Consider the following 46,226-nt stretch of genomic DNA (forward strand, 5'->3'; position numbering starts at 1 on the left):
TGAAATTCAGGGGGTAGCTCAATGTTTCTTCCCCGGAGGTACTCATCGTCTTCGACAGCGCTCTCATGCTGCAGTTCACACACGAACCTGGCACGCACCATTGCACCAAATTCATTTTGTGCATCCACGCACCCATCTGACATGTAGCGCCATCGTCCCATTGATGCCCTGCGCCAACCACCAAAATCAGCGGTGGACAGGCTGGTAAGGCGGTTTGAAATGAGCCTTTGGCAAATCGTCGAGGCATGGAATGGGCGTTGATGATGTGACCGACCCCGACGGCATCACTTTGCCAAGGTGGGCCTGCAGCGATCCACAAAGGAGAGCGGTCATGTCAGAGATTATCACGGCCGGGCTCGATCTGGGGAAGAATGTGTTTCAGGCTCACGGGGCAGATGCAGCGGGGCAGCCTGTTCTGCGCAAGAAGCTGCGGAGGGGTCAGGTGCCGGCCTTCTTCAGCGGGTTGCAGCCCTGTGTTGTCGCGATTGAAGCCTGTGGCGGCGCTCATTTCTGGGGCCGTGAGATCAGCAAACTGGGCTGTGATGTACGGCTCATCCCTCCCGCCTATGTGATTCCCTTTGTCAAACGCCAGAAGAATGATGCAGCCGATGCCGAAGCGACCTGCGAGGCCGCGCTGTGTCCGGCAATGCGCTTTGTACCAATAAAGAGCGAAGAGACACAGCGCGCGGCTATGGTGTTTCGCGTGCGCGAGCTTCTGATCCGGCAGCGGACCCAGGCCATCAATGCACTGCGAGGGCTTTTGAGCGAGTTCGGACAGGTCGCACCGCAAGGGGCGGCCAACGCGTCGAAGCTGATTGCAATCGTCGATGACCCGGAAAGCGGCTTGCCAGCCGATGCCGCCTCCACACTCAAGGTGCTGATCACGGCCCTGACCAAGTTGGAGGCAGAGATTGTCAAACTCGATGCCGGGATCGCCCGCCGGGCCAAGGAAAACGACGTGGCGCGCCGCCTGATGACGGTGCCGGGCATCGGCCCGCTGATCGCTACGGCCATCGCGACCCTTGCTCCGCCACCCGAGACGTCCCGCAAGGCCCGGGACTTTGCGGCATGGCTCGGCCTCACGCCCCGCCAGCATTCGACAGGCGGCAAACAGCGGCTCGGGGCCGCAACGACCCTCCCGGGACATTGCGTGTCGCAATGCCCTGCCGGGCAGCGGATGGGCGAGCGGTCCCTGAGGCGCCTGCTGATCATTGGCGCCAACAGCGTCATCATCAAGCGTCATGTCCATGCCGAGGCCAAGCCAGGCACGTGGCTGGGCGGGATGTTGTCACGCAAGCCACCAATGCTGGTGCGCGTTGCGCTGGCGAATAAAATGGCGCGGATCGTCTGGGCCTTGATAGCCCGGGGTGGCGTCTACCAGTCTCCGGCCACGGTGGCATGAGCCAGCGGTAGGCCGCGAGGACGTCGGAGCACAAGAGGGCAAGGAGCAGTTTGGCGCAACAGTCGTGAGACGGGATCGGAAGAACCAGCCTGCAACAAAGTGCCTGTGAGCACGCGGCGTTGATTTGGGGGCTGATCCGCGAACACCATACGGGCCCTGCGGCGTGTGTGACGCCGAATACATGTCAGCACCCGATGACGCGCCAAGATCAGCTTAGAAAATACTTCTTGCGCAAGGGGCGGTTATACATGTTGCAGAACTTATCGTCGGGACGCGCTTCCCCCTTCCCCCTATGAAGTCAAGCCACGCGTTTAATCTCGGCTTGGCCGAGTGCATTGAAGCGGTTCATGAGGGCAATGCGGATGTGGATTTCGGCGGTCTGCCGGTCGGGGTCTCGTGAAGCGATCCTTCCTCCGAAGGATTTGAGACTGCGCATCCATTGCCCGGCAGTGCATTGCGCAGCAATGTCACGAGAGGGTCGCCTCGATCCGACTTCGGACGTGATAGCCTGGCCAGCGTTTCCAGATCGTCCGCGCAAGGCGCCAGGTCGCCTTGAGAATGTCATTGCGGGCGCTCGCTGCGGGGCAATCCTCCTTCCAGAGGAGCCTCGCTCTTGCGGATGGGTATGATGGCGGTGCCGCCGCGCTTAAGGATTGCGGGGTGGCATCTGCGGGTGTCGAAGGCCCCATCGCCGGTCACTGTGCCGATCAGTTGATCCGGTGGGATCTGGTCAAGCAGGTCAGGAAGGACGGGACTGTCGCCCTCACGGTTTGAGGTGAATTCCACGGCCCGGATGTCGCCGGTGCCTGTGTCCATCGCAAGATGAACCTTGCGGTATTGGCGCCTGCGCCGGGTGCCGTGCTTCCGCGCCAGCCATTCGCCATCACCAAGAAACTTGATCCCTGTGCTGTCCACTAGCTGGTTGAGGGGGGGCGTCCGACGGCTCGAGATTCCGATGGCGATGTTCTTCTGTCTGCGGCCAGGGTGGAAAAGTCGGGAACCGGTCAATCCAGACCAGCCATATGCAGAATGCTCGACACCATCCCGGTCGTTTGCCGGAGCGGCAGGCCGAACAGCACTTTCACCATCAGGCGAACTGGATCGCCGCATCGGAAAACACCGACGGCCGTCCTGGGCGTCCGGCCTTAGGGGCATGCCATACCATGTCCTGGTCTAGCCAGATCAACAGAGAACCACGCCGTTTCAGGGCCTTGTTATAGGACTTCCAGTTCGTAGTGCGATAGCGGGCAGGTTCAGGCTTGCTCATACCGAGCAACTTAACTTACCGGATTCGCAACGTGAATCCCTACACCAAGGAGTTCTGCAACAACGCCGAGTGGGCGCCAAATCTGGTTTTCCAGTAAACACAGGGCTTCCTTGACGCACCCGAAGGCCTCGTTCAAGTTTCCCCTGTGTTCACCATTCCAATTAAATGCGATCCCCCCAGCCCCAGTTCCGCCGGTTCGTCGTTAGGCGTCAGCTTTGCTGGTCGCGGATTTCAGCCACTATGATCTCCATCTGGTCGGCGGGCAGGTAGCCGCGCAGCAACTCATTGCCCAGCACAAAGGTCGGGGTGCCTGAGATTGCCATCTTCTGTGCCAGCGCGCGGGTCTGGCGCAGCACGGCCGTCACCTCTTCGCTGTCCATCTTGGCAAAGATCGCATCGCCATCCAATGACAGCCCGTCCGCGATCCGGCGCAAGGCCACCTCGTTCGGCTCGCTGCCGAATTCAATCAGCGCATCATGCACTTGCTTATAGGCGTCATTCCCCGCAACCAGTTTGGTTGCCACGGCAAAGCGCGACGACAGCACCGAGGCTTCGCCCAGGATCGGGAACTCCTTGATCACCAGGCGGATATTGCCGTCGCCTTTCACCAGCTTTTCCACCTCGGGGGCTGCCCGGCGGCAGTAGCCGCAGCGGTAGTCCATGAACTCAACCAGGGTGATGTCGCCATCCGGGTTGCCGCCGACCCAGGAATAACCATCGTTCTGCAGCTCTGCCAGATTGTCTGTGACCAGCGTGTCATCGCGGACAGCCTCGGCCTGCTGCTGGCGCTGTTCCAGCAGATCAACCGCTTCCAGGATCAGCTCGGGGTTCTCCAGCAGATAGGCACGGATCTGTTCGCCAAAAGCCTCACGTTCGGCTTCTGACATATTGCTGAGGTCCAGCGCCTGCGCCGGGGTGCTCAGCAGGGCGAGGGCAGTGGCTGCCGCCGTGGCAGCGCGGGTAAAGGGTTTCATTTTCGTCTTTTCCTTTTCTGAGCTTGTTCATAGGCCGCCAGCACATCCTGTGCCCGCCGCGCGGCGGCGGATCCTGCAGGCAGCTGGGCGACGGCCCGTTTGGCATGAATTCCGGCGTCATCCAGACGCCCTTGCAAGGCATAGCGTTCGGCGGTGACCAGCGCCGCCAGGCCGCGCTGGCCGGTCTTGGCGTAGGCCAGCGACATGTCGCGCAGCAGCACCTGGTTGCGGAAATCGATGGCGCGGGCGCGTTCCATGGATTGCAGCGCCGCTTTCGGCTGGCCCGCGGCCAGCTGCGCACGCCCGTAACCGGAAAGGATCAGCGGGTCCTTGGGGGCCAGTTTCACCGCCTTGCCATAGGCCGCCAATGCGGCGCCCCATTGCCGGTTCTCTATCAGGATCTGTCCCTTCAGCTCATGATAGAAAGGATCGGAGGGCCGGATCGCCAGCGCGCCATTTACCGCCTTTAGGGCCTTCTTTAAATTCCTCTGCCGGTGATAGGCGGCGGCCTCGCGCATCAGGCGCACGTCTTTGTACTGTTCCTCGCGCACCCGGCGCAGGGTCCATTTCGGGGCACGGGTAAACCCCGACAGCTTGCCGCGCACCCGGGCGAACCAGTATTGCGCCTCAGCACTGGCCTCGCCCTTGTCGCCATGCGCCGCGAGATAGGCCTGAGCGGCGCGGATACGGTCGCGGCTAAGCGGGTGAGAGCGGGTATAGGGGTCCTGGCTGCCGGCACTCAGCACTTCCTGACCGGCAAAGGCGCGGTGCAGATCGACCAGCCCCTGCGGGCTGATGCCGGCACGGTTGAGGTAATCCGCGGCAGAACGGTCGGCCGAGCTTTCTTCGGCGCGGGTATGGGACAGAAACCTGCGCAGCGCGGAATTCTGCGTGCCGATGGCAATGCCGCCCGCGGCGTCGCCCGCACCCGCAGCCGCGGCCAGAACCGCAAGCGCCACGCCTAAACCGGCAGCGCTGCTGGCTGAGCGCAGGTTCTGCATCCGTCGCGCCAGGTGGCCATTGGTGATATGGGCCGCCTCATGGGCGATTACCGCCTGCAGCATCTCGGGGGAGGTCACCTTGAGGATCAGCCCGTAATTCACGAATATCGTTCGCGAATCCAAGACAAAGGCATTGAAGGCGGAATCGTTGACCAGCAGGATCCGGACCCGGTTCGCATTCAACCCCGCGGCCCGCAGCACTGGTGCGGCCAGCTTGTTCAGACCGTGTTCCACGTCAGGGTCACGCAACAGCGAGATCGACGCCGCCTGCGCCGCCGCTGCAAATTGAAACAGCGCGCAAAGCACAAGAGCCGGGATTGACGCCAGCCGGAAGAAACGGTCAAAACTCATGCGCGCACCATGGGAGATCAGAATGCGAAACTCAAGCCGATCCAGCGTTGATCCGTTTATTGTGATGGACGTGATGGAGGCCGCCCGCAAGGCCGAGGAAGCAGGCCGCCATATCATCCATATGGAGGTGGGCCAGCCATCGACGGGGGCGCCCTCCGGTGCGCTGAAGGCGCTGGGGAATGCGCTGGAAAACAATGCTTTGGGCTATACTGTTGCACTGGGTCTGCCGGAGCTGCGCCAGCGTATCGCGCGGCTGTACGGCGACTGGTATAATGTTGATCTCAATCCGGATCGGGTGATCGTGACGCCGGGCTCCTCCGGCGCCTTTCTGCTGAGTTTCACCGCGCTGTTCGACAGCGGCGACCGGGTGGGGATCGGCGCGCCGGGCTACCCGTCCTACCGGCAGATCCTGAAGGCGCTGGGGCTGACGCCGGTGGACATTCAGACCGCACCGGAAAACCGGCTGCAGCCAGTGGCCGCGGATTTGAAGGGGCAGGATCTGGCGGGCCTCATGGTGGCCTCTCCCGCCAATCCATCGGGCACCATGCTGGACCGTACCGCGATGGGCGATCTGATCGACGCGGCGCGGGGTGAGGGCGCCAGTTTCATCTCCGACGAGATCTATCACGGGCTGGAGTATGAGGCGAAGGCGGTCACCGCGCTGGAGCTGACGGATGAGGCTTATGTTATCAATTCCTTCTCCAAGTTCTTCTCGATGACCGGCTGGCGGGTGGGCTGGATGGTGGTGCCCGAGGATCACGTGCGGGTGGTGGAACGTATAGCCCAGAACATGTTTATCTGCGCCCCGCACGCCAGTCAGGTGGCGGCACTGGCGGCGCTTGATTGCGAGGATGAGATGCGCGAAAACCTGGCCGTCTACGCAAAGAACCGCCAGCTGATGCTGGATGGGCTGCCTAAGGCCGGTTTCACCAAAATCGCGCCGCCGGACGGGGCGTTTTATGTCTATGCCGATGTGTCGGACCTGACCGCGGACAGCCGCTGCTTTGCCGCGGAAATCCTTGATAGTGCGGGCGTTGCAGTGACACCGGGGCTGGATTTTGACCTTGTTCGTGGCGCCACCACACTGCGTTTCTCTTATGCGCGATCGACGGCGGATATTGAAGAAGGGCTGGCGCGGCTGGAGAAATTCATGGCCGCGCGCGGCTGACCACAGAAGGCGGATTTTCAATCCGGGCGGAATTGCCTAGTCTGCGCCGAAAACCAAGAACCGGGGTTCAGGCATGGGCAGACTGCTTTCCTTCATAACGCTGATCTGGCTGCTGGCAGCGGGGACTGGGACCGGGGCCTGGGCGCAAGGCTTCAGCGGGCTGGCGCGCATTGATGCGGAGGCCAGCCACACCCGCGATGCCGGACGGGGCGCCGAGATCACGCTGGGCCTTAGCCAGGGGGTTCCGTACCGGCTGTTCACCCTGGTGGAGCCGCCACGGCTGGTGCTGGATTTCCAGGAGGTCGATTGGACCGGGTTGACGGCGGAAAATCTGCTGCAGAGCGAGCAGATCACCGCGGCGCAATTCGGCACCTATGTGCCAGGCTGGTCGCGTTTGGTTTTGCAGCTGGCAGAGCCGATGAAGGTTTCCACGGCAGCTATGACTGTGGACCAGGTGACCGCCGCCGCCCGGCTGGCAGTATCGCTTGCGCCTGCCACGGCGGAAGAGTTTGCCGCCAGCGCCGGCGCCCCGCAGGATCCGCGCTGGGATCTGCCTGCGCCGCAATCCATGCCGGGCAAGGGCGCGCGCGATGAAAATGCACCGCTCCTGGTGATGCTTGATCCCGGACATGGCGGCATTGACCCAGGGGCGGAGACCGAGGTGGTCATTGAGAAACATCTGATGCTGCAATTCGCGCGGGAGCTGGGCGAAGCGCTGCTTCGGTCCGGCCAGTTCACTGTGCTGCTGACCCGGGATGACGACTATTTTGTCTCGCTGGAGCGGCGTATTGCCATGGCGCATCAGGCCGGGGCGGATGTGTTCATCTCGCTGCATGCCGACACGATTTCCGAGGGCCGGGCGCATGGTTCTACCGTTTATACCCTTTCCAAGGAAGCCTCCGACGTGGCCTCGGCCAAGCTGGCAGAGCGGCACCTGCGCGGCGACCTGCTGTCCGGCACTGACCTGAGCCAAGCGGACGATAACGTGACGGCGGTGATGCTGGATCTGGCCCGGCAAGAGACCCAGCCGCGCAGCGATGCCTTGGCGGTGGCGCTGATTGACGGGCTGCGGGGGCAGGGGCGGCCGATCAACAACCGGCCGCTGCGCTCGGCCGGGTTTTCGGTGCTGAAATCGGCTGATATTCCTTCTGTTCTGGTCGAGATCGGCTTTCTGTCCAGCAAGCGGGACCTTGAGAACCTGGTGGATCCGGATTGGCGGGCCCAGGCCGCGCGCGGCATTCTGAACGGGCTGATCACCTGGCGCGCGCAGGACGACGCCCGCCGCACGCTGGTGCGGCAATAGGGGGCAGCGATGAAACTCATCTGGATGTCGGATCTGCATTTCGAGGCTGAGGGGCTGGTTTTGGGGCATGACCCGCGTTTGCGGCTGCAGGCTGCGGTTGATTTTATCGCCAAGCACCATTCTGATGCCTCTGCCTGTCTGATCACCGGCGACCTGGTGGAAACCGGAACGATGCAGAATTACAAGGCGTTGAAGGGGTTTCTTGACAGCTTGCCGATGCCGGTTCTGCCAATGGCCGGCAATCATGATGACCGGGCGGCGCTGCGTGCGGTGCTGCCGTTGCCGGGAACCGCAATGCCCGGGTTTATCCAGTACCGGTGCGATTTCGGGGATCTTTCTGTGCTGTGCCTGGATACGCTGATTCCGGGCGCGGCTGCGGGTGTTCTCTGCGCAGAGCGGATGCGCTGGCTGAAGACAGAGCTGGACGCGCTGAACGGGCGGCCCGCCATCGTGGCCATGCATCACCCGCCGATGATGCTGGGACTGCCGATGCTGGATCCGGACAATCTGCGAAACGGGGACGCGCTGCTGACGTTGCTTTCCGGTTACTCCAACGTGCTGCATCTGCTGGCGGGGCATGTGCACCGGCCCTGCTCCGGCACAGCGCGGGGCATTTCCTTTACCACTGCAAAATCAGTGCTTTACCAGGCTCCGCCACCGTGCCCTGATTGGGACTGGAGCAGCTTCAGACCCGCCGCCGAGGCCCCGGCTCTGACGGTGCTGGAGCACAGCCCAGGCGGGCTGACCCTGCAGCAACTCCAGTTCTGTGACTACGGCTTGGGTGCTCCCGTCACGTAAGACACCGCACAGGGCGGGGAATTGTGCTAGAATTCTCCCATCTCTCTGGCATATATCCGCTGTTTCCTGTTTTGACCCGGGGGACTGCCGCACCTATATAGGCGGCACCTCGCGAGAAAGGCCAAACCCGTGCTTAGGTTCATACTCTCCTTCTTTGGTTCCATCTTCAGCACCCTCACCCTTGGGGTGGCGATGGTGGCGCTGACCATTGGCGCGGTGTTCTGGATCTACGGTCGCGATCTGCCAAGCCACGACTCGCTGTCGCAGTATCAGCCGCCGACCATCAGCCGGATTTATTCCGGCGAAGGCCACATGATCGACGAATTCGCCAAGGAGCGGCGCCTGTTCACACCGTCGGCGGACATTCCGGATCTGGTGAAACAGGCCTTTATCTCGGCGGAGGATAAGAATTTTTACAGCCACGGCGGCTATGATGCCCGCGGTATTGCTGCGGCAGCGATTGAGGCGGTGCGCTCGCGCGGGGCAAATGTGCGCGGCGCCTCAACCATCACCCAGCAGGTGATGAAGAACTTCCTGCTGTCCGGCGACCGCCGCGCCGAGCGCAAGATCAAGGAGATCATCCTTGCCACCCGGCTGGAGGAGACGCTTAATAAGGAGCGGATCCTGGAGCTGTATCTGAACGAGATTTTCCTAGGCCAAAACTCTTATGGCGTGACGGCGGCGGCGCAGACCTATTTCAACAAGACCCTTGGCGAGCTGGCCCCGCATGAGGCGGCAACGCTGGCTGCAATGCCCAAGGCGCCGTCGGATTACCACCCGGTGCGCCAAAATGAACGGCTGCTGGCGCGGCGGAACTATGTGCTGCGGGAGATGCGCGAGAACGGTTATATCTCGCGGGATGTCTACGGCGTCGAGGTGGCGCAGCCGCTGCGTTCGGTGCAGAACGGCGATTTCGAGGGCTTCCGCACTGCGCTGCCGCCGCGCGACTACTTTACCGATGAAATCCGCCGCCAGCTGACCCAGGACTTTGGCGAGGGCGAGTTTTTTACCGGCGGCTTTACCGTGCGGGCCACCATCGACCACGAAATGCAGGCCGAGGCGGCGCTGGCGATGCGCGGCGGTTTGCAGAAGTACGACCGCTCGCGCGGGAAATGGCGCGGTACCGGCGTGACGCTGGAGGAGGCGCAGCTGGCTGATGAGGCCAGCTGGCGTGCCGCGCTGGCCAGTGCCGACGTGTCCCGGGACATTGAACTGGGCGGCAAATGGTATCCGGCCGTGGTGCTGGACGTTGGTGATAAATCGCTGACCGTCGGTGTCGAAGACAATGAGGGCACGGGCACGGTGCCGCGCTCTGACATCAAATGGATGCAGGGCAGCTTTGCCGCGAATTTCACCCGCGGCGATGTGGTGCTGGTCCGGGCCGAGGAAAAAGATGGCACCTTCAGCCATTGGTCGCTGCGTCAGGTGCCGGAAGTGCAGGGCGGCTTTGTCGCGATGGATGTGAACACCGGCCGGGTTCTGGCGATGCAGGGCGGTTTCTCCTACCAGCATTCTGTGTTCAACCGCGCGACCCAGGCGCTGCGCCAGCCCGGCTCCAGCTTTAAGCCGTTTGTTTATGCGGCGGCGCTGGACAGCGGTTACAGCCCGGCGACCATCGTGGTGGACGCCCCGATTGAGATCAACACGCCGCAGGGTCTGTGGCGGCCCAAGAACTCGTCGAACAAATTCTATGGCCCGACGCCGCTGCGGACGGGCATTGAGATGAGCCGGAACCTGATGACTATCCGCCTGGCGCAGGAGGTCGGAATGCCGGTTGTCGCGGGATACGCGGAGCGCTTTGGCGTTTATGACAACATGGGCGCCTTCCTGGCCAACTCGCTGGGGTCCGAGGAAACCACGCTTTACAAGATGGTCGCGGCCTATGCGATGTTCGCCAACGGCGGTGAGCGGGTGCAGCCCACATTGGTGGATCGGGTGCAGGACCGTTTCGGGCGCACCATCTACCGGCATGACGACCGTGACTGTGTCGAATGCGCAGACCCGGATCTGGCCCCCGGCCAGGCGCCGCGGATTGTCACTGACCGCGAACAGGTGATGGATCCGATCACTGCCTATCAGCTGACCTCGATGATGCGGGGCGTGGTGGACCGCGGCACCGCGTCGAGCGTGATCAACCTGCCGGTGCCCACTGCGGGCAAGACCGGCACCACCAATGATTCCCGCGATGTCTGGTTTGTCGGCTTCACTTCCAACATCGTGGCCGGCTGCTACATGGGTTTTGACCAGCCCCGTCCGATGGGCCGCGGCGCCTATGGCGGCACCATGTGCGGCCCGGTGTTCCAGCAGTTCATGAAAAAGGCCACCGAGAAGTTTGGCGGCGGCCCGTTCGACGTGCCGGAAGGCGGCCATTTCATCAAGATCGACCGCTATACCGGCGCACGGCTGCCCGACAATGCGTCAGGCGCCTATGTGGTGGCCGAGTATTTCCGCGACGGCGCCGAGCCGATCTTCGGCCTGACCTATGATGGCGGCTTTGCGATGGGATCGAACCTGCCGCTGATCGAAGAGGTGCAGGAATCGGGGCGCAAAGTGACCACCTCCAGCGGCGGCACCGCCGTGCTGGGGCCCAAGGCGACCTTTGGCACCATCAGTTCCGGCGGGCTTTACTGAAACAAAAGCGCTGCCTCGTGACGCGCCGCAACTTGCCGCGCGGTGGCGCCATAGGTTCCCGTGCTCCAGCGCAGATCGGGCATGATCCGGAACAGCTCCTCGCGCACCGGATCGTCCAGGGCTGAGACGGCCTGGGCGCCGGGATGGAAGCTTTCCGAGGGCGCGCCTTCGGCATAAATGATCTCGTGCTGGTCGAACAACAGGTGCACATAGGTGACAGTGCCGCCGGTTTCCTGCCGGACAGTGCTGCCGTTGACCAGATGCAGCGCCGGGACCAGAACCTCGTTTTCGTCAAACAGCAAAGTTGAAGCAGCGCCGCAAAACAGCATCCGGTGCTGTGGTGACACCAGCAGGTCGCGTTCAGCGCCGAAACACCCGGCCGGGATCCGCACCGGGGCCAGGTTGCCCGTTGCAGGCACCGTCGACTGACTGATCCAGCGCACCGGTTGCAAACCATTGTCGCGGGTGATCACCTGATCGCCCGGATGCAGCGTTTCGATGGCGCGCAGGCCTGCGGTGGTGGCAATTCTGGTTCCGGCCGCGAAGCAGATTATGTTCTCGATACCCGAGAAGCTGACCACACTGCCATCCAGAAGTGTTGCCGTGCCGGTCAGGCTGCCGCCGGTATTGTCGGTTATGTTCAGCGTGCCCTTGTCAAGCTGGCCGTTGAAATCCAGCGTGTCGCCGGTGGTTTGCCCGGTGTTGCCACCGGTGACGGTCATGTTGTTGCTGCCGCTGTCGCCGGTGTCGACTATGGTGAAATAATCGTCGCCGTCACCGCCCGAGGCTGTGTCGCCCTCACCGATGATCAGGCTGTCATCACCGGAACCACCGTCGATGGAGTCGGCTCCGGCGTTGCCTTCCAGTGTATCACCGCCGCCTTCACCCAGAAGGGTGTCGCTGCCGCTGCCGCCGGTCAGACTGTTGTCGCCTCCGGCCCCTTTGACCCAGATATCCGAAGTTCCGATGGACGCATTGAGCGTATCGTCACCGGAATGCAGGTAGTAGCGTTCGAACTCTGAGAAAGTGACGCTATCCCCGCCGACGGAGAAAGAGCCTGCTTCATCACCCGTGAAGGTGATGTTTATGCCGGTGCCGTCGCCATAGAGCTCCAGCATGTCGCCGGAGGTTTCATCGGTTTCGCCGCCCACCAGGGTTTCGCCATCAGGATTTGCCCAAACTGCAACCCAGTCGTCCCCGCCTTCGCCATAGAAGGTATCGTTACCCTCGTCCGTGTCATAGAGGTCGTTGCCATCCCCGCCATAGACAAGGTCATCTCCGGTTCCCGCCCAAAGCGTGTCGTTGCCGCTGCCGCCATAAAGCGTATCATTTCCCGCGCCGCCGGAGATTGTGTCGCTTCCCCCCTGGCCATAGATCAGATCATCGCCGCCGCCGCCGCTGATACTGTCGTCGCCATCAGCGGGGTCCTCCGGCGGCACCGTGAATGTGATGTTCGAGATCGTGTAGTCGGACCCGTCGGTGCCATCGGTTTGCAGGTTGGCCGACAGGACCAGCTGGTCAAAAGCGCCATAACCGTTGATGTCGACGGTCCCGGTGCCTGTTCCGGCCACATCTTCGGTGAAATCCCCCTGGGCGACCAGGACGCCATCTTTGTAGACCGCCCAATGGCCTTCTTCACCGTGACTATCGGAAAACAGGTGCTTGAAGGTGAAGCTGGCGTCGGTTGTATCCTGATCGAAGTCGACGATCAGCTCTTCGGAAATGCCTGATGCTTTGTCATATCCAATCTGCGCGTCAACGCCGCTGTCGGAATCGGAGATGGCCCCGGCAACGCCAAATGCACCATCGTAATAGTCAATATTGGCCGCATTGGCAGTGCCCGACAGGTCCTTGGCCGTGACCGTGAAGCCGCTGCTGGTGTCGGTGACATTGGAGTCATCGATGCTTTCCTGGGTCTCTGCCAGCCCGGCCTCAGAACTGCTGTCGCCATAGATCGTGTCATCGCCTGCGCTGCCTTCCAGGCTGTCATTGCCGTCACCGCCGAACACCATGTCGTCGTCCGCACCGGCATCAACAGTATCATCGCCGGCGCCGGCCTCAACCGTGTCCTGATTGCCCGAGGCGCCGCCGCCGCTGCCATTGTCGATCTGATCGCCATCGCCGTCGGTGTAGCTGCTGTCGATGCTATCTGCACCGCTGGTGCCCTCGACCGGGCCGTCGGTGTCTGTATAGGCGGGCGGACTGTCGGCGCTGGCCGAGCTGAATGAGTCAGGCGGGCCCAGATCCGGCACAAAATAAACGTTGCCGTCAGCGCCGAGATAATAAACCCCGCTTTCAATCTCATTGGTGTAAGGCGTGCCGCCGTGCGAGCCGGTCCAGCTCCAATTGCCGGCGCCCAGGTTCTGGTCCGTGGTGAAGGAGGAATAGGTGGACGTGATCGTATCGCCGTGATCGAGCGATCCGTCTCCAAGCTGGACAAGATACCCGCTGGGCATGGTCCCAATTCCTCAAATTCGCAGCGGGCAGGCTGCTCGCGCGTTCCAGATCCCAAAGTCAAGCAGGCCGCGTTAATTCCGCGTATTTCCGGCTTTGGAAAACGCGCGGCATTTTAGTTGGTTTTTCCGCAGCGGCTGGCGGGCCGGTGCAGGGTCTGGCCGCTTGCCCGCGGCGCAAGGGTGGTTTATCACGCAAGCCTGATCTTAGATTGCAAGGACCTCCCATGCGCGCGGAAACCCAGAACATCGTGGCGGACATCGAGAAATCGCTTGAGCTGCTGGCCCAGCGGTTGAATTGGGAAACCGCCGAATTCCGGCTGGAGGAATTCAACGCGCGGGTTGAGGACCCTAACCTGTGGGACGATCCGGACGCGGCCCAGAAGCTGATGCGCGAACGCCAGGCGCTGGTGGATGCGATCAATACCTACAAGGGCATCAAGCAGGATCTCTCTGACAACATCGAGCTGATTGAGCTGGGCGAGATGGAAGAGGACGAAGAGGTCATCAAGGATGCCGAGGCCGCGCTGAGCGCGCTGAAGGACAAGGCTGCCGAGAAGGAACTGGAAGCGCTGCTGGACGGCGAGGCCGATGCCAATGACACCTTCCTGGAAATCAATGCAGGCGCGGGCGGCACCGAAAGCTGCGACTGGGCCTCGATGCTGGCGCGGATGTATGTCCGCTGGGCCGAGAAGAAGGGTTACAAGGTCGAGCTGCAATCCGAAAGCGCAGGCGACGAGGCGGGCATCAAATCCGCCGCCTACAAGATTTCCGGCCACAACGCCTATGGCTGGCTGAAATCCGAGAGCGGCGTGCACCGGCTGGTGCGGATCTCGCCTTATGACTCGGCGGCCAAGCGGCACACCTCGTTCAGCTCGGTCTGGGTCTACCCGGTGGTGGACGACAATATCGAGATCGACGTGAACCCTTCTGATATCCGGGTCGATACCTACCGCTCCTCGGGGGCGGGCGGCCAGCACGTGAACACCACCGACTCGGCGGTGCGGATTACCCACATCCCGACCGGCATTGTCGTGACCTCCTCCGAGAAATCGCAGCACCAAAACCGCGACATTGCCATGAAGGCGCTGAAATCGCGTCTGTATCAGCAGGAGCTGGACCGCCGCAACGAGGCGATCAACGCCGCCCACGAGGCCAAAGGCGATGCAGGCTGGGGCAACCAGATCCGCTCTTACGTGCTGCAGCCCTACCAGATGGTGAAGGATCTGCGCACCAGCCACGAGACCTCGGATACCAAGGGTGTTCTGGATGGCGATCTGGACGGGTTTATGGGCGCAACGCTGGCGATGAATGTCGCCGGTAAAAGCCGCTCGGAGGCGCAGGGCGAGGACTGATCCGGCGTCGCGCTGCAAACGGCGCGCCAGCTGCAGAATGAAAGAGCCTCAGGGTGCCCGCCCCGAGGCTCTTTTTCCGTGCGCGTTCATTTTACTGTCAACTTATGATACACTAAACCTTGGGGGTTCCGGGCATTGTTTCCGGTAGTGAAACCCCGTTTTAACAATTTCAGCTATTTAACGAGGAGGACTTTGCCATGGCCACGGTAGAGTTGAATCTGACCTTTGACGGTGAAACTATGATCCCCCGGCGCGAAGGCCAAACTGACGTCCCTTGGGACAATCGGTTTCTGAACACCTACAATGTCTTTGAGAGCGACCCTGATAACCGCCTGGTTGCTGATGCGGATCTAACGGGACAGGACTGGACGGCTAAGATCGTTCGCTTCGGCGATGCCGCCAGAACCAACTTGACGCGGATCACTGATATGGACAGCGGCGCAGACCGCCGGATTGATTATCTGGAAGTCGGGTACAATTCCGTGGTGGAACTGGACTCCACCCGCATACGCCAGATCAACGGCTGGGATGGGGAGAAACACGAGGTCAAACTGGGCAACAATCAGGACGGCAGCACGTTCTCCATCATTCTGTTTGCCGAGGAAAACATCGTAAAAACCGGAAATGCCTTTGTGTTCAACATCGAAACCGGCCTGGGCGGCAGTGATGCGGACCGCGCCAAGGGGGATGTGATCACCATTGGCAACGGCGGGGCGGGCACCGTGCGCACGGGAGCCGGCGATGACAAGGTGGTGGTCCGCAAGGGGTTTGCCGAATATGTCAGCACCTCTGGCGGCGATGATACGGTGGTGATCGGTGCCAGCGGCGCCGGCATCGTCCGTACCGGGGATGGCAAGGACAGTGTCCGCACCGGCAAGGAGTGGGTTGAGCTGATCTCAACCGGCGACGGCAAGGATACGGTCGAAATCGGCTCTGGCGGCGCTGGCATGGTTCGGCTGGGCGGAGGAAGGGACGTCGTGAAAGTCTCGGAGACGGATCCCGGTTTCGGACTGAACATTCAGGGCGGCGGCGGCAGAGACACTGTTGATTTCTCGAATTTCGCAACCGGTGTGCAGTTTACGCTCGACTCGGGTGGCGCCTGGCAGAACCCGGGAGCGCCGGGCGGCGATTTGGATGCGGAGGGCGCCGGGTTCTTTCAGGAAACCAGCATCGAAAACCTGACCGGCACCTCGAAGGGAGACAGGCTTACGGGGGATGGCGGGGCCAATCTGCTTGCCGGCAAGGGCGGCAATGACCGGCTGTTTGGTTTGGCTGGCGGTGATACGCTGAACGGCGGCAGCGGTACGGACAGGCTGATCGGCGGCGGCGGTGCGGATACGTTGAACGGGGGCGGCGGCAATGACACGCTGAAGGGCGGCGGCGGCGCCGACACATTTGTATTTGCGCCAGGCAGCGGCGATGATCTGGTCAGGGACTTCATGGATGGCACCGATATCCTGCAAATCAGGGGGCACAGCGGCGGCCTTGGCAGCCTTTTTATCGAGGATGACGGCGGCGACCGTCTGATCACCCATGATGGCGGAACTATCCGGCTGGACGGCGAGGCCGGGCTTGGCCTGACCGCTGATGATTTCATGTTTGTCTGACTGCAAACTGAATTTTCCGGGACAGAAGGCGGACCGGAAGGCCCGTCTTTGCTCTGCACGGGATCCGGGCAGGACCTGACAGGCCAGGCCGCAGCGCTGATCCCGCAGGGTAATTGATAATATACATCCGGAAGGCATTTTTTAACACCGGGATCGCGGCTAGGCTGGCAAAAACACCAAATGGGAGGACAGACCGCGATGACCACCGAAAAGCCCTTTGGGGTGCCGCCGCTGCGGCCGATTTCGACGCAGATGCTGTTTGAGGCACTGCGCCGGGGCTGGGCGGACTTCCGGGCGAAACCTGTTTACGGGCTGTTTTTTGCGGGCTTTTATGTGCTGGCAGGCTGGGCCATGGCCTGGACCACGGTTCAGACCGGCACCACTTTTTGGCTGGTTCTTGCGGCGATCGGCTTTCCGCTGATCGGTCCCTTTGCAGCGGTGGGCCTATATGAGGTCTCGCACCGCCTGGAGCAGGGCAGAGGGATAGCGGTTGGCAGGATCCTTGGCGTGGTTCTGCAGCAAAGCCGCCGTCAGCTGCCGTCTATCTGCGCCATCATCATTGTGGTGTTCCTGTTCTGGTTTTTCCTTGGCCATATGATTTTCGCCCTGTTCATGGGCCATGCCACCATGACCAATATCTCCAGTTCAGCCGAGGTTTTCCTGACCGCCAACGGGCTGGCCATGCTGGCCGTCGGCACCGCAGTCGGCGCGCTGTTTGCGTTGCTGCTTTACATGATCACGGTGATTTCACTGCCGCTGCTGTTGGACCGCGAGGTGGATTTTGTCACCGCGATGATCACAAGTTTCCAATATGTGCAGCAGAATTTTCTGGTGATGATGATCTGGGCCGGTCTGATTGCGGCCGCGACCTTTGCCGCGCTGCTGCCGTGGTTCCTGGGGCTGTTTCTGGTGCTGCCGCTGCTTGGTCACGCCACCTGGCACATCTACCGCCAGGCTGCTGCTGAATAGGGTCAGCAGAAAGGCTGGCCGGTGTGCAGCAGCCGCTGGTGAAAGGGCAGCAGCTCTGCCTCATTGGCGAACCCTGCGCTGCGGGCAGCAGCCAGCACCTGTTTGGTGTCCCGGCCAAGATGTTCATAGACCATCCGCGTCACCCGTTCGCCGGTTTCGTTTTCCCGGACGGTGCGGGCGACGTAACCGGACCAGAAGTTGTTCTCCAGCGAGGCCACCCGGGCCAGATAGTTGAAGGAATAGGTCATGGCATTGCGGCGGGCGATGACAAAGGCGACACCGTCCTCGTGGCCGCTGATGTAGCCGCGGAATTCGCGGACACCGGGACTGTCAGGCAGGCCTTGGCTGCGCATCGCCTCCTTGGCTTCAAAGCCCTTTATGTATGTCACGCCTGCGTCGCGGAAGACATAGACCAGGCCAATGACGAATTTTTCATCATTGATGAAACTGCGGCGGGTGAAGCGGTAGAACCCGGACGGGAAAAACTCTTCCCTCAGCTGCAGCACACCGCGGCCCAGGAAATCGGCGAGAAAGGCACCGTTGATGACCTGGCCGGTTTTTGACAGTTTTTCCACCGGGTCGAGCAGAATGCGGGCATCCACTTCGAAAAACTGGCAGATGCGGTCCAGCACATCCGGGCGCGGAAAGCTCTCGCCGGACAGATACCGGTTGAATTGGGTCCGGTTGATCCCCAGCTGCCGCGACAGTTCTGAAATCGACGGATATTGCCGTGACAATTGACGCAAATTGGCGCCAAACATGTTTCTCAGGTCGGCGGGGGATCGTGTGTGGCTGGTCATCATTGCCCCTGATGGCGTGGCTGATTTTGGTATTTAGCACTATCTGGCAGCGCTTTACGCAAGAAATTGCCGGAGAAGTACGCGCCGCTGAACCCGATCAGCGTCACGCCTGTTGCTAATTCACGTCACCAGGCTAGTCAAGCCGACACAAAATGCAATAGGGCAGCGCGTATTTTAGCATGTTGGCGTCACCTCAATTGTTCCAGAATTGGAATGCGGCAATGCGAGGACTGGTATGATTGGAGTCATCTTATGGAGTGATGAATCCCTGAACAAAGCCGTTATTTGGTGCGATGATCAGGGTGACCTGGCTTTTTACACTAAAAAGCCAGGGGAAGACTTCCAGGAACTGAATCCGGGCGATTGGGTTGAGTTTGAACTAACTTTGAGCGGCAATTGCAGGATTGCGGAAAATCTCGCGGTATTGCTGGAACAGGGCAGCCCGGGCCTGGCAGATCGGCTGTGTGCGGCAGCGGAACGCGGCGCCGAAACGGCGGCGGCAGGGCAGGATATAGGAATCGTGGTGCCCTTTCCGCAGCATTCCGTAAAAAAGCGGCGCGTTGCGGCGCCGCTTCATGTAAGCCGGGGCTGAGACTGCCGGCCCGTGCGCGGGCCGGCTGCAGGGTCAAATTCCACGCAGCAGCGCAGCGACACCGGTGCGGGCAATCTCGGACAGGCCAAGCGGACGCATCAGATCGGCAAAGGCGTCGATCTTTTCCGGCGCGCCGGTGATCTCGAAAACAAAGCTGTTCAGCGTGCTGTCAACCACATTGGCACGGAAGATATCCGCCAGCCGCAGCGCCTCGACGCGTTTTTCGCCTTCACCGGCGACCTTGAGGATCGCCAGTTCGCGCTCTACGGCCACGCCTTCGACGGTCAGGTCATGCACGTCGCGCACCGAAACGATCCGGCCCAGCTGGGCCTTGATCTGTTCAATCACCTGCGGGGTGCCGGTGGTGACGATGGTGATGCGCGATAGATGGCCGGTATGATCAACTTCGGCCACGGTCAGGCTTTCAATGTTGTAACCGCGGCCCGAGAACAGACCGATGACACGGGCGAGAACACCGGGTTCGTTTTCCACCAGAACCGCAATTGTGTGCCGCTCCTGCACATCCGAAAACGTCGGGCGCAGGTTATAGGCGGAATGGCGGGTGGAGCCTTTTTTAATATGCAGGGCAGACATGTCGTGCCTTTCTCTCGTATGTCGCTGCCAGGAAAATTCGAATTTTCCTGGCAAATTTCTTCGAAGAAATTTGCGGCGCTGCCGCGTTACACCAGCACTGCGCCGCCGGCCTGGATAACGCCTTGCGTATCGGCCTGGCCCAGCAGCATCTCATTATGCGCCTTGCCTGACGGGATCATCGGGAAGCAGTTCTCGTGCTTTTCCACCAGGCAATCAAAGATCACCGGCCCGTCGAATTCGATCATTTCCATGATCGCATCATCCAGGTCCTTGGGATCGCTGACACAGATGCCCTTGGCGCCGAAAGCCTCGGCGAGTTTCACAAAATCGGGCAGCGATTCCGACCAGCTGTGCGAGTAGCGCTCGCCGTGCAGCAGTTCCTGCCACTGGCGCACCATGCCCAGGCGTTCGTTGTTGAGGATGAATTGTTTCACCGGCAGGCGGAACTGCATCGCGGTGCCCATCTCCTGCATGTTCATCAGCCAGGAGGCTTCGCCCGCGACGTTGATCACCAGCGCGTCCGGATGCGCCATCTGGGCGCCGATCGAGGCCGGAAAACCATAACCCATGGTGCCAAGCCCGCCCGAGGTCATCCAGCGGTTCGGATCCTCGAAATTCAGGTATTGCGCCGCCCACATCTGGTGCTGACCGACCTCGGTGGTGATGTAGCGGTCATGGCCCTTGGTCAGCTCTTCCAGGCGCTGCAGCGCAAATTGCGGTTTGATGGTCTTTTCCGAATTCCTGAAGTCCAGGCAGTTCACCGCACGCCATTCGTCGATCTGCTTGTGCCATTTGGCCAGCGCCTCGCGGTTCACCTTGCGGCCGCGCGACTTCCAGACCTTCAGGATGTCTTCCAGAACATGCGCGACATCGCCCACGATCGGGATATCGACCCGGATCACCTTGTTGATCGAGGAGGGGTCGATATCGATATGCGCCTTCTTCGAGTTCGGGCTGAAGGCGTCGATCTTGCCGGTAATGCGGTCGTCAAAGCGGGCGCCGATATTGATCATCAGATCACAGCCGTGCATCGCCATGTTGGCCTCATACAGCCCGTGCATCCCCAGCATTCCCAGCCAGTTTTTGCCCGAGGCCGGATAGGCGCCCAGCCCCATCAGGGTTGAGGTCACCGGGATGCCGGTGCCGTCCACCAGTTCGCGCAGCAATTGGCTGGCGGCATTGCCGGAGTTGATCACGCCGCCGCCGGTATAGAACACTGGGCGTTCAGCTGTCTCAAGGGCTGCGACCAGTTCGGTGATCTCTTCCATGTCGCCTTTGACTTGCGGCTGATAATGGGAGGCGGCGGGTTTCGGCCCGTTATAAGTGCCGTTTGCAAACTGCACGTCTTTGGGAATGTCGACCAGAACCGGACCGGGACGGCCCGAGGTGGCGACATGAAAGGCCTCGTGCAGGGTGCCGGCCAGCGCATCGGTGTCCTTGACCAGCCAGTTGTGCTTGGTGCAAGGGCGGGTGATGCCGACGGTATCGGCTTCCTGAAAGGCGTCCGAGCCGATCATGAAGGTCGGCACCTGGCCGGTCAGAACCACCAGCGGGATGGAATCAAGCAAGGCGTCCGTCAAGCCGGTCACCGCATTGGTGGCACCGGGGCCCGAGGTCACCAGCACAACGCCGGGTTTGCCGGTGGAGCGGGCATAGCCCTCGGCGGCGTGCACCGCGCCCTGTTCGTGGCGCACCAGCACGTGGCGGATGTCGTTTTGCAGAAAGATCTCGTCATAGATCGGCAGCACGGCGCCGCCTGGGTATCCGAAGACTACATCCACACCCTGATCCTTCAGGGCTTGGACAACCATCTTTGCGCCGGTCATTTCACGTGTCATCTGCTTTTTGCTCCAATTGGCGGCATCGTCCGTTACGCATAAAAAAAGCCCCCGATTTCAAGTCGGAGGCGCATGGGTTCGATTATGGTTTACCGTTACCGGCCCATGCGCTTGGTTCCTACGATTACGACTAGGGTGGTCACGGCCACAGGCTCCTTCTTGCGTTGCGGGCGACATTATGGGCGCTGGACAGGGGCGTCAACCGCCAAAGGTATCAAAAAAGCGCTGTATGGGGACATTTTCTTGCTTGAGGCCTGGGTGCAGCGACATTTCCGCGAAAGCTGAGGGGCGCAGTGATGCGGAAACGTTCAAAACCGGCACGCCGGTGTCCCGTTTTTGCAAGATCAGCAGATTTTCCGCGGGCAGGCTCAACTCAAAAGAGCACACAGGGAAGGATGCAAAAATGGTTCAACTTTCTGATCTGGTCGATTTGGGGCGTTATCCGATCGACCGGCCCGGCTCCGAAGCTTATGCGCGGCTGATTGCGGATCTGCAGCGCGACCTGGGGGCGGATGGCTGTGCGGTGCTGCCGGGATTTGTGCATCAGGACGGTATCGCCATGCTGGCTGCTGAAGCCGATGCGGTGGCGGAGAACGGCCACAAATCTTTCAGCCGCACCAATGCCTATTTCTCCAAAGACGACCCGGCGCTGCCGGAAACCCACCCGGTGCGCCAATTTTATGACCGCTCCAACGCCTTTATTCCGGCGGATAACTTCGGTGCGGACAGCCCGCTGCGCGCCATTTATGAGTTTTCCGGTTTCATGCCCTTCATCCGCACCGCTCTGGGGGAGCCAGAGGACCGGTTTTTCCGCTATGACGATCCGCTGGCCGATGTGATCATCAACATGGTCGAGGAGGGGCAGGGCTTTCCCTGGCATTTCGACACCAACAATTACACGGTGACACTGGCGATCCAAAACGGCGAGGCGGGCGGCGATTTCGAATATGCCCCGATGCTGCGCACCCCAGCGGATGAGAATTATGACGGCGTGGCGCGGGTGCTGGCGGGCGGTTCGCCGCTGGTGCGCAAACTGGTGCTGCAGCCCGGAGACTTGCAGATTTTCCGCGGCCGCTATTCGCTGCACCGGGTCGCCCCTGTCGAGGGTCCGCGCAGGCGCTATGTCGGTATCTTCTCCTTTGTCGAAAAGGAAGGCATGTGCGGCGGGGTTGAGCGCACCAAGCAGCTTTATGGCCGGGTACTGCCGCGGCATTACGAACGTGAAGGCCTGCGCGCTGACGCGTTGCGGGATTGATTGCTGCTTGACCCTTTGGCGGCAAGGGCACCTTGAACCCATGGGGATCCGCAGTTTGAGCGCGATTGGCAGCCGCCCGTTCCGCACAGACATGGTTCCGCTCCAATACGCCAAGCGTTTCTAAGGGCGGCTGCAGGAGAATTTCAAGGATCAGCGGCGGTCCCGCCATCGGCTGGAGCGGGAACAGGCAAGCCTTCCGGCAGGTGCGGTCTCGGTCTTTTCCAGGGCAGCTACCCGCATGAATCCGGCACCACGCGGTTCAGCGGCATCGCCATCCTGCAAGACGTTCTGAAGGCTTCCTGCACCGCACTCGGGCCATTCTTTACGGCGCTTCGGATCTTCACCACATGGCGGAGACCGTCACCCGGCCGGGGCAGTTTGATGCCGCGCTGGAACGCGCATTGGCCCGCACCGGCGGATATGCGCAAGTTATGACCTGGTACTTCCGGGGCAATTGCCTGCAGATCGGCGCGCCGGATCTTGAGCAGAAGATCTGGGAAATCTTTGCCCAGACAGGTTTCCCGCAGCGGCGGTTTTTATCCAGGTGATCCGGCAATGGGCCGATGCCGGGCGCCCTGGGGGAGGGCACCCGGCCAGCCGGGCACAACATTGTTGCAGCAATGCCGAGGATTACTCCGTCAGCGCGTTGTGCCCGAAATAGAGGAACTCCTTATCCATCCCCTGAACATCCGCGGCGGCCAGCGACAGCGACGCATTGTCCAGCATCTTAAAGCTTTTCTGATCCTTCACCCAGGCATCCGCCGGTTGCAGGGTAGACAGCGTATAGGTGGTGGTCTCCGACAGATAGTGGGTGGGGATCACCACCTTGGGCTGGATCCGCTCAACCAGTGCATTGGCTTGGGCATAGGACAGGATGTGTTCGGAGCCATCCACTGGCAGGGTCAGCACATCAATCCGGCCAATGGCATCCCAGAACCCGTCTGCCGGGTCAGGCCGGTTGTCGCCCCAGATCAGCGTGCGGATGCCGCCGGTTTCCACCACGTAGGTCACCATATCCATATGGCCCGGGTTATTGGGCGGACAGGCCTCAACCCCGAATTCGGCCAGCGCATCGGTCCACGGATACCAGCCCGGCGCCACGCAGGCGTGTTTGTCGGCGTAGCCGGTGATCTTCATGTCGGCGAACTCGAATGTGCCTACCATCCGGTCCAGCACCATGGTTGATTGCGGCCGGTCAATGGCGTCGTGATCAAAATGGGTGTGGGTGGACATGGTGATGTCAACCAGTGTCTCCGGGAATTTCTGCTTGAACCACAGCCCCCACGCGCCCGACGGATCATCCCGCCACGGGTCGAACAGGATCGAGGTGCCGCCGGGTGAGGTGATCTTGAAGGCGCAATGGCCGTAGAAATCGATTTTGACCTCGCCATCGGTGAATGACCCTGCGTTCTGCAGGTCGATCACATGGTTGTTGTTGCCGGGCTGCAGCCAGTCGGTGGATTGCGCCTGGGCGCTGGTACTGCCTAGAAGGCTGGCAGCAGTGCCCACACCTGCGGCACCTGCCGCCGCAAAGAAACTGCGCCGCGACAGCCCCGGTGCCAGATCATCTTTGCGCCCGTCCAGCCTCACCGGATCGAGGTTCTTCCTTTGCTCATCCATTGGTTCTGTCTCCCTGGTGTTTTCTGGCCGCCGCATTGGTGCAGCGATGCAATCAGGCTAGACAGGGTTGGACGTCAGGGGTGCCCCGGAAGAATATGGGGTAAATATGGGGGTCGGCCCCATAACAAGCGGCCGGAGGCCTGTGGCGGGTCTTTGCTGCGGGGAAATCCGGGCCTTGGCGCCATCTCCGGATTCTGGCAGCTTGTCAGGAAACAAGTCCGGCGCAACCGGGCTGTAAAACAAACATCGGAACGGGCAGCAGCATGGATATCACACGGCGTCATTTTGGATTTGGTCTTGCGGCTTTCGGACTGACCGCCTGCAGCAGTACGGTGCCGTCTGGCAGCGGCCCCAGCGGCGCAACCGGCCTGCCCGCAGACCTGCGCCCGGCGCCCAATACGGGCTATGATGCCTGGGTTGCTGCCTTTCGCATCCGGGCAGAGGCGCGCGGCATTTCCCAATCTACCCTGCGCGCAGCGTTCCGCGGTGCGGGTTACCTTCCCGGCGTTGTCAAACGCGACCGCAACCAGACCGAATTCAAACGCACGCTGGAGGATTACCTCTCTATCGCCGTTTCGGACGAGCGCCTGTCCAAAGGCCGCGCCGCCTTCGCCCGGCATCAGTCCACCTTGCGGGCGCTGGAGCGCGCTTACGGCGTTGATGCGGAAATCATCTGCGCAATCTGGGGGCTGGAGAGCTTTTACGGTGAGCGCCGCGGCAATGTGCCGGTGATCTCGGCCACGTCAACGCTGGCCTATGACGGACGCCGCGGAGCGTTCTTTGAAAAACAGCTGATTGCAGCGCTGAAAATCCTGCAAAACGGCGATACCACGCCTGCGCGGATGACCGGCAGCTGGGCTGGCGCGATGGGGCATACCCAGTTCATCCCAACATCTTATCAGGCCTTTGCGGTTGATTTCACTGGTGACGGACGCCGCGACATCTGGTCCGAGGATCCCAGCGACGCGCTGGCCTCCACCGCGGCCTATCTGCAGCGCAATGGCTGGACGCGAGGACAGAAATGGGGCGGCGAGGCCGGGGCGCCGGGAACCCCCGCAGGCCGTACCCTGCAGCCGCAGGCGGGCGGACCGAAGTTCCTGGTCACTGGAAACTTCAATGCGATCAAGCGCTACAACAACTCGGATTCTTATGCGATCGGGGTGGGCCATCTGGCTGACCGCATCGCAGGCGGCGGCCCGCTGCGCGCCAGTTTCCCGCCGGACCGATACGGGCTGACCAAGGATGACCGCATCCTGCTGCAAAAACGCCTGACGGCCAAAGGGTTCGATACCGGCGGCGCCGACGGTGTGCTGGGACCGAAAAGCCGTGCTGCCATCAGCGGCTTTCAGTCCAGCCGCGGATTGCCCGCAACAGGTGATCCGTCGCAGGCGCTGCTCAGCAGCCTCAGATAACCGGGCTACCCGGCCGAATTCAGCGCGATCAGATGCTGGCGCAGGTTCTCGCGCCGGCTGAGGCCCAGCTTCTGGCGGATGTTGTTGCGGTGAAAGTCGATGGTGCTGGTCTCGCGGCCTAGGGTGGCCGCGATCTCCTTGGTGGTGCGACCCATCATGATCAGCTGCATGATCTCAGTCTCCGCAGGCGTCAGCTGCTCCAGTGTCTCGGCCAGTTTGGAGGACAGGCTTGAGGTGATGTTCTTGAGATTATCTTCGACCATCTGCAAATAGGCGCTTTGCAACTCCCGGTCCGCATCCAGATGCCGCAGCTTGGCCACATAGGGCAGCACCATGCCCTTAATCTGCTGCTCGATCTGGTGTTCACTCTCGTGGCGCGAGGCCTCCACATTGTCGATCAGCACCCGCAATGCGGTATTGGCATCCTCCAATGCTTTGGTGCGGCGTTTGATGGTGTCTTCGCGCGCCCGCACAGTCTCACGCAGCTCGGCCTGGGCCTGTTTGCGCTGGGCGACCTCCAGCAGCAGCGCCAGATCGCCCTCGACCACCCGGCAGAATTCCTGCAGGCCTTTGCGGAACATCAGGGCGCGTTTGTTGCGGCGGGTGTCGAGCACGCAGATGGTGCCGTAAACCTCGCCGTCCGGCCATTTGATCGGATAGCCGATGTAGAAGGACATGGCGTGCTCCATGTCCTCGTTGTCCTGCCAGCGGGGATCGCATCGGGCGTCCTCAACCACCAGTTCGCCGTCTGCCTCAAACACGCCGAAACAATAGAGTTTTTCATTCAGGTGGTACTGGCGGCCGGGGTAATAGGGATTGTTTTCCGCCGCGTTCGAGACTTTGACCCGGTGATCCAGATCCACGGTTGCCATGATCAATGCGGCGGGCACATCGGTCAGCTCGGCCACCAGATCCACCACCCGCTGCCATTTGGCCTGGGTTTCAGGTGTGATCGGGGGGTTGTCCGTCGTCATAGCGCGTCTCCTTGGTCCGGGAGGCTAGGGCAGGGGCGGCACATCACAAAGGCAAAATTGCGGGAGAGGATCAGAACCCGGCGCCGGTCCCCTGCAGTACGCCATGCTCCAGCGCGTATCGCGTCAGGCCGGCGGTGGAGGAAATGCCCAGCTTGCGTTTGATGTTCTTGCGGTGCGTCTCAACGGTTCTGACCGAGATATCAAGCGCTTGGGCGACTTCCTTGTTGGACTTCCCCTGTGCCAGTTCCAGCAGGATGGTCTGTTCCCGGCCCGTGAGCGCCTCGCGGCTGTCGCCGCCCTTGGGCTTCAGCGAACCCGCGGCCCCGGTGCAAAGATAGGTCTGCCCCTTCATCACCGCATCAACGGCCTGTTTGATCTCTTCTGTGGGTACATCCTTGAGCACATACCCCATGGCGCCATGGCTGAGCGCGGTGGAGATATATTCGGCGCTGTCATGCATCGACAGGATCAGGATGCGGGTGCCGGGGTGCTGTTCCAGAATGATCTCGGTCGCGCTCAGCCCGCCAAGATTGGGCATGTTCAGATCCATCAGCACCACATCCGGCGCCAAAGTGCCCATCTGTTCCACCGCGTCGCGCCCGTCAGTCAATGAGCCGACGACCTCGATATCATCATAGCTTTCCAGGATCGACTGGATGCCCTCGGCGACCATCGGGTGGTCATCCACGATCAGAACTTTCACAGGATCAGCCATCATCCCCCACAAGGCAGCTTTCCATCAGTTGAGAGGCCCGCAATTGCCGTATCCTCCCCCGGTTACGGCAATTGCACAGGCGTTCCCTCTTCACCCGGCGGCAGCAGATGGCTCAGAGGCAGGCTTGCCTCGATCACCGTGCCGCTTTGGGTGCCTCGTGATGACAGAATGCGCAAGGCCCCGTCAAGCTGCTCAATCCGTTCCTGCATATTGCGCAGGCCAATGCCCGGCCCGCTGCGCGCATCGCGCGGCGGCAATCCGCGGCCATTGTCGGTGATCCGCATGGTGGCGCCTTTGGTGTGGCCGCGCAGGTCGATGCTGACCCTGCTGGCTTCGGCATGGCGTTCGATATTGGTCAGCGCTTCCTGCGCAATCCGGTACAGCGCGATCTTGGCATCCTGATCCAGCCGGTTGCGGAACACCACAGTGGAAAACTCTGTCTCAATGCCGGTGCGGGCGGCAAAATCATCCGTCAGCGCCTTCAGCGCCGGGCCAAGGCCCAGATCGTCCAGCACACCGGGACGCAGGTCGCGGCTGATACGGCGCACTTCGGTGATTGCAGTCAGCAGGTTATCGGCGCCTTTCTCCAACGGTGCCGCAGCACCGTCGCTGTCACCGCGGGACAGCCGCCGGCGGGTGTTGTCCAGCGCATAGCGCACCCCGACCAAAAGCTGGCTGATGCCGTCATGAAGCTCCCGCGCCACCCGGCCGCGCTCTTCTTCCTGGGCATCGAACACCCGCTGGGTCAGCTCCTTCAGCTTGGCATCCGCCAGCCGCCGCTCACGCAGGTTCAGAAACATGCCGGAGGCAAAGACCAGCACCAGAGAGACCAAAGTGATACCGCCGATATAGAAGAATGTACGCTGCACCCGGGCCTCAACCTCGGCCCGCGACGCGGCAACCGAAGCCAGCACATCGTCAATGAACACGCCGGTGCCGATCGCCCACTGCCAATCCTGCAGCCCCAGCACATAGGCGATCATCTGCGCCTCTTCCCCGGTTGAGGGCTTCTCCCAGGTGAAGCTGTGCCAGCCCGCACCGATCCGGGCCAGGCGGATGAATTCATCCACCACCGGCACCCCGGTGCTGTCGGTCAGCCCAGCCCAATTGCGGTTGATAAATTCAGTCTGCCGCGGGCTGACCAGATTGGTGCCGTCGTAGTCATAGACAAAAAAGAACCCGTCCTTGCCGTAGATCATCGCGCTGAGGATCTGGGTGACCCGCTCTTTGGCTTCGGCATCATCGGGGGCGGCCAGCCCGTAGATATGGGCAAAACCATTGCGCGCCTGGGTCACGTAATTGCGCAGCTCGGCCTTCTTGGCCTCCAGCAGCTGCAGTTCCAACGCTTGAATTTCACGTTCGGCTAGGCTGCGCGACTGATAGCCCACCAGCACAGCAATCGCGGTGCCCGCCACGATCAGCGGCAGGGTCATCAACAGCGACAGCTTCTGCGCATAGGTGGGGCGCAGAATGGAATGGAACAGGCGCATCAGCAGGTCCCCGGAATTGGTCAGATTCTTGTACCGAATCATTTTGCAGCCGCCCAGAGGAATCACATGGGCAGGAGGTATTTGCTCTTAGAGCGTGAGTGGTCCCCTGGGGATTCGCGCCGGGAATGCAGGAACTTTCCGGCGAATGCCCTCAAAAACGTGCCGTTCTACGCAGTACTAGGTATTCACATAAAATTCATCGCCGCTAGGCTGGCCGCACTCGAACCGATCCGCCCGGGGGGACCTTCCGGGCAATCCGAAGAATAAATGGGAGGAATAATTAATGGATCGCCGTTCTTTTTTGAGAACTTCCGCGCTGGGCGGGACTGCCGCCGCAGCCGGCACGCTGGCTGCACCGGCCTATGCCCAGGGCAAGCGCACCCTGACCATGGTCACCACCTGGGGCCGCGGCCTGGCGGGTGTGCATGATTCCGCACAGTATGTTGCCGACGCCATCACCGCCATGTCCGGTGGCGACCTGACCGTTGAGGTGAAAGCCGCAGGCGAGCTGGTCGGCGCGTTCGAAGTGTTCGACGCCGTGACCGCAGGTCAGGCCGACATGTACCATGGTGCCGACTATTATTTCACCGGCCAGCACCCGGGCTACGCTTATTTCACCGCCGTGCCCTTTGGCATGACCCCGCAGGAACTGACCAACTGGTACTACCACGGCGAAGGCCATGCGCTGCATGACGAGCTGGGCCAGATTTTCGGCCTCAAGTCCTTCATCGGCGGCAACACCGGCCCGCAGGCCGGCGGCTGGTACAACAAGGAAATCAAAGGCCCCGAAGATTTCAACGGCCTGAAATTCCGGATGCCGGGCCTGGGCGGCAAGGCGCTGGGCAAACTGGGCGCCTCGGTGCAGAACATCCCCGGTTCCGAAGTCTATCAGGCGCTGTCCTCCGGCGCGATCGACGGCACCGAGTGGATCGGCCCCTGGGCGGACGAGAAGGCCGGCTTCCAGGAAATCACCAAGACCTACTACACCGCAGGTTTCCACGAGCCGGGCGCGGCGCTGTCGGTTGCCACCAACCGCGATGTGTTCGAAGGCCTGTCGCCTGCGCACCAGAAGGTCATTGAAATGGCGTCCGCCGCCGGCCACCAGTGGAGCCTGGCGCAGTTCATGAACAACAACGGTGCGGCGCTGCAGCGCCTGCAGTCCGGCGGCGTGAAAACCCTGGAGTTCCCGGACAGCGTCTGGGATGCCTTCGGGTCCGCCACCAAGGACACCCTGGACGAGTTCATGGGCGACGAATTGTTTGCAAAAATCCGCAGCAGCGTCGAAGCCTCGATGAAGGCCTCCTCGGGCTGGATCACCAAATCCGAAGGCGCCTACCGCGTTCAGCGCGACCGCGTCCTGGGCTAATCTGCCTGAAAGGCATCAATCGGATCCTCCGCCGCCGCGCGGGGGATCCACATGCAGTTGCTGAAACTGCGGGACGGCCGGCAGACGCCGCGCGCCCAACCCGCTAGCGGCAGCTTCGCAGCAATCTTCCCGGGGGAAACATGCAGGAAGAGAGTGGCATCACCTTCTTTGGCGCAATCTGGGGCGGGCTTGTCTGGCTGATCCAGAACATCGCCGGCGCCTTTTACAATTTCGGCTACGCCGTCACCCATCCGCAGCTGTGGCTTGACTGGTCCGACAAGGCCTCGGTCATGCGCTTTGTCTACTACGGCGGCTCGGTCGAGTTTTTCTTTGTCGTATTCACCGCCTTCCTGGTGCTGACCGCTATCGGCCTGTACTTTCGCAATGTCATGTGGGGCATGGTGCGCGGGCTGGAAGGGCTGGCCAACACCTTGGGCCGCTTTTTTGCCTGGGCCGGCCTTTTGATGGTCTTGCAACAGATCATCATTGTCTTCATGCAGCGCGTGTTTGCCCGGCCTGATATCAGTTTCGGCTTTGGTATCCCGTTTTCGCAAGACATCAGCTGGTTTGCTGAAGAACTGAAGCTTTACAATGCCTTGGTTGTCTGTCTTTGCGTGACTTACACATTTGTGCAGGGCGGCCATGTGCGGGTGGACCTGATCTATTCCGGCATTAGTTTCCGCGCCAAGCGGGTGGTCGACATGCTCGGCTCGCTTTTGTTCATGATGCCCACGGCAGTGCTGACCTGGATGTACGGCTGGTTCTTCCTGTGGCGCCACCTGATCGTGCCGAAACCCTCGGCCTCGGACAGCCTGGACCGGCTGGTGATGAAATCCCGCGCCCTGCGCTGGAATGTGGAGACCATCGGGTTCAGCCCCAACGGGTTCAATGCCTACTTCCTGTTCAAGATCCTGCTGGTGCTGTTTGCGGGCCTCGTGTTCCTGCACGCCATTGCCTTCTTCTACCGCTCTTATCTTGAGTTCGTCGAAGGCCAAGGCAGCGAAAACAAATACCTCGACAAGGACAGCCTTGGAGAGGGTGAAGAAGCCTACGAAGGCACGCACTAAAGGGACGTCAGAAACATGTTATTTGGACTTGATGGCGTCGAAATCGGCCTGCTCATCGTATTCATGTGCCTCTTCGGGGGCATCCTCTCCGGCTTTCCGGTGGCCTTTGCCATCGGCGGTGCCGGGATCATCTCCTTCGGGATTATTGCGGCGCTGGACAGCTCCGGTATCCTGATCCACCAGGCCATCGACACCTCGTCGCAGGCCTACCGCGATCTGGTGAATTCCGGCATCCGGCCGGATAAGGTTTCGGTCTTCCGATACCCGGACCTGCCAACACTGGCGGAACCTGTGTTCACACAAGGCTGGGAAGTGGCGCTCGACCGCAATGTCTCCTTCATAGTCAACCGGATGAATGAGAGGGTTCTGGCCGGTGCCTCGATTGAAACCCTGCTGGCAGTTCTAATGTTTGTTCTGATGGGCATCACCCTGGAACGTTCCAAGATCGCCAACGATCTCTTGACCACCATGGCGCGCGTCTTTGGTCCGCTGCCCGGCGGTCTGGCAGTGTCGATTGTGGTTGTGGGGGCCTTCCTCGCGGCCTCCACCGGTATTGTCGGCGCCACCGTGGTGACCATGGGTCTCTTGGCGCTGCCCACCATGCTGCGCAACAACTATTCGCCGGAACTGGCAACCGGCGTGATTGCGGCGTCCGGCACCCTGGGCCAGATCATCCCGCCGTCCATCGTGATTGTTCTACTGGGCACGCTCGCGGGCGACCTGTATTCCACCGCGCAGGAAACCCGCGCGATGGAGGCGGGCTGTTCCGACGCGCTGACTTATCTGGGCGAGCCTGCGGTGGTATCGGTCGGCACCTTGTTCCAGGCGGCGCTGCTGCCGGGTATCCTGCTGGCGCTGCTTTATGCAACTTACGCCTTTGGCTATGCGCTGCTGAACCCGCACAAGGCACCTGCCGTGGCGATGGAGCCCGGCACTGGCGAGGTGATCACCCGCGGTGAAGGCCTGACCTGGTTCCTGGCGGTTCCGGCGGCCTTGGTCGGCGGTGCCATCCTGCTGGGCAGCTTCAACGTGATCGGCAGCCAGAACATCACCGTTTCGACATTCTCGGACGCGGGCGAGACAGCCTCCCTGCGCACCAATGTCGGTGCCGAGTGCAAGGCCGCGATGATCGACCTGCACGGGCAGGAGGATTGGGACGCCGCTGTTGCCGAACAGGAGGCCATCGAGGCTGCTGGCGGTGTGACCCTGTCAGAACGGCTGAGCGAGGATGAAATCATCGCCGCCCGTGATGCCAAGATCGCCGCCGCCGCGCCGATCGGCACCGGCATTTCGGTGATCATGATCCTGCTGGGGCTGGTGCTGGCCTTTGGCCGCGGTGTGGCGCCGTCGCGCGATGCCAAGCCGCTGATCCTGGGCGCCATCGGCGTGCTGCTGGTTGCGCTGGTGGATCTGGTGGCAATTGCACCCACGACCTCGGCCGGTGCCACTGTGCTGTGGATTGCACTGCCGCTGCTGCTGGCGCTTTGGGGCTGCCGCGAGGCCGCTGCGCGCTGCGCCGGAAACGATCTGATCCGGGTGGTGTTCCCGCCGCTGGTGCTGATTGTTGCGGTGCTTGGGTCGATCCTGGGCGGCATCACCAACCCGACGCCCGCTGCGGCGCTGGGGGCAGGCGGTGCCATCATGCTGGCGGCCTACCGCAAGCTGCAGGATCAGGGCCGGTCCGGCAAGATTATCATCTGGTCCACCTTTGCCGTCATGCTGTGCATCCTGGTTGGCATGAATTTTGACCTGCGGGTGAACCAGGGCGGCGTTTCCCTGGAAAGCTGGATTGCATTCTTTGTGGCCTACGGCGCCTATCTGTTTGCGCTGTTCGGGCTGCTTTACGGCTGCTGGGTGCTGTTCAAGTCCGGCGTGCTGTCACCGATTGTGCGGGAGACCGCCAAGGTGACCTCAATGGTGTTCACCATCCTGATCGGCTCGCAGCTGTTGAATCTGGTGGTGATCTCCTTTGGCGGCGAACACTATATCCAGCAGTTCCTGAAGAGCTTTGACAACGAGATGACGGTCTTTTTGATCGTGATGCTGGTGCTGTTCTTTCTGGGTTTTGTGCTGGACTTCCTGGAGATCATCTACATCGTGATTCCCATCGTCGGACCGGTGATCTATGGCGGTTCGTTTGATCCGAAATGGGTCACCATTATGGTGGCAGTGAACCTGCAGACCTCGTTCCTGACACCGCCCTTCGGCTTTGCGCTGTTTTATTTGCGCGGGGTTGCGCCCAAGGAGGTGACAACGGCCCATATCTACCGCGGGGTTGCGCCGTTTGTGCTGATCCAGGTGGTGGGCATCGGCATCTTGTGGGCCTTCCCGGCGATTGTGACCATCGTGCCGGCGCTGATTCCGAACTGACCAGGGCAACAGGAAAAGTTAAACGGCAAAGGGGCCCATGCGGGCCCCTTTGCTTTTACGGGGGGAAGGGGCGCTGCCCCTCTGCGCCTGCGGCGCATTCACCCCGGAGTATTTGCAGAAAGATGAAACGAGGCGGCGCCGGTTTCAGGCGAACTGGATCAGGTCCCAGCGGTTGCCGAAAGGATCGCGCCAGACCGCAACGGTGCCATAGGGTTCATGGCGCGGCTGTTCCTCGAATATGACGCCCTGAGCCTGCATCGCCGCGTGGTCGCGGGCAAAGTCATCTGAGGCCAGGAACAATCCGACGCGGCCGCCGAACTGGCTGCCGATAGCAGCCTTCTGTTCAGGCCCTTCGGCACGGGCCAGGATCAAGCTGCCCTGGCTGGCGCCCGGCGGCAGGATACGGACCCAGCGTTTGCTGCCCTGATCGATATCCTCGGCCAGCTGCCAGCCAAGCCGGCCGCAGTAAAATGCAATTGCGGCGTCGTAATCCGGCACCAGCAGTGAAACGGCGTGAATATGCTGCATCAGCGGCTTCGATGGATAGGCTGTTCAGGCAACTGGATATTGGCGACCTGTTCGGCAATCGGGTCGGTGGACAGCGGATGGCCGGCAGCTTCGAACTCAGACGGGTCGGACATCTTTTTCCATTCGCTACGGTGATAAATTTCCAGGCCTGCGAACTTGGCCTTGTAGCTCATCTTCTGGCTGCCGGGCACCCAGTAGCCGAGGTAGACATAAGGCAGCCCGGCCTCGCGGGCGATGGCGATATGGTCGAGGATCATAAACGTGCCCAGCGAATTCTGCGGCTGGTCCGGGGCGTAGAAGGAATAGACCATGCTGAGCCCATCCTCCAGCACGTCGGTCAGTGATACCGCCGTCAGCTTGTTGGATCCGGCCTCGCCATATTCCACAACCCGGCTGCGCACCGGGGTTTCCTCGATCATAGCAGCGTACTCAAAGACATCCATATCCGCCATGCCGCCATCGGCATGGCGGCTGTCGAGATAGCTGCGGAACAGCGAAAACTGGTCCTCGGTTGCCCAGGGCGAGGTTGCACGCCGTTCCAGATGCGCATTGCGTTTAAGCGTGCGTTTCTGGCTGCGGGTGGCAGTAAAGGCCGCCACATCGATCCGCGCCGACAGGCAGGCGGAGCATTCCGAACAGGACGGTCTGTAAAGCACGTTCTGCGAGCGTCTGAAACCCTGTTGGCTAAGGCTGTTGTTCAGTTGCTCCACCCCGTCGCCCTGCAGCGCGGTGAACAGCTTGCGCTCCATCCGGCCCTCCAGATACGGGCAGGGCTGCGGCGCCGTCACATAAAACTGCGGTGCTATAGGAAGGGTATGGCGCATCAGAACTCTTCAGCAGTTTCACAGGACAGACGGAACGGTTCGCAACGTGGTCCCATGATGATAGCAACGCGGTTCCAGTGCGCCAAGTGGACTTGTGGAAAATGGTTTAACAGGCTCTTGCGTTGGAAGGCAGGCAGACAGCGCCGATTGTTCAATATCTGTCAGGAGTTGCGCCGCTGAAAGCTTCGGCAAGAGCACTTGCGCAGACCGCGGCGCCTTTGCAACCTTAAGCCCGCATCCGGTCGTGCCTGATCTTTCTGCGTCATCCGGCGCTGCATTTCTGCCCTTTTTGCATGCCTTGCAGCGATTCCAGTAGTTGGTTTGCGGGCTATGCCTTACGGTCAGGTTGCCAAAATGCGTTTGTTCAAACTGCCCATCTAACGCGGCTTGGATGCTTGTGCATGAGATCGCCTGGGATATTGAAGATTCGGGAACGGGGTCAGGCAGATCCTCAGGCGTATGTGTCCTGAAAACTGGTACTCCCGGTTGGACGCAAGGCAGCTTAGCATAGCCTTGCCCCTGTGTGTTCCGGAACAGGCCGGGGTCCGTTATACCCGGCGGTTCAGCATTGCGGTGCCGAGGAAGTGGTCAGTCAGGCCTTGGCCGCGCGAGGAGGTCAGCATCAGGATGACCGAGATCACCTGCAGAACCGGCAGCGCCAGAGACAGCGAGTAGCCTGCGGTGTGCAGCGCGGCCAAACCGCTGTCGAGCCGCTGGCCGGAGCCGTCGCGCAGTTCAATCCCGGCAAAGCGCATGCCCCAGGTGGCAGAGCCATTGGCAATGGTCACGGTCCGGTAGGCAAACCCCGCAGCGAGATACAAAAGCGGCCAGATCAGCAGCCCGGTAAAGGCCGTCAGCACCACTGCGGCGGCGCTGATCGCAAAGATCAGAATGCTGTCGATGATCCAGGCGATCAGCCGTTTGGCGGGCACGGATGTATAAAATTCTGCCTGGTAATCGGGGTCGGGCAGGGCGGTCATATGCAGAAGTCCTTTGCGCTGCAGGGGCTATAAGGGGGCGGAGATGAGCCGAACCGTTTCCCCGCCCGGTCAGGGGCGGGGCAGCCGGAGCCTTTGCGTGCCGGGCAGATCAGTGGCCCTTGAGGCCGCCGTTGCCGGCTTCATCTTCCGGATCATCACTGCGGGCGGCGGTTTGCGCGCGCTCATCCATGAACTCGTCAAATTCGGCTTTGTCCTTGGCTTCGCGCAGGCGCTGCAGGAAGGCGTCAAAGTCGTGCTGCTCCTGCTCCAAGCGGTTCAGCGTGTCTGCCTTGTAGGCATCAAAGGCACTGTTGCCCGAGGGCTGCATAGCGGAATATCCGTGGCGCGCCCATGACTTGCGGTGGCGGCAGGAGGATTTGCTGAACATGCGTTTGCTCCAGATCATGTAAAAGAGAAGGGCCAGGCCCACTGGCCAGAAGAACACGAAGCCCAAGACCATGGCGGCAATCCAGGCGCCTTTGCCCTTGCTGTCCAGCCAGGCTTCGCTGCGGGAAAACCAGCCCTGCACGGGTGCATGAGGGGCGGTAGGGGTGAAACTCGTCATCAGGGTCCTCCTGGTTGCAGTGAATGTAAATCCTCTTCACATCATTGCATATCGGAGCCCGGCGGTCTGAGTTCAAGGGGGATGTGAAAACATTTTACATTCACGCATTCGGGCGGCGGTGTAGCTGTATGTAGCTGTAGCGGGACACTTCGCGTTGCAGTGTGTAGCGGGACACTTCGCGTTGCAGTGCGGGACACTTCCCGTTGCAGCAACTCGTTTTTGCGAATTCCCTGATTTTTAGGCCTGAAACCGGGGTTTAGCCAGTCCGGATCTGCACCGGTTTAGCGTTTTGACACCGGGGTTTTGGGACACTTCCCATTGCAGTGCGGGACACTTCCTATTGCAATACTCGGCAATCCGCCGCCCAAAACGTAAAAAAACGCCGGGCGGCAGAGGGCTTTAAAGGGTGCTTAAAGGGTGGCTTTACGCTTTTTGAAGGCTTCGAGGCGCCGTAACCTAAGCACAGGCTTGAACCTGGCTTCGCCCGATACAGGCCGTCAGCCGCGCTTCCGCAACTTTGTAAATCTCCGGCACCAGCTCGCAGCCGAAGAACGGGCGGCCGGAAGCTAGGGCGGCTGCGCCTGTGGTGCCGCTGCCCATGAATGGGTCCAGGACCGGTGCGCCGTCTTCAGTGATCGACAAAAGCCAATCCATCACCTCAACCGGCTTCTGCGTCTGATGCAGCTTATTGCGGGTCACATTGGATTTGCGGAAGCAGCCCGGCAGGATACGATTGGCGCCAGGCTTCTTTTGCCCGTTGGTGCCCCAGACGATGTATTCGCACTGATGGCGGAAGGCGCCTTTCTGCGGCCGCACACCTTCGGTCTTGTCCCAGACGCTGATGCCCTTCCAGTGCAGGCCCGCAATCTGCACCGCATCGGTAAAGACGGGAAGCTGGCGCCAGTCGCAGAAGATCCCGAAATAACCGCCGGGTTCCAGCACCCGCCGCGCAGCGCTCAGCCAGGAAACGGTGAAACGCAGATTTGAGCGCTGGTCCATGGTTTCTCCGGCAAAGTCAGGCAGTGTTTTGCGGCTGAGGCTGCCGCAATACTTTCGGCCGGTCTGGGTTGTGATAGTCCGCTGGCTGCCTCCGGACGAATACGGCGGATCGGCAAACAGTCCGCCGACGCTGGCAGGGCTGAGGCTGTCCAGGAAGGTCAGGGCGTCGGCCTGGGCGATGGTGAGGCCGGGGGCGGCCTCAGATTTGATCTTCGAAATGGGGTTCATGGCTTTGAGCCTTTCCGTCACGCTCACTGGATTGAACCGGGCGCTTTGGTGAAGGGCTCTGCGGCCTCAAGGAATTATGTGCCTTGCATCTTGGGCACTTGATGGCGAGCGTGCCGCTGAGGGCGCCAGGCTCGATTTTAAATAACAATCTGCGGCATTCACCGCAACGTTGGTCTTGCAGCTTCAAGTGGAATCACTCCAAAGAGGCCGGGTCCTCGAGGACAGGGAGCGGCCAAGAGTGTTAGATGGTCGGCGGGGTCAGGTGTGAGAACATTGGCCCCGTGTTAAGGGGTGGTGACACACCCCTTGGCCTCCCATTAATCAGTAAGATTGACGAAAGACCCATTTCCAGAACCGGCGGGCGCGCATCCCGGAATAGGCGAGCCAGGTGCGCAGCCCCGGCGCATGGACACTTAAGGCGGCCTCAAACCACTGGCTGTCCGCAAAGGCCCGGCGGAACCCTTCCTCCAGCAGCGTGTCGTGAATCACGGCCGACTTGAGGAAATAGGGATCATCCGGCGAAAACACCCAGCGCAGAGGACGGGGAACGGAGCTTTCGAATTCACGCCCGGCCGGGATGGTCAGCACCCAGCCGCTTTCCTTCTTTCCGATGTCCCAAAACAGTGGCCGGGTGGTGATGTAATCGCGGCTGCCGCCTTTCTTGACCCAGCTTGTGTCTGGGCGCCGGGTCAAAGCTCGTCCCTTTCTTCTTCCGTGCGGCAGTCGGTGACTTCATCGACCGCGATGTTGCGGAACCGCCCGTCCAGAAACTCATCTGCGGGGCGTACAAATACCTGACCGTCCCAGAGCGATTGATAGACAACGCATTTGGTCATGTCGTGTTCCCGGAAAGCGTCATCAAAGAGGACGGTGTACAAACCGCCGGACTTGATGTGCTGCCAGATCCTGCTTTGCATTTCCTTGATTTGGGTATTCATGAATTTGCCTTTTCGTTATCGCGTTCGGCTTGGAAACTGGTCGTCAAAGTGCCCGCCAGAGTGTGGGTGACGCTGGTAATCAGCCATTCACCTTCCAGCTCGGGTTTGATGCCGGTCAGGTTCACCTTGGCTTCGGCCATCAGGTCACCCCAGAAGCCGCCCAGGCGGATGCTGATGGTGCCGCTGGCCCGGCCGGTGCGTTCCAGGGCGGCGTCGGCCGCGCGCTGCGCTTCTTCCTGGGACGGGTAGCGGTGGCGCAGCTTCAGCTTCGGGTCTTTGTCCCCGGCCTTGCAGGTCTGTACCTTGGCGGCGCCCAGGTCGGTCCACTCAACAATGACGCAGCCGTATTTGCCGCGCCCGTTGATCTGCCAGTCACCGGAGGCAATCTGGCTGCGGTGGACGTCAAAGACGGGCAGGTCGGCGCCATCAGCGCCTTTGTTCTCGCCGCGCTTGGCAAAGACCAGGGCACCGCCTGCAGGCTTGGCAACGGCGTCCAGGTCCTGGGCCAGGCGGGTGAGGAAGTTCAAATCGCTTTCGCTGGTCTGGGCAAGATAGGCGTAATGGTGGGTTTTCAGGCTGTCGCTGATGACGGCTTTCAGCCCGTGTTCACCGGCAATTTTGCCGACCAGATCCGCCACGGTCACCTTGTGCCAGGAGCGGGTTTTCTTTGCGCGGATGCCGCCGAGCATGTCGGCCGCCTTGGCCCCGATCGTCATGGTGTCGGGCGCCAGCTCGCCGCTGATTTCGTCCACGGTGAAGTGTCCCAGTTCGACCAGGTCGCCGGTGAAGCCCAGGGCAATTTCCAGCTTGGCGCCGGTCGCGGGCAGGGCAACGGCATAGTCGCGGTCGTCCACCTGGATTTCCGCCCGGTCGGACTTGCTGCCCGCCTCATCGACAATGGTCAGGCCAATCAGCCGGTCGGCAAAATTGCCGGTGACGTCGGAGCCGTCAGCGATGATCCGGAAAGCAACTTTCATGGCTCAGCCCCAAAGCCGCACAGGCTTGCGCACGGTTGCGGGCTGTGCGGCGGGCAGGGTGATTTCCAGCCCTTTCGGCAGGATCGGGCCAAGCTGGGCAAGGCCCGGATTTGCCTCATAGACCGCCACGGCCATGTCTTCGCGGCCGTAGTGGTCCTTGCAGATCTCATCCACCATATCGCCTTCGCTGGTGCGGTACGTGGTCATCACAGCCCCCCGAAGAATGAGGACAGGACGCCATTGTCCTGGCCGTAGGATTTCAGGTTCAAGGTGAACTCGATTTTGCGGGGGGCGCCGTCCGCCAGAAAGAGGCTTTTGCGCTCTTCCACGCGGGTGATTGTCCAGCGGTCCCAGACCCAGCCCAGCCCGTCCACCATCATCATCGGCAAGCCGGTTTTGGCCTGCAGGCGCATCAGTTCAACCTGCCTTAAACCGCCCTTGAAATGGGGGTAAATCACCCCTTCAAGGGTGAGGTCTTCGGCGTCCGGCCCGGTGTACTGCAGGGCAGGGGCGCGGCCGATCCGGTCCACCTTCTGCCAGCGGTAGCCGGCGGTGCGGGAAAACTGCTGATAAGAGCCGCCGGACATGCCAAAGCGGAACACCCCCAGGGCCATCATGACCAATCCTAGCTGCATCAGTAGTCCAATCCGTCATGCAGATCCGCGCGCCGGTCGCTGTCTCTGCGCTTGAGCTGGCGCATGACTTCCCTTGCAATTGCCTCGCTGTCCCGACCGGGCTGCGGGTAGACATTGATAGTGAACACATCGCCTTCACGGGTCACCTGCGGGGCCGGGGCCTGGGCGGACAATGCCGGGCGCGGATCGATGCGCTGCTCGATCTCCGCCTTGCCGGGCAGCGCGGCAGCGGGCGCCGCCATTGCCGACGCCGCAGCGGCTGCCTTCATGGCCTGGCTGATCCGGGTAATGTTCCGGGTGCTGATAGCTGTGTTCTGAACGCTGGCCGCTTGGCGGATGACGCGCGCGGTTGGTTTGGCAGCGGCGGCGGCACGGGTCGCAGCTTTAAGGGCACGAGCGGGCAGAATATTGCCCGGCACCTTCGGGACAAAGACCTCCGGTTCCCGCCTCTCCCCGATCAGATAGGACAGGCCCGGCAGCACCGGCCCGCCGCTGTCGCGGTTGCCCTGCACGCGCGGGGCCACGGAGCCGGACAGCGGATGCGCCCGCGCCGCTGGAGCGGCCGGGCCATCGCCGCCGCTGGCCCAGTTCTGCAAGTCCGTCAGCCATTGCGGCTTTAAGTTCTTCAGCTTGTTGGTGATGAAGGTGACCAGCTGATCCACGATAGAGGCCATGCCGTCCCATAGGGACTTCATGAAGGTGACGCCGGTTGCAAACAGGCTGAACTCTTTGAACTTGGCAATGATCTGGTCGGGCACGCCCAGCAGTTCCATCACATAGGCCACCAGGCCGATGGCACCCTCTACAGCCAGGGTGAAGGGGTTGAACTCAGCCAGCAGCTTGAACACGCCTTTGATGATGCCCTCATCAAAAGCAGCGCGGACCAGGTCCACTTTATCGGTGACGGCGCCGACGATCTTGTCCCAGTTGTCATAGACGGCATAGGCCAGCGCCGCGACGGAGGCGATAATAAGGCCAATCGGGTTGGCCATTGCCAGGACACCCAGCCGCACAAACCCTTTGGCCAACAGACCCACACCGGACAGCAGCCATTTGATGGGGCCTTTGGCCACCCAGGCCAGCAGTTTTCCTGCGCCAATGATGGGGGTCATGGGCAGCCACCAGATGTATTTCAGGGCGGCAAACCCGGCGTAGACCGCTGCGATGGAGCCGAGCACCTGACCGTTGATGCCGGTCCACTGGCTGAGCTTTCCGACTAAGCCGCCCAGGGCCTGGCCCGCGCTGTTGCCCCAGGCCGTCCATTCATCGCGGGTTGCATCCAGCGGCCCCATGAGATTGCCGAACCAGGTCCAGAGGTGCTTCACCGCGTCCACAATCCCGTCCAGCATCGGCGCGGCCGGGCCAAGGGAAGCGCGGAAAGAGGACCAGAAGCCGGTGAAGAAAGCCTGCAGGCCGGACCAGTTGTTGTAGATCCAGACGCCGCCCATCGCCACGCCTGCAATCAGCGCGCCAATGCCGGTGGCCAGGAAGGCAAAGCGGATGGCAATCAGGGCGGCCCGGACCAGCTTCAGCGGGTTCAGAAGGGCCAGCAGCCCGCGCGCAAGCTGCGGCGCCAGCGCCAACAGCCAGCTTCCTGCGCGGATGATATGCAGGAAGGGCGGCAGGATGGAAAACAGCGTCCAGCGCAGGGCAATGGAGGCAAGTTTGAAGGTGAACAGCGCCAGCGCCGCTTTCATCACCCCATTGATCAAGCCCGGGTGCGCGGCCGACCAGGCTGTCACCGCCGAAATCACCGGCATCAGGCTTTCCATCAACTCATTCATCTGCGGCAGCAGGGTGGAGCCAACCACAACGGCCAGCCCTTTGACAAATTCCAGCAGGCGCTGGCGCTGCACAAAGGTGGTTGCGGCCTGGCGGCTGTATTCCTCTTCCATGAGGCCCAGCAGGCTGGCGGTGTCGGCGGTTTTGGCAAAGGCTTCGCGCAGCATTTCAACATTGGAAATCAGCGGCATGATGGCGCCTTTGGCTTCCTCGCCGAACAGGCTGCCGACCATCGCATTGCGCTTGTGGACGGGAATGCTCTGGAACGCGTCCAGCACCTGCAGCATGGCGCCGGAGGCGTCTTCTTGCATCTTCTTGGCCATGAACTCCGGATCAATGCCAAGGGCTTTGTAGACGGCGCCCTGGCGCTTGGTCACGTCGCCGCCTTTGGTCAAGGCGTTGGTGAAGTTCTTCAGCCCGGTTGCGGCGATTTCCGGCGCGGACCCGGCCGCCAGCAGGGTGGCGCTGAGGGCGGCAATCTCATCTGCTGCCAGCCCGGCCGACTTTGCGACGGTGCCCTGGCGGTTGATCACCTGCAGGATATCGGCCTCATTGGTGGCCATGGTATTGCCCAGGAGGTTGACCGTATCACCCAGAACCATGGCGTCCTGATGGGTGAGCTGCAGGTTCTGGCGCCAGCGGGCCAAAGCGGTTCCGGCCTCATCGGCCGAGATGCCAAAGGCGGCGCTCATCTTGGCCGCATCGGTGGCAAACTGCAGCAGCTCTTGGCGCTTCCGGGCATCGGGCAGGTTGCCGTCAACAACGCCCATGCGGCCCGCTGCGGCAATGATATCGGTCATGCCTTCAGCCGTGGCCGCCAGCCCTCCGGAGGTCACCAGCTCGCGGATCTGCTTTTGCAGAATGGCCAGGCCTTCAGGTGATTCAAACTCGACTACTTTGGAGACTTCTGCCAACCGCCGTTCGGCCTGAATAGCTGGCTCTGTCAGGGCCACCAGGCTGCCGCCCAAAGCCAGCAGCCCCATGGCCTCCCCTTGAAGGGCGGCGCGGCGGGTCTTGTTGGCTTCAAGCTGCCGGTTGGCCCATTCCACGCCGCCCCGGCCGGTCGCCTCAGTAACGTCGCCAATCTGGCGCAAAGCGTTGTTTGCTGCCTTGGCCGGGCCGGAAACCTGATCCACCAGTTTCAGGATCAGCGCGATGTTCATGTTTCCAGATGTCATTCCGGTCTGCTCCGTTTCTCAAGGCTGGGGGCCGCCGCTGCCGCCGTTCTGTGCCTCCGCGCGGTCCCGCGCCTTGCCCCACCACATGACCAGCTCTTCCAGGGTCATTTCGTCCATGATGTTAGGGGGCCAGTGGAAGACCATGGCGATATCCGCCATGGCGTCGTCCACGTATTCGGGCAGCTTCAGGGGGTCGCTTGCAAACCCTCTGCCTGTTCCGGTGTCACGAAAAAAAGCAGTGCCTGCTGAGCCATCGTGTTGAAATCACCCAAATCCACTTCTGAAGAGAGTTGAACGGAGGAGAGGGGCGGCTGAGTGATGCGGGGCAGCAGCTTGAACATGGTGTCAACTTCCATGCGCAGCACGTCGATCATCGACAGCCCGCGCAATTCACCGGGAGAGGGTTTGCGCAGGGTGATTTCCACGACCTTTTCGCCATCAATGGTGACGGGCTTGGATAGAGTGACAGCGTTCAGTTTGGAGACAGGAGCCATTGTGTAAATCCGGTTTTAAAGGGGGTTAAAGAGAGGGGTTACCGATTGGGTCAGCAACCAGTTTGACCGAAGCTATTTCTACCTCTCCGAGGAGCACGCCTATGTGGCGGTCCACTGCTTGCAAGGCCACTCGTGCAGCTTCCAAATCTTGGACACGGATCGTATCTGCGTTTGGGTCGCCGCCAACGGCTTTTAATGCGGCGTGGAGGATAGGAACTAAGTCCATTTTGACCTCGGACTTTAAAGTGGGACGCGCCGGAGAATGCCGCCGCGCCTGATGTGTTTGAGGCGCGGCCTTAGAGGCCCATGGACGCACGCAATTCCGCGAGCTGATCCACGCCGCCAATGACCCGCTTGCCTGCGCGGACGTCGATCTCGAACAGCTCGTCGCCGTTGTGCAGCATCCGGAAATAGTCGGTCTCAACGGTCAGCTTCAGCGGTGCGTCGGAACCCGGTTTCAGATCCGCGAAGTTGGTCACGGAAAACCGGCCGCCGACCGTGGCGATGATGGTGTCAGACGAAAAGTCCTCTTCCCCCATGGCGCCGGGGCGCAGGGTCAGCCGCTGGCGGGTGCCGAACATCTTGATCAGTTCGGGCGGCCATTCTGCCAGGGTCAGCTCGGTCCGCAGGGCCTCCATGCCCATGTCCTGGTTGACCGGGGCGTCCATGCCGGATCCGCGGTGGGCGGCAAGCATGAGTTTCAGTTCCGGCAGCTTGCCTTCGGTCACCCGGCCGCAATAGCTGCGGCCGTCAATGAAGGCGCCAAAGTTCCGGATGGTGCGGGGATACTGGATCATGGGTCCGTCTCCTTATGCAGCCTGTTTCACGCTGGAAATCAGGTTGTTGTAATAGTCGCCGTTGCGGTGGCGGCGGAATGTCAGGTGCTCCAGCGGCGCGGGCGGCTCCAGGTCGTAGTCCAGGTAGAGCTTGCCTGCCTTCAGCGTGGCTTCGGTGTTCAGCTCCTTGTCCAGCCAGCAATTGAAGCCCAGAAGCGCGCCGACCTGCACCAGGCCCCGCCCGAAGGCCAGAACACCGTCCCGGATATCCATGATCAGTTGCGCCGACATAGGCCGGTCCATTGCCCAAAGATGCGCGTTGGCAATGCTCTGGGCGACAATGTCGTCGGTGCGCACCACGGACAGGAACGCCCACTGCGCGTCGGCGCTGGTGGTGCGGTTGCCCCAAAGGCGGAAGCCGCTGGACCGGATGATGGTCGCCACTTCGGCTTCGTTCATCCGGTTGGCCTCGGTGGCCGCCGAATTGAGGTGGAACCCGACCGGCCGGGCGGTGCCATTGATGCCGCGCAGGATCTTGTTCGACGGCGAATGCCAGTAACCGTTCTGCACGTCATTCTTGGCGATCAGGCCTGCGACGTAGCCGGAGGCCGGCCGCGCCACATCCGTTGCGGAAACCGGGTCAAAGGCGGTGACGCCGGGGTCCACAATGAACAGCCGTTCGGAGCCGTAATTCTGCCGGTCCAGCTTGGCGTCGGTCTCGGTGGTGTTGGGGCCGTCCTTCAGCACCACGGCGCGGTTTTTTTCAGCAACCGTGATGAGGTTGGAAACAACCGGGTTCACGCCATCTGCGGGCAGGCCTGAAGTAAAGCCCGGCGCGGCGGTAATGCGCGGCACCATGTCCAGGACAGAGCGCGCACTTTCCAGAGCAAAAACGCCCGTGCCCATGCCCGGATCGCCCACCACGTTGGCCTTGGTTTCGGCGTCGTTTGCGCCTTCCGGCGTGGCAACCACCACCACTTCGGTGGCGCCATTCTGATAGGCGGTCATATAGGCGTCCCGCAGGGTGCCGGTGAGGCCCAGGTCATTGGCCTGGCGCGGTCCGCCGATGAACACAGGTTTATGCATCGGAAAGCCGCTGGCCGCGTCCGGTGCGGTGCCGACAAGCCCGATAACGGAGCTTTTGGCGCTGCGGATCGGGCGGAGGCCATCATCAATGCCGATGACCTCCACCCCATGAAGAAACTGTTCTGGCATGGTCAGGAACCTCCGTTGATAAGTGCTGCAGCCTCGGCAAAGGCCGCCTCTGCCTGGGCTTTTGCAGCGCCCAGGGCGGTGTTGACTTGGGTTTCAATATCCGCCGCATCATCCGGGACAGCGGCAACGGCGGCCTTGGTTTCGGCCTCAAGCGCACCGATCAGCAGCGCAATCCGGCGGTAGGCGACGGCCTTGGCGGTGATCCCGTCCAAGAGTGCAGCGCGGTCTAAACCGCGTGCCGCTGCCTCGCGGTCAAGCAGGGCAAGCTCGGCAGGATCGGCGTTGTCAGGGGCAGCCGCGATCTGGCTTTTGAACTGCCATTCCATCAGCTTTCCCGGTGAGGCACTGGCCACCTGGGCGCGCCAGCCATTGGCCAAGCGGGCGATTTCGCTGGCCGCAGATGCTTTTGCTGCTGCGCCAATCACGGCCAGCGGCACGCCGGAGCGGGTCAAATCAGCCGTTTCCCAGTTGGCGTAGACCTTCCCGTTGTGGGTCACTGTCAGCATGTTCTTGTCTCCTTACAGGCTGCTAAGGTTTGTGGCGGCCATCTGGCGAATTGTCAGAGGGTCGGTATCGGCTGCGACCCCCTGAACCCAGCGGCCAGCCATCTCGCTTGGGTAGGTGGTGTTCTGGACCATCAGGGACATCAGGTTCGACAGGGTCAAAAAGGTCTGATTGCTGCCTGCGGGCAGTTCAAATTCACAGGATTGCAGCAGAACAGAGGTTACGCCGTGG

Annotated in this window: 42 protein-coding genes and 1 pseudogene; 15 read left to right on the forward strand and 28 right to left on the reverse strand. The window is 61.4% G+C overall.

What is annotated here, in order from left to right; all coding sequences use genetic code 11:
* Positions 1-331: 331 nt before the first annotated feature.
* Positions 332-1,402: an IS110 family transposase gene (locus L1069_RS16800; RefSeq protein WP_237456443.1), complete on the forward strand. Its 1,071-nt coding sequence runs from the start codon at positions 332-334 to the stop codon at positions 1,400-1,402.
* A 298-nt stretch (positions 1,403-1,700) separates the two neighbouring features.
* Here L1069_RS16800 and L1069_RS16805 read toward each other — a convergent pair.
* From L1069_RS16805 to L1069_RS16815, 3 genes and pseudogenes are all read right to left on the reverse strand, one after another.
* Positions 1,701-2,669 (reverse strand): annotated as a pseudogene (locus L1069_RS16805) (IS5 family transposase).
* 209 nt (positions 2,670-2,878) lie between these two features.
* Entirely contained in the window at positions 2,879-3,643 is a 765-nt protein-coding gene (locus L1069_RS16810) for a DsbA family protein (RefSeq protein ID WP_237456444.1), read from the reverse strand.
* Entirely contained in the window at positions 3,640-4,995 is a 1,356-nt protein-coding gene (locus L1069_RS16815) for a M48 family metalloprotease (RefSeq protein ID WP_211037993.1), read from the reverse strand. Before L1069_RS16815 ends, L1069_RS16810 begins: the two co-directional genes overlap by 4 nt.
* Before the next feature lie 22 nt (positions 4,996-5,017).
* Between L1069_RS16815 and L1069_RS16820 the strand changes: the two genes are divergently transcribed.
* The 4 genes from L1069_RS16820 (at position 5,018) to L1069_RS16835 (ending at position 10,895) form a co-directional block, all read left to right on the forward strand.
* Positions 5,018-6,163, forward strand: coding sequence for an aminotransferase class I/II-fold pyridoxal phosphate-dependent enzyme (locus L1069_RS16820; protein ID WP_237456445.1), 1,146 nt, complete (start codon positions 5,018-5,020; stop codon positions 6,161-6,163).
* 73 nt (positions 6,164-6,236) lie between these two features.
* Entirely contained in the window at positions 6,237-7,466 is a 1,230-nt protein-coding gene (locus L1069_RS16825; RefSeq protein ID WP_237456446.1) for an N-acetylmuramoyl-L-alanine amidase, read from the forward strand.
* 9 nt (positions 7,467-7,475) lie between these two features.
* Complete coding sequence (locus L1069_RS16830) at positions 7,476-8,264, forward strand: phosphodiesterase (protein WP_237456447.1); 789 nt, start codon at positions 7,476-7,478, stop codon at positions 8,262-8,264.
* A 129-nt stretch (positions 8,265-8,393) separates the two neighbouring features.
* Positions 8,394-10,895: a PBP1A family penicillin-binding protein gene (locus tag L1069_RS16835; RefSeq protein ID WP_237456448.1), complete on the forward strand. Its 2,502-nt coding sequence runs from the start codon at positions 8,394-8,396 to the stop codon at positions 10,893-10,895.
* On the opposite strand, the gene L1069_RS24185 is transcribed toward L1069_RS16835, so the two are convergent.
* Complete coding sequence (locus tag L1069_RS24185) at positions 10,889-13,351, reverse strand: Hint domain-containing protein (protein ID WP_275423084.1); 2,463 nt, start codon at positions 13,349-13,351, stop codon at positions 10,889-10,891. The two genes, L1069_RS16835 and L1069_RS24185, sit on opposite strands and share 7 nt — an antisense overlap.
* A gap of 224 nt (positions 13,352-13,575) precedes the next feature.
* Here L1069_RS24185 and prfB point away from each other — a divergent pair, with 224 nt between their 5' ends.
* The 3 genes from prfB to L1069_RS16865 all read left to right on the forward strand — a co-directional run bounded on the left by prfB (position 13,576) and on the right by L1069_RS16865 (position 17,279).
* Entirely contained in the window at positions 13,576-14,703 is a 1,128-nt protein-coding gene (prfB, locus tag L1069_RS16855; RefSeq protein WP_129370475.1) for a peptide chain release factor 2, read from the forward strand.
* Positions 14,704-14,900: 197 nt separating this feature from the next.
* Positions 14,901-16,310, forward strand: a complete 1,410-nt coding sequence (locus L1069_RS16860) for a hypothetical protein (RefSeq protein WP_237456449.1) — start codon at positions 14,901-14,903, stop codon at positions 16,308-16,310.
* A 198-nt stretch (positions 16,311-16,508) separates the two neighbouring features.
* Positions 16,509-17,279: a DUF2189 domain-containing protein gene (locus tag L1069_RS16865; protein ID WP_129372874.1), complete on the forward strand. Its 771-nt coding sequence runs from the start codon at positions 16,509-16,511 to the stop codon at positions 17,277-17,279.
* Positions 17,280-17,281: 2 nt separating this feature from the next.
* Here L1069_RS16865 and L1069_RS16870 read toward each other — a convergent pair whose 3' ends face one another.
* The gene (locus L1069_RS16870) at positions 17,282-18,079 is read right to left on the reverse strand and encodes a helix-turn-helix transcriptional regulator (RefSeq protein WP_237456450.1); all 798 of its coding nucleotides are present in this window, start codon (positions 18,077-18,079) and stop codon (positions 17,282-17,284) included.
* Positions 18,080-18,314: 235 nt separating this feature from the next.
* Here L1069_RS16870 and L1069_RS16875 point away from each other — a divergent pair, with 235 nt between their 5' ends.
* Positions 18,315-18,671 (forward strand): hypothetical protein, encoded by a 357-nt coding sequence (locus L1069_RS16875; RefSeq protein WP_134829610.1) that lies wholly within the window; start codon positions 18,315-18,317, stop codon positions 18,669-18,671.
* Between the two features lie 33 nt (positions 18,672-18,704).
* On the opposite strand, the gene ilvN is transcribed toward L1069_RS16875, so the two are convergent.
* Together ilvN and L1069_RS16885 are read right to left on the reverse strand one after the other, a co-directional pair.
* On the reverse strand, positions 18,705-19,265 hold the full coding sequence (gene ilvN / locus L1069_RS16880) for an acetolactate synthase small subunit (protein WP_129370479.1): 561 nt from the start codon (positions 19,263-19,265) through the stop codon (positions 18,705-18,707).
* A gap of 86 nt (positions 19,266-19,351) precedes the next feature.
* Positions 19,352-21,103, reverse strand: coding sequence for an acetolactate synthase 3 large subunit (locus L1069_RS16885; protein WP_237456451.1), 1,752 nt, complete (start codon positions 21,101-21,103; stop codon positions 19,352-19,354).
* Between the two features lie 403 nt (positions 21,104-21,506).
* Between L1069_RS16885 and L1069_RS16890 the strand changes: the two genes are divergently transcribed.
* The gene (locus L1069_RS16890) at positions 21,507-22,358 is read left to right on the forward strand and encodes a hypothetical protein (RefSeq protein WP_237456452.1); all 852 of its coding nucleotides are present in this window, start codon (positions 21,507-21,509) and stop codon (positions 22,356-22,358) included.
* 347 nt (positions 22,359-22,705) lie between these two features.
* A complete protein-coding gene (locus tag L1069_RS16895) occupies positions 22,706-22,906 on the forward strand; it encodes a hypothetical protein (protein ID WP_237456453.1) in 201 nt (66 codons plus the stop codon).
* Positions 22,907-22,988: 82 nt separating this feature from the next.
* Here the strand turns inward: L1069_RS16895 and L1069_RS16900 are convergent, their stop codons facing one another.
* Complete coding sequence (locus L1069_RS16900) at positions 22,989-23,978, reverse strand: MBL fold metallo-hydrolase (protein WP_129370483.1); 990 nt, start codon at positions 23,976-23,978, stop codon at positions 22,989-22,991.
* A gap of 263 nt (positions 23,979-24,241) precedes the next feature.
* Here L1069_RS16900 and L1069_RS16905 point away from each other — a divergent pair, with 263 nt between their 5' ends.
* A complete protein-coding gene (locus L1069_RS16905) occupies positions 24,242-25,390 on the forward strand; it encodes a lytic murein transglycosylase (protein ID WP_237456454.1) in 1,149 nt (382 codons plus the stop codon).
* A 5-nt stretch (positions 25,391-25,395) separates the two neighbouring features.
* Here L1069_RS16905 and L1069_RS16910 read toward each other — a convergent pair whose 3' ends face one another.
* The 3 genes from L1069_RS16910 to L1069_RS16920 form a co-directional block, all read right to left on the reverse strand.
* On the reverse strand, positions 25,396-26,364 hold the full coding sequence (locus L1069_RS16910) for a LuxR C-terminal-related transcriptional regulator (RefSeq protein ID WP_237456455.1): 969 nt from the start codon (positions 26,362-26,364) through the stop codon (positions 25,396-25,398).
* 70 nt (positions 26,365-26,434) lie between these two features.
* The gene (locus L1069_RS16915) at positions 26,435-27,079 is read right to left on the reverse strand and encodes a response regulator transcription factor (protein WP_129370486.1); all 645 of its coding nucleotides are present in this window, start codon (positions 27,077-27,079) and stop codon (positions 26,435-26,437) included.
* A gap of 62 nt (positions 27,080-27,141) precedes the next feature.
* A complete protein-coding gene (locus L1069_RS16920; protein ID WP_237456472.1) occupies positions 27,142-28,569 on the reverse strand; it encodes a cache domain-containing protein in 1,428 nt (475 codons plus the stop codon).
* Positions 28,570-28,852: 283 nt separating this feature from the next.
* Between L1069_RS16920 and L1069_RS16925 the strand changes: the two genes are divergently transcribed.
* From L1069_RS16925 to L1069_RS16935, 3 genes are all read left to right on the forward strand, one after another.
* Entirely contained in the window at positions 28,853-29,935 is a 1,083-nt protein-coding gene (locus tag L1069_RS16925; RefSeq protein WP_129370488.1) for a TRAP transporter substrate-binding protein, read from the forward strand.
* A 140-nt stretch (positions 29,936-30,075) separates the two neighbouring features.
* Positions 30,076-31,002 (forward strand): C4-dicarboxylate ABC transporter permease, encoded by a 927-nt coding sequence (locus tag L1069_RS16930; protein ID WP_237456456.1) that lies wholly within the window; start codon positions 30,076-30,078, stop codon positions 31,000-31,002.
* Between the two features lie 15 nt (positions 31,003-31,017).
* A complete protein-coding gene (locus L1069_RS16935) occupies positions 31,018-33,372 on the forward strand; it encodes a TRAP transporter large permease subunit (protein WP_129370490.1) in 2,355 nt (784 codons plus the stop codon).
* 144 nt (positions 33,373-33,516) lie between these two features.
* Here the strand turns inward: L1069_RS16935 and L1069_RS16940 are convergent, their stop codons facing one another.
* From L1069_RS16940 to L1069_RS17020, 17 genes are all read right to left on the reverse strand, one after another.
* Positions 33,517-33,900, reverse strand: a complete 384-nt coding sequence (locus tag L1069_RS16940) for a VOC family protein (RefSeq protein ID WP_237456457.1) — start codon at positions 33,898-33,900, stop codon at positions 33,517-33,519.
* Positions 33,900-34,724: an arginyltransferase gene (locus tag L1069_RS16945; RefSeq protein WP_129370492.1), complete on the reverse strand. Its 825-nt coding sequence runs from the start codon at positions 34,722-34,724 to the stop codon at positions 33,900-33,902. The genes L1069_RS16940 and L1069_RS16945 overlap by 1 nt, the downstream gene beginning before the upstream one ends.
* Positions 34,725-35,272: 548 nt before the next feature.
* Positions 35,273-35,704 carry an RDD family protein gene (locus L1069_RS16950; protein WP_134829617.1) on the reverse strand — a complete coding sequence of 144 codons (432 nt, stop codon included), beginning with the start codon at positions 35,702-35,704 and terminating at the stop codon, positions 35,273-35,275.
* Between the two features lie 109 nt (positions 35,705-35,813).
* Positions 35,814-36,269 carry a DUF2852 domain-containing protein gene (locus L1069_RS16955; protein WP_237456458.1) on the reverse strand — a complete coding sequence of 152 codons (456 nt, stop codon included), beginning with the start codon at positions 36,267-36,269 and terminating at the stop codon, positions 35,814-35,816.
* 456 nt (positions 36,270-36,725) lie between these two features.
* A complete protein-coding gene (locus L1069_RS16960) occupies positions 36,726-37,496 on the reverse strand; it encodes a site-specific DNA-methyltransferase (RefSeq protein WP_237456459.1) in 771 nt (256 codons plus the stop codon).
* Positions 37,497-37,817: 321 nt separating this feature from the next.
* A complete protein-coding gene (locus tag L1069_RS16965; RefSeq protein ID WP_237456460.1) occupies positions 37,818-38,189 on the reverse strand; it encodes a DUF1353 domain-containing protein in 372 nt (123 codons plus the stop codon).
* On the reverse strand, positions 38,186-38,434 hold the full coding sequence (locus L1069_RS16970; protein ID WP_237456461.1) for a DUF1653 domain-containing protein: 249 nt from the start codon (positions 38,432-38,434) through the stop codon (positions 38,186-38,188). The genes L1069_RS16965 and L1069_RS16970 overlap by 4 nt, the downstream gene beginning before the upstream one ends.
* The gene (locus L1069_RS16975; protein WP_237456462.1) at positions 38,431-39,411 is read right to left on the reverse strand and encodes a contractile injection system protein, VgrG/Pvc8 family; all 981 of its coding nucleotides are present in this window, start codon (positions 39,409-39,411) and stop codon (positions 38,431-38,433) included. Before L1069_RS16975 ends, L1069_RS16970 begins: the two co-directional genes overlap by 4 nt.
* Before the next feature lie 3 nt (positions 39,412-39,414).
* Entirely contained in the window at positions 39,415-39,618 is a 204-nt protein-coding gene (locus L1069_RS16980) for a tail protein X (protein ID WP_027258560.1), read from the reverse strand.
* Positions 39,618-40,046 (reverse strand): phage tail protein, encoded by a 429-nt coding sequence (locus L1069_RS16985; RefSeq protein WP_237456463.1) that lies wholly within the window; start codon positions 40,044-40,046, stop codon positions 39,618-39,620. Before L1069_RS16985 ends, L1069_RS16980 begins: the two co-directional genes overlap by 1 nt.
* Positions 40,046-43,006: a phage tail tape measure protein gene (locus tag L1069_RS16990; RefSeq protein ID WP_237456464.1), complete on the reverse strand. Its 2,961-nt coding sequence runs from the start codon at positions 43,004-43,006 to the stop codon at positions 40,046-40,048. The genes L1069_RS16985 and L1069_RS16990 overlap by 1 nt, the downstream gene beginning before the upstream one ends.
* 18 nt (positions 43,007-43,024) lie before the next feature.
* On the reverse strand, positions 43,025-43,165 hold the full coding sequence (locus L1069_RS16995) for a GpE family phage tail protein (RefSeq protein ID WP_237456465.1): 141 nt from the start codon (positions 43,163-43,165) through the stop codon (positions 43,025-43,027).
* A 26-nt stretch (positions 43,166-43,191) separates the two neighbouring features.
* A complete protein-coding gene (locus L1069_RS17000; protein WP_237456466.1) occupies positions 43,192-43,500 on the reverse strand; it encodes a phage tail assembly protein in 309 nt (102 codons plus the stop codon).
* A 296-nt stretch (positions 43,501-43,796) separates the two neighbouring features.
* Entirely contained in the window at positions 43,797-44,297 is a 501-nt protein-coding gene (locus L1069_RS17005; protein WP_237456467.1) for a phage major tail tube protein, read from the reverse strand.
* A gap of 12 nt (positions 44,298-44,309) precedes the next feature.
* The gene (locus L1069_RS17010) at positions 44,310-45,491 is read right to left on the reverse strand and encodes a phage tail sheath subtilisin-like domain-containing protein (protein ID WP_237456468.1); all 1,182 of its coding nucleotides are present in this window, start codon (positions 45,489-45,491) and stop codon (positions 44,310-44,312) included.
* 2 nt (positions 45,492-45,493) lie between these two features.
* The gene (locus L1069_RS17015; RefSeq protein WP_237456469.1) at positions 45,494-45,997 is read right to left on the reverse strand and encodes a hypothetical protein; all 504 of its coding nucleotides are present in this window, start codon (positions 45,995-45,997) and stop codon (positions 45,494-45,496) included.
* Positions 45,998-46,009: 12 nt separating this feature from the next.
* A partial coding sequence (locus tag L1069_RS17020) for a hypothetical protein (protein WP_237456470.1) occupies positions 46,010-46,226 on the reverse strand: 217 nt, incomplete at its 5' end.

This window comes from Leisingera sp. MMG026, assembly GCF_021654205.1.
GTDB lineage: Bacteria > Pseudomonadota > Alphaproteobacteria > Rhodobacterales > Rhodobacteraceae > Leisingera.

What these genes read in the sequence shown, in the direction of transcription:
- L1069_RS16800 (WP_237456443.1), top strand. Translation starts at nt 332, where the DNA reads ATGTCAGAGATTATCACGGCCGGGCTCGATCTGGGGAAGAATGTGTTT.
- L1069_RS16810 (WP_237456444.1), bottom strand. Translation starts at nt 3,643, where the DNA reads ATGAAACCCTTTACCCGCGCTGCCACGGCGGCAGCCACTGCCCTCGCC.
- L1069_RS16815 (WP_211037993.1), bottom strand. Translation starts at nt 4,995, where the DNA reads ATGAGTTTTGACCGTTTCTTCCGGCTGGCGTCAATCCCGGCTCTTGTG.
- L1069_RS16820 (WP_237456445.1), top strand. Translation starts at nt 5,018, where the DNA reads ATGCGAAACTCAAGCCGATCCAGCGTTGATCCGTTTATTGTGATGGAC.
- L1069_RS16825 (WP_237456446.1), top strand. Translation starts at nt 6,237, where the DNA reads ATGGGCAGACTGCTTTCCTTCATAACGCTGATCTGGCTGCTGGCAGCG.
- L1069_RS16830 (WP_237456447.1), top strand. Translation starts at nt 7,476, where the DNA reads ATGAAACTCATCTGGATGTCGGATCTGCATTTCGAGGCTGAGGGGCTG.
- L1069_RS24185 (WP_275423084.1), bottom strand. Translation starts at nt 13,351, where the DNA reads ATGCCCAGCGGGTATCTTGTCCAGCTTGGAGACGGATCGCTCGATCAC.
- prfB (WP_129370475.1), top strand. Translation starts at nt 13,576, where the DNA reads ATGCGCGCGGAAACCCAGAACATCGTGGCGGACATCGAGAAATCGCTT.
- L1069_RS16860 (WP_237456449.1), top strand. Translation starts at nt 14,901, where the DNA reads ATGGCCACGGTAGAGTTGAATCTGACCTTTGACGGTGAAACTATGATC.
- L1069_RS16865 (WP_129372874.1), top strand. Translation starts at nt 16,509, where the DNA reads ATGACCACCGAAAAGCCCTTTGGGGTGCCGCCGCTGCGGCCGATTTCG.
- L1069_RS16870 (WP_237456450.1), bottom strand. Translation starts at nt 18,079, where the DNA reads ATGACCAGCCACACACGATCCCCCGCCGACCTGAGAAACATGTTTGGC.
- L1069_RS16875 (WP_134829610.1), top strand. Translation starts at nt 18,315, where the DNA reads ATGATTGGAGTCATCTTATGGAGTGATGAATCCCTGAACAAAGCCGTT.
- ilvN (WP_129370479.1), bottom strand. Translation starts at nt 19,265, where the DNA reads ATGTCTGCCCTGCATATTAAAAAAGGCTCCACCCGCCATTCCGCCTAT.
- L1069_RS16885 (WP_237456451.1), bottom strand. Translation starts at nt 21,103, where the DNA reads ATGACACGTGAAATGACCGGCGCAAAGATGGTTGTCCAAGCCCTGAAG.
- L1069_RS16890 (WP_237456452.1), top strand. Translation starts at nt 21,507, where the DNA reads ATGGTTCAACTTTCTGATCTGGTCGATTTGGGGCGTTATCCGATCGAC.
- L1069_RS16895 (WP_237456453.1), top strand. Translation starts at nt 22,706, where the DNA reads ATGGCGGAGACCGTCACCCGGCCGGGGCAGTTTGATGCCGCGCTGGAA.
- L1069_RS16900 (WP_129370483.1), bottom strand. Translation starts at nt 23,978, where the DNA reads ATGGATGAGCAAAGGAAGAACCTCGATCCGGTGAGGCTGGACGGGCGC.
- L1069_RS16905 (WP_237456454.1), top strand. Translation starts at nt 24,242, where the DNA reads ATGGATATCACACGGCGTCATTTTGGATTTGGTCTTGCGGCTTTCGGA.
- L1069_RS16910 (WP_237456455.1), bottom strand. Translation starts at nt 26,364, where the DNA reads ATGACGACGGACAACCCCCCGATCACACCTGAAACCCAGGCCAAATGG.
- L1069_RS16915 (WP_129370486.1), bottom strand. Translation starts at nt 27,079, where the DNA reads ATGGCTGATCCTGTGAAAGTTCTGATCGTGGATGACCACCCGATGGTC.
- L1069_RS16920 (WP_237456472.1), bottom strand. Translation starts at nt 28,569, where the DNA reads ATGCGCCTGTTCCATTCCATTCTGCGCCCCACCTATGCGCAGAAGCTG.
- L1069_RS16925 (WP_129370488.1), top strand. Translation starts at nt 28,853, where the DNA reads ATGGATCGCCGTTCTTTTTTGAGAACTTCCGCGCTGGGCGGGACTGCC.
- L1069_RS16930 (WP_237456456.1), top strand. Translation starts at nt 30,076, where the DNA reads ATGCAGGAAGAGAGTGGCATCACCTTCTTTGGCGCAATCTGGGGCGGG.
- L1069_RS16935 (WP_129370490.1), top strand. Translation starts at nt 31,018, where the DNA reads ATGTTATTTGGACTTGATGGCGTCGAAATCGGCCTGCTCATCGTATTC.
- L1069_RS16940 (WP_237456457.1), bottom strand. Translation starts at nt 33,900, where the DNA reads ATGCAGCATATTCACGCCGTTTCACTGCTGGTGCCGGATTACGACGCC.
- L1069_RS16945 (WP_129370492.1), bottom strand. Translation starts at nt 34,724, where the DNA reads ATGCGCCATACCCTTCCTATAGCACCGCAGTTTTATGTGACGGCGCCG.
- L1069_RS16950 (WP_134829617.1), bottom strand. Translation starts at nt 35,704, where the DNA reads ATGACCGCCCTGCCCGACCCCGATTACCAGGCAGAATTTTATACATCC.
- L1069_RS16955 (WP_237456458.1), bottom strand. Translation starts at nt 36,269, where the DNA reads ATGACGAGTTTCACCCCTACCGCCCCTCATGCACCCGTGCAGGGCTGG.
- L1069_RS16960 (WP_237456459.1), bottom strand. Translation starts at nt 37,496, where the DNA reads ATGAACCCCATTTCGAAGATCAAATCTGAGGCCGCCCCCGGCCTCACC.
- L1069_RS16970 (WP_237456461.1), bottom strand. Translation starts at nt 38,434, where the DNA reads ATGAATACCCAAATCAAGGAAATGCAAAGCAGGATCTGGCAGCACATC.
- L1069_RS16975 (WP_237456462.1), bottom strand. Translation starts at nt 39,411, where the DNA reads ATGAAAGTTGCTTTCCGGATCATCGCTGACGGCTCCGACGTCACCGGC.
- L1069_RS16980 (WP_027258560.1), bottom strand. Translation starts at nt 39,618, where the DNA reads ATGACCACGTACCGCACCAGCGAAGGCGATATGGTGGATGAGATCTGC.
- L1069_RS16985 (WP_237456463.1), bottom strand. Translation starts at nt 40,046, where the DNA reads ATGCAGCTAGGATTGGTCATGATGGCCCTGGGGGTGTTCCGCTTTGGC.
- L1069_RS16990 (WP_237456464.1), bottom strand. Translation starts at nt 43,006, where the DNA reads ATGACATCTGGAAACATGAACATCGCGCTGATCCTGAAACTGGTGGAT.
- L1069_RS16995 (WP_237456465.1), bottom strand. Translation starts at nt 43,165, where the DNA reads ATGGCGGATATCGCCATGGTCTTCCACTGGCCCCCTAACATCATGGAC.
- L1069_RS17000 (WP_237456466.1), bottom strand. Translation starts at nt 43,500, where the DNA reads ATGGCTCCTGTCTCCAAACTGAACGCTGTCACTCTATCCAAGCCCGTC.
- L1069_RS17005 (WP_237456467.1), bottom strand. Translation starts at nt 44,297, where the DNA reads ATGATCCAGTATCCCCGCACCATCCGGAACTTTGGCGCCTTCATTGAC.
- L1069_RS17010 (WP_237456468.1), bottom strand. Translation starts at nt 45,491, where the DNA reads ATGCCAGAACAGTTTCTTCATGGGGTGGAGGTCATCGGCATTGATGAT.
- L1069_RS17015 (WP_237456469.1), bottom strand. Translation starts at nt 45,997, where the DNA reads ATGCTGACAGTGACCCACAACGGGAAGGTCTACGCCAACTGGGAAACG.